Below are 55,458 nucleotides of genomic sequence, written 5' to 3' on the forward strand. Positions count from 1 at the left end.
TGAGGATAATATTCTGAAAGATGTCCGCGTTGCGGTGGAAGGAAGGGGTGTGTAACTGCGGAGGGCTGTGACCCCCATCCCGGCCTTCCCCCATTCAAAACCATGAATGGGGGAAGGTGAACATACTGTATTTATGAACACTAAAATTTTCCCATCACTCGGTTTTTCCTCCCCCAATTGCGCACTTCAATTGGGGGAGATGTCCGAAGGGCAGAGGGGGTCAAAAGCCCAATGCATAAACGCACCACACCAAAAATCTTCGCGCGCGCAAAAAGACTTCACCGCGAAATGACCGAACCCGAGAGTAAACTCTGGGCACACCTGCGGGCACACAGAATGGGTGATGTCCATTTTAGAAATCAGCATGCCATTGGCAACTACATCGTTGACTTCTGTGCACCCCGAAAGAAACTCATCATCGAATTGGATGGAAGTCAGCACCTTGAACAAAAAGAATACGATGAAGAAAGAAGTGTTTTCCTGAAATCAAAAGGCTATCGAATTCTCCGCTTTTGGAATCATGAAGTAATGAACAACACAGATTCAGTCCTAACCGTGATTTGGGATTCATTGAAAGAACAAAACGAAACATAAACATGACATCATCCATCACCCCGTTCTTCTCCCCCAAAGGCGTCGTCGTCATCGGCGCATCCACATCACCAGAAAAATTGGGATATGGCGTGGCGCGCAATTTGATTCAAAGCGGATATCGCGGCGCGATCCATTTTGTGAGTCAGAAAAGCGGCGCGTTATTTGACCGTCCGCTGTATACGAATCTCGATGATGTTCCCGACCCCGTGGACCTTGCGATCCTCATCGTCCCAACCCAGTCCACGCCGCAGACGATCGAAGATTGCGCCAAACGCGGAATCAAGGCCGCCATCATTGTGTCATCGGGTTTTCGTGAAGTCGGCGCAGAAGGTGCCGCGCTCGAAGCGCAATGCGTGGAACTCGCCCGCAAACACGGCGTGCGTTTGCTCGGCCCCAACTGCATCGGCACCCTCGATACCCATCTTCCGCTCGACACAACTTTTCTCCAGCCGCCCATGCCTGCACAGGGCGGCATTGCTTTTGTCTCACATTCGGGCGCGTTTTGCGCCGCGATCATTGATTGGGCGCGCGAACAGGGCTTCGGCTTTTCGCAGATCGTCAGCCTCGGCAATCAAGCCGATGTCAACGAGACCGATGTGCTGCCCGAAGTCGCAAAAGATGAGCACACCAAAGTCATCGCGTTGTACATGGAAAGCGTTTCAAACGGCGTGAAATTCGTGCAAGCCGCAAGCGAGGTCACCAAACACAAACCCGTCATCGCACTGAAGGTCGGCCGCTTCGAAGCGGGACAAAAAGCCGCGGCCTCTCACACGGGCGCGCTGGCTGGCTCCGAAGCCGCCTTCGATGCGGCCTTTGCCAAAGCAGGCATCCTCCGCGCCGATACCGCCGAGCAAATGTTCGACTGGGCGCGGGCCTTGGAAAATTGTCCATTGCCGCGCGGGAAGCGCATGGCGATCTTGACCAACGCAGGCGGACCTGGCGTCATCGCCGCCGATTCACTCGAAACGAACGGCCTGCTCCTGTCTCAATTGACAGAGTCCACGCTGAAGGCTTTGACGAACTACCTGCCCCCCTCCGCCAGTGTCCACAACCCTGTAGATATGCTCGCCTCCGCCTCTCCCGATGCCTACGCCACCTGCCTGAATCTTCTCCTGCAAGATGAAAACGTAGATGGCGCGCTCGTCATCCTGCCTCCGCCGCCAATGTACAAAACAGAAGAAGCGGCAAAAGCAATGATTGAGGTAATCAGTAAATTTGAAAAACCCGTTGTGATCGCGTTAATGGGTTCCACCCTGGTTGAAGAAGCCAGAAAAACATTTCAACGTGCAAACATTCCAACCTATCCATTTCCAGAAAGAGCGGCATCGGCATTGGGGGCGCTTGCCAGGCGAGCAAAGCATCTCACCACAGAGCACACGGAGAGCACAGAGACTCAAAAAAGAATCTCCGGGCTGTGGCATCTTTGGCAGATCTTGACGAACTGCTCACCGCATACGGAATCCAAACCGTTCCCATCAAACTCGCGCGTGACAAAAGCGAAGTCACCGCCATTGCAAATGAACTCGGCTATCCGCTTGTGATGAAGATCGCCTCGCCCGATATTTTGCACAAATCCGATGTGGGCGGTGTGCTGCTCAACCTCACAGATGCCCAAACGCTTTTAAGTGCCTACACGCAAATGACGGAGCGAATTAAATCCGCCATGCCCACGGCGCAAATTGACGGAGTCCATTTGCAACGACAGGCTCCCGAGGGGCAGGAAGTCATCATTGGCATGGTGCGCGATCCGCTGTTCGGGCCGCTGATGATGTTCGGCTCAGGCGGCATCGAGGTGGAAGGTCTCAAAGATGTGGCGTTTGCTTTAGCACCGCTGAATCAGGCCGAGGCGCGGAAGCATGATCCGCAAAACCTGGGCAGGTAGAAAGCTGAAAGGCTTTCGCAGCATTCCAGCCGTTGACGAAGAGTCTGCCATCGATGTCCTCATCAAACTTTCGCATCTCGCGATGGATCATGAAACCGTGGACGAGATCGAGATCAACCCGTTGCGTGTGCTGGCCAAAGGCGCGGTGGCTGTGGATGTTCGAGTAAAATTGCGCGCATGATCCAACTCTCCAATCTCACGTATTACCCCATCAAAGCCTGCCGCGGATTCGATGTTGCCGAATCGCAGGTGGAACGCATGGGGCTTGCCAACGACCGCCGCATGATGGTGGTCACACCTGCGGGCGAATTTCTCACCCAACGCGAGTATCCGCGCCTGGCGCTGGTGACGCCCGCTGTAAAAAACGGCATGGTCACGCTCTCTGCGCCGAATTTTGATTCGCTGCAATTTGGAATTCAAAGCACAGGCACGCCGACCTCCGTCAACATCTGGAAAAGCAAAGACGTGAGCGCCATCGATCAGGGCGACGAATCTGCGCAGTGGCTTTCAGACTGGCTCGGCGTTTCGGTGCGGCTCGCGCATGTGGCGGATGGTTTCAAAAGAAAACTAAATCCAGCCTATGCCATCAACGCTGATGACCACACTGGATTTGCCGACGGGTACCCGATCCTGATCATCTCTGAAGAATCGCTTCTGGACTTAAACTCGCGGCTTGACTCAGCAGTCCCGATGAATCGCTTCCGCCCGAACATTGTGGTCAAAGGTTGTGACCCGTTCGCAGAAGAGACCTGGAAGCGCATCCGCATCGGCGGCGTGGAAATGGCGCTCGTGAAGCCCTGTGCCCGCTGTATGGTGACGACCATCGACAAAGACACCCTCGCCAAAAGCAAGGAACCGCTCAAGACCTTAAGCACCTACCGCAAGCAGGAACTGGGCGTCATCTTCGGCATGAATATCATCCCGTTGAATGAAGGCGTGGTTAGGGTTGGCATGAGCGTGGAAGTTTTGGAATAGCATGCAAGAGTGCACCGAATGAATGGAAACATGGAAAAAACTTTTATCGATATTCTCGGCTGGGCTGGGACAATTTTATATCTCATCGCCTACGGATTGATCTCCGCAAAAAAGGTGGAGGGCGATTCGTGGTGGTATCAGGGCTTGAATATCATCGCGGGCACGTTCCTGATCATCAACACGTTTTATTTGCGTGCCTATCCATCGGCAGGCTTGAACATTGCCTGGGTCGGAATCGCTTTTGTGACTTTAGGCCGCAAGGTATGGATGAATGCTTCGCATGACTAGCATTTCACGCAGGGATTTTTTGAAACTCGGCGGCGCGGCTTTGCTCGGCGTCTCGGCAAGCAAGTTCATCCCTGCGCAGGAGGATGAACCCAATTTCACTGCGCCGCTCGTCTGGAACGGCAGCCGCAGGTTCAAACGCATGGCATTCACTTATGACGATTGCTATTTGCTGAACAAAATGCAGGACCTTGAAGAATTGCTGAATGAATTCCCCGACTTCAAGGTGACCTTCTTTCCCGTCGGGTCGAAACTGCTCAATTTGGAAGAGCAGGACGCGGGTATCTGGAAGCGCCTCGTCGAAAAGGGACACGAGATCGGCTATCACACCTTTGACCATGTCAACCTCGGCGTCATGTCACCTGCCACTGCGTTGATGGATTACGACAAATGGCACGCAGCGTTGAATCAGGTGCTTGGCATGGAATACACGGTGCGGTTTGTGCGCCCGCCTTACGACATCATCAGCTACACCATGGATGTGCTCTGTCAGGAGCGCGGACTGGTGGCGGCGATGTTCTCCATCGGCGGCGGCGGTGAGCCCGATATCGTCACCCGCGCGATTCAAAAAGGCAAAGGCGGCGACATTGTGCAAATGCACATCCGCACACAGGATTACACATCCAGCGTGCAGGTGTTTCCGTGGTTGAAAGAAAACAACTGGGAATTGGTAACGATGAGCAAACTCTACGACGATTACCTGCGCGAGCAGATCAACCCCGAAGGCTGTGAACTGGATGCAGGCAGTTCGTTGACGAGGGTGTGTGGAAAATAATATAGAGAGTAGAGAATAGTCAGAAGTAAAAAAGAGGCAGCCACCAGCGACTGCCTTTACTATTTCTCTACTTTCTATTCTCGAATAATGTCTTGAGAATATTTATCCGCAAACAGCGCGGGCTGGCCGCCTGTGTGCCAGAACAGGATGGTTTCGTCTTTTTTGAAAAACCCCTTGCGAATCAGATCGATCATCCCTGCGGCGGCGCGGCCTGTGTAGACGGGGTCAAGCAGCAGGCCTTCGGTGCTGGCAAATAATTTAATCGCCTCGCGCTCCCCTTCTCCGAAAACACCATAGCCTGCCTGACAATAATTTTCATTTACCAGAACATCGTCACTCGTAAACTGAATCTGTTCGCTGAGTTTTTCACTTGCCTGCGTAGCCAACTCAGAGACATGTGCCTTGATCTGCGCCTCAGGCTCGTCAATGCTGATTCCCAGCACCATCCCTTTGAAGCCAAACACACGCTGTCCCAGCACAAGCCCTGCATGCGTCCCGCCCGAGGACGTGCCGAACACGATCCAATCCACTTTCCTGTTCTGGTTCATGAATTCTTCCATCGCGAAGGTATAGCCCATTGTGCCCGTGGGGCTTGATCCACCGTAAGGAACGAGATATGGCCGCTTCCCAGCGGCAACGGCTTTGTCAAAGGTCTCCTGTAAAATACGGTCGCGGTCTTTGCGGTCTTCCACGGTGACGATCTCCGCGCCGAAGAGTTGGTCAAGCAGAAAATTCGCGGAAGCTTGTTTCGGTTTTTCGCCTGTCAACACCAGCGTACAGTCAAAACCAAAACGGGCGGCGGCGGCCACGGTCTGTCGGCAATGATTCGATTGGATCGCGCCCGCAGAGATCAGCATCGTTGCGCCCTGCTCCTGCGCCTCCGCAACCAGGAATTCCAGCTTGCGGGTCTTGTTCCCGCCAAAAGCCAGCCCCGTCTGGTCATCGCGTTTGACGAGGATGCGCGGACCACCGAGCGCCTGCGTCAAACGCGGAAGGTCTTCGATCGGTGTGGGGAGATGGGCAAAATTCAATCGGGGAATGGTTTTCATTGGGCTCCTTTAGGCATCCACAAATTGTTTCCACTCAAGTTCGGGATGACTGCCGAAGTTGATCAGCACACCAACTTTGTAGCCAGAAGTTTTCAGATAGTGAAGCATCTGGGATTCTTCCTTGTCGGTCAATTTATCCAGAACCTTGAATTCGACAACGATTTTGTCAAAGCAGATCATATCTGCGACGTATTTCTTTTTCAGGCGATGCTGTTTGTATTGAACCTGCAGGTTTTGCTGCGGAACAAAGGGAACGTCCATGAAGTCAGCCTCGATCTCCATCGCCTCCTGATAAGCCGCCTCCAAAAACCCTGAACCCAACTCGCGATGCACTTCCGTCGCCACTTTTATGATCGCAAGCACTTCTTCGGTGTAATTCGTCTCAGTCATTATGCCTCCAAAAAATTAGCACTTCGCGGATTCTATTCCAGTCCCTGCTTCGTTTTCTCTTTTCCTCTGGAACGCATCACATCCAGCACGCGCGGCATGATATCTGCATAGAGTTTGTACCAAAGTTTGTTCGGGGCAAAGTCATACGCGCCGAGTGTCCGCACCACTTCACCGCCGAGGCCTTCCTTGAAGCGATACACACCCCACATCGAATCGCTCTCGTCGAACACCTCGGGCGCGCCCCACAGGTCATACAGAGAACAACCCGCCGCCTTTGCGCGCTTCATGGCCTCCCATTGCAAAAGATAGGTCGGCATTTTCTCGCGGTGCAAATTGCGCGACATGCCATACACATAATACGCCCGCCCCGCGAACATAAACAGGAAAATCGCCGCAACAGGAACACCGTCAACTTCGGCAACGAGCGGGATGGCAAAAGGCTGCGTGCCCTGCGCTGCAGACGAATGATTCTCCATGAACAATTTCCAAACCGTCAGGTAATAATTTTCATCGCGGATCACAAATCCATCGCGCACACTTGTCTCGGCGTACATGCGATACAGCATCCCCAACTCATCCAGTTTGCCAGCCCGCACCGTAACGCCCTTCTTCTCTGCGAGGCGCACGTTGTAACGAGTCTTCGGCTTCATACGCATGAGCATTTCATCTTCCGATGCGGATAGATCGATCAAGACCGTATTTTGGAATTGGATCTGCTCCGACGAAATTCCCCACCCTCTGCGCTTCAATTCGGACATAACGGTCTGGCCGCCGTTATCGAGAACATCCCCTTCGCTGTGAGGGACTCCGCGCCCGAGGACAACATCAGGGTCAATTTTCAGGAAGATCGCACCTTGTTTCTTCGCAAAGGATTGCAAGTCGTTCAACACACGAGTACGCAGAGGCACATTATCCCAATCCATGAGCGGACCTTTCGGCGCGTACAACACAGACAGCCGCGCAGCAAATCCGCGGTTGAGGATGGTGCGTTTGAGAATAAGGCAGGCGGCTACAACTGGTGAGTGGAAAGTGGAAAGTGCTTGCGGATCGCTTTCCACTTTCCACTTTCCATCCTCTGTCCAAACAGCGTAGATCGGCACCCACCCATATTTCGCTTTCACCTGCCCCCATTCATAGGTTTGGAGGAAGTGCGGGTTGGGAAGAGTGGAAATGATTTGATTCCAAAAATTACTTTTCACTACTCTCTATTTCCTATGTACTTCACATACGCCCAATACAACAGCGGATTGTACACTCTGTCCACGGCTTGGGCGGCGCGTTTGAGTTGACCACCAAATCCGCGCTTGAAACGGTAAACGCCCCACAACCCATCGTGACGGGTTTCGAAATTGGCTTCGAGGGTTTCCTCGTTTTCGTCAGGGACGCCCCACAAATCATATTCGTCACAGCCGCGCGCTTTCGCCCAGCGGATGGCTTCCCACTGCAAAAGATAAGTGGGCATGCGGTTGCGTTCCTGATCGTTCGAGGCGCCATACACATACCAGGCACGTTTCGCATTGGAGAAAACCATCAACGAAGCCAGCGGTTTGCCTTCGAATTCCGCGACGAGCAATTCACAAGTCCCTTTCGGGTGGAACAACTCATAGGCACGTTGATAATATTCCTTTGAATGCACGCCAAAGTTATCGCGCCCGCCTGTGACGGTCATCATTTCATGGAAGGCGGGAATATCGTCCCATGATCGGACGGTGATACCCTTTTTCTCGGCGAGGCGGATGTTGTAGCGGCATTTCGGTTTCATCCGCGCGAGAATGGTTTCTTCACTATCTTTAATGTCAATAGTGATCGTGCGCGGGGGTTGGATGTTGTGGGGGGAAAGTTTGAAAGCTTGAAGGTTGGAAGGTTGGAAAGTTTCTTCCCAGGTATCGGTTTCAATTTTCAGGAAGATGGCGTGATTCTTTTTACAGATCGAATCTACTTCACGCCAAAACGATTCGTTGTCAACCATCAACCGTCCACTATCAACTGGTTTCGGCATGTAGCCGAGAGTCAACCCCAAAGGCAGGCGGCGGAAGAGGATCTGGGCACCCGTTTCACGGTCAAGAAGGAGGCGAACGGGTTTCCATCCAAAATCATTTTTGAGCTCACCCCATTCGCCCATCTGCAATAGATGCGCGTCTGGATGTTCGGCTATGAATTGATTCCAAGCGGAGAGGGTGACTTCGGGCATGTCAGACTTCGAGGTAGTCGTGCGGGGCGTTGAAAATGGTGGAGCCGGGGATCAGTTGATCGAGAAGTTTGGCGATGGATTGCGCGTCAGCAGAGAGGCTGAGGGTGGATAACTGCTCGATGGCCTGAGTCAGGTCAAGGTTAAGAGAGGATGCGGCGTCTTGGTCGAGTCGAAAAATATCGGGGTGCGAAGTCTGAATGAGAGAGGTGCCTTCATCCCAAAGTTCTTCGGTAAGTTTTTCGCCGGGGCGGATGCCCGTGAAGGCGATCTCGATATCTTTTTGCGGTTCGAGTCCCGAAAGTTTGATCAGGTCTTCGGCGAGATCGAGAATGCGGACGGGTTCACCCATATTGAGGACGAAGACTTCGCCGCCGTTGTTCATGGATGAAGCCTGCAAAACGAGATACACGGCTTCGGGGATGGTCATGAAAAAACGGAACATGTCAGGATGCGTAATGGTGATGGGGCCGCCATTGGCGATCTGATTTTTGAAAATGGGAATGATGCTGCCGCGACTGCCCAGCACATTGCCAAAGCGGACCACGGTGAAGGCGCGTTTGTTCTCTTTGGTACCGCCTGCACGGGCAGGCTTGTGCGCGGCGTCGAGGACGATGGCTTCAGCAAGGCGTTTGGTTGCGCCATAAATGCTGGAGGGATGCACGGCTTTATCGGTGGAGATCAACACGAACCGCTCAACGTTGTGATCGAGCGCAGCTTGAACAACATTGCGTGTGCCAAGCACATTGTTGGTGATCGCCTCAACAGGATTGGCTTCCATCAATGGGACATGCTTGTGTGCGGCGGCGTGAAAAACAACCTGCGGATGGTGCTGTGCAAAAACAGAATCAAGCCGCTGTTCGTTACGGATATCGGCAATGATGGGAATCAATTTCAGCGCGGAATAATCGTTTTGCAATTCGAGCAAGATCTCGAAGATGCTGTTTTCGCCGTGACCGAGCAAGATCAAGCTGTGAAGGGTTACGGCGCGCGATCTGGCGGCACAACTCGCGGCCAATGGAACCGCCCGCGCCAGTGACCAGCACGCACTTGCCTTCGAGCGCCTGCCCCACCTGTTCATCATTCACGCGGACATGGTCGCGGCGGAGGAGATCGGTGATATCCACTTCGCGCAGGCGATTAACGCTGACCTTGCCGCCGAGCAATTCGTAAATACCGGGCATGGTGCGCGAAAGGATTCCTTTTTTGCGGCAAGCGTCATTAACTGCGCGGATGATCTTTCCAGGCGCGGACGGAATGGCGATGATGACTTCGTCGATACGTTGATTTTCGAGGACTTCAGGAAGTTTGCTGACCTTTCCGATCACAGACACACCGTAGATCTGGTGATTCTGTTTGGCGGGGTCGTCATCCAAAAAGCCGACAGGGAAAAGATTCAACTGGGACGATTTTTGCAATTCACGCACAACCAGCGCGCCTGCGTCGCCTGCGCCGATGATAAGTGCGCGCCTGTTCTCACGAAGCGCGGCGCGCGAAGCCGACGATTGCTCGGCTAGGATTCGCAAAGCAAACCGCGAGCCGCCGATGAGAACGAGCGAGAAGAGCCAATCAATGCCGAGAGCGGAACGAGGCATGCCAGGCTGGATGAAGCCGATGCTGCTGAACAAAAGCATGACTCCCGAAGTGAGCACTGACGCGGCAGTCACAGCTACGGTGATGAGTCGCAGCTCGCTGGTGCTGGCATAAACCCACAATCGACGATAGAGGCCGAAGGAAAAATATACTGGGACTTTGACCAGCAGAGCCACCACGCACATCAACAACGCAGCGGGAAAATAAAAAGGCAACTCGCTCACATCCAGACGCAACGCAAAACTGCCCAGCACCGAAACGATGATGAGGGCAAGGTCGCCAATTAAGACGAAGCGGTTGCGAATATGAGGACGGGAAGACATGGGGAAAAGGATGAGGGATGAAGGGCGAGAAGTAAAAGGTGAGAAGCTGACTACACTTTGCCTTTTACTTTTTACCTATTACTCTATTTCTCTACGCCCCGCGCATTTCTTCCACGGCTTCATAAAGCCCATCCGCCAGTGTGACTTGTGGTTTGAAACCGAGAGTTTCCATGATCTTCTTCGGGGTACCGATGGAGCGGTAAATGTCGCCAGCGCGAGGCTCAGCATGGACATGTTTAGGCGCATTCGGGAAGAGTTCGTAGAGAATATCAAGCAGGTCGAGCAGGCGGGTTTCCACACCGGTACAGACGTTGAAGATTTGTCCAGGTGCGGCTGGATGCTGGGATGCGAGCAGGTTGGCCTGCACCACATCGCGCACGTTGACCAGGTCACGGCTTTGGCCGCCATCGCCATAGATGGTAATGGGTTTGTTATCCAACATACGGCGGATAAAGATCGGAACGGCGGCGGCATACATGGAATCAGGTCGCTGGCGCGGACCGTAGACATTGAAATAGCGGAGTGCAGCCACTTCAAAGCCAAAATAATCGGTAAATAATTGCGCGTACTTTTCATCCACGCGCTTGGAAGTAGCGTAGGGTGAAAGCTGTTTTAACGGAGTATCTTCCACAAGCGGCATGGCGGTCGAATCGCCGTACACAGCCGCACTGGATGCGATCACGGCACGTTTGACGCCCGCCTTGCGTGCCGCTTCAAAAAGGATGGAAGTGCCGGTCACGTTCACATCGAAACATTCCTGTGGTTTTTCCATTGACTCAGGAACAGAAACGAAGGCCGCCTCGTGAAAAATGATATCCATGCCGCGCACGGCTTCCGCCACTTGGGAAGCATCACGCAGATCACCTTCGATGATCTCGACGTCGAGACCCTTCAAATTATCACGTTTACCTGAGGAGAAGTTATCCAATACGCGGACTTTATCTCCCTGCTTTAGCAGAGCCTGTACAATGTGAGAGCCAATAAAACCCGCGCCGCCTGTTACCAAATAATTCATTTTTACCTTCCTGTTCTTCTTAATACGGTTCCGATGGTCCGCAACACGATGTTGAAATCCATGTTCAGTGTGCGGTGCTTGATGTAATACAGGTCATATTCGAGCTTGACCACAGTCTCTTTTACGCTGGCCACGTAGCCATAATTGATCTGTGCCCAGCCAGTGAGCCCTGGTTTTACCAGCAAACGCGCGCGGTAAAAGGGGATCTGCTTTTGGAATTGCGCCACCAACTCGGGGCGTTCTGCACGCGGACCGACGAGACTCATTTCACCCGTCAACACGCTCAGGAATTGTGGCATTTCATCGAGGCGGGTACGGCGCAAAAAATTACCCACACGGGTTACGCGTGGATCATTAACAGTTGCAGGCCGTGCCTCGCCATCCGCTTCGGCGTCTTGCATCATGGAGCGGAATTTATAAATCCTGAATAATCTACCACCCTTGCCAAGTCTTTCCTGTGAATAGAAAATGGGAAATCCGCTTTCCACGACAATGGCAATTGCCGTGAATGGAAAAATAATCGCAAAGATCAACAATCCCAGCAGGCCGCCAAAAATATCCATCAGGCGCTTGAACAATTCGTACACCCCGCTCACGCGGACCTGATCCACGAACGAGCGGATGACCCAATCTGATTCAAGATGTTCGACAGGCACACGCTGGGTCATCTCTTCATACATGATGGGCATGCGCGTCACTTCCACACCCTGTTCCTGTGCATCCAAAATGGTTTGAAACGTCTCACCCTTTATTTCGCCGTTGATGGCGACCACAATATCTGAAATACGATGGGTTTCTATCATTTCGAGCAGTTTCTGGCTGCTCCCCAGCACCGCAAAGCCATGATAGGACTTGGCTTGCTTGCGCAGGTCATCGTCAATGTAGCCAATCAAAATGAACGGCGGCGGGCTGAACTTGCGGTAAATATCTGCCAGTGAATGTCCCGCCTTGCCGGCACCCACGATGAGCACACGGCGCATCAACCCTGATGAGGTGTAGAGTCGTATATAGATGGCGCGCCAGGCCAGGGTTAGGATGGATGCGAAAATGAGGAATGCACCCACGCCGATACGCGGAAGCGACTCAGGGTCTTGATTAAATGTAAAAAGCAGTGAGTATCCCAACAGCCCGACGATCGGCGCAACAGCAATTCCACGCAGGGTTTTTCTCCAGCTTGCGGCGGTATGCGTCTCATACGAATCCACCATCAGCAAAAGCCAGACAAGCGGAAGGAGATAAAACCAAACGGGGATCTTCAGTTCAATAATGGTTGCAGCCAGACGCTCAGCTCGGGATTCGGAAAATCCACGCTCGACCAACCGCGCGACCTCGCGCACAAGCGAGAACTGATACCAGGTGAACAAAGCCGCAAACATCGCACCGACAGATGCGACAAGATCTCCCGCCAACAGAATCGTACGCTGTTCGCTGGGTCTTAATCGAAGGGGGGGTCTAATAATATCAGCCATGATTACGAGCCGAAGCGGGACTTGAAATAAAACTCCACAAAAAACCTGCACCCCATGAAAGGTGCATGGTCGTTATGGCAAGCGGCAGACCGAAAAACAGAAAACCATTTCGTTTTTCAACTGCCAGTTTCAAACCAGCCAGGCCAAGGACAAAAAAATAGATCGCCAATTGGGCGGCAAGGGCATAACGCGCAAGCCCAAAAAACAAGGATAACACAATAAAAACGATCACGGACAATACAAACAACGGTGGAAGCGCCTGTCTCCAGCGCAATGTATGCGGATAACGCTTGAGCATTTTCAACTTCCAAAAACCGTAACGCCAGTATTGCGCCGCAAGCCTGCCGAGCGTGCTTCTCGAAAAATACACCGAACGGATCGAAGGGTCAAGCCAGACTGTCCCGCCCGATTCGCGCACACGTGTGTTGAATTCGTAATCTTCATTCGCCAGCAGGGTTTCATCAAAAGCACCGATCTTCTCGATCAGCGTGCGGCGAAACGAACCAAATGGCACCGTATCCACCGCGCCCGCTTTCGCATTGAGCCGATACATCGCATCGCCCACACCCAGCGGATGCGCCGCCGCAAACGAGATCGACTTCGCGATCAGGGTATCCGCGCCCGGGCGAATCTCCCACACGCCGCCGATATTCTCTCCTTTTCCCGCTTCATGCGCAGCCACACACCGCTCCACATATTCGGGAATCGGCATGGAATGTGCATCAAGGCGGACGAAAACATCGCCTCGCCCCTGACGAATGGCCTGATTCAGCGCCGAAGGAATTGCCTTCACCGTATTATCCACCACCCGTATCTCCAGATCAGCGTGTTCCTTTTGAAACGACTCGATCACGGACCGTGTGTTATCGGTGGACATTCCATCTGAAATGATCAGTTCCATCTGCGCGCGCGGATAGGTCTGCGCGAGGACGGCATCAAGTAAATGACGAATGGTGGATTCTTCGTTATAGCAGGGGACAATGATCGAGACAAAGGGTGGCATTTTAAGGAGTAGATCCCAAATGAGCGTTTATTTTTTGCCCAGCGGCAGGAACACCTCAAAGGTGGCACCCTCCCCCTGCCTACTGCGGACGCTTATTCTACCACCATGCGCCTGTACGATCTCACTTGCGATTGCCAGCCCCAGCCCCGCGCCATGCTTCTCTCCGCCCTTGCGGGCAGGGTCCGCTTGATAGAAACGCTCGAAAATATGTTTCTGCACTTCAGCAGAGATACCCATACCCGTGTCTGAGACCGCGACTCGCATTTCTCCATTTACAACAGATACGTGCAGCAAAATCGACCCGCCTTGCGGTGTGAACTTGAGTGCATTATCCACCAGATTGGTGAAGACTTGCGCGAGTCGGTCGCCATCGGCAGTGACAGCAGGCAGGTTCTCAGCGCCTTCCACCTTAATCTGTACGCCTGTCCGCTGCAATTGCGGAGAAAATTTTTCTGCAACCGCATTCAGCAGAGCAGTCATTTTCACGGGAGACATCGTAATATCCGCCGTGCCCGAATCGAGCCGCGCCAGATCGAGCAGGTCCAGCACCATGCGATGCATACGCCCCGATTCATCATAAATCACCTGCGCAGCCTTCTGGCGAGCTTCATCTGAATCCGCTGTACCATCCAGGATCGCCTGCGCAAATCCCTGAATGGATGTGAGCGGCGTCTTCAATTCATGCGAGACATTGGCGACAAAATCACGCTGCGACCTTTGACTCGCCTGCGTACGCATCATCATCGCATTGAACGCCCGCGTCAATTCCTGGACCTCGTGCGGGCCGCGGATATCGACAGGCTTCACATCCGCTGACGGCATTTCACGCGCCGTGGTCACCACCCGCTGCAATGGGTCGGCGATCCAGCGCGCAAACAGGAAAGCCACCACCAGCGACAGGAGCAGCGCGAATAATCCGCTTCGCAGAATGAGCGGGAGAAAATCATCGGTGAACACATTTGAAATGGAAAGTTTCGGACGTGGGGAGGCAACGAGCAAATACGTTTTATCAGGGAAGAAGCTCGATCGAATACAGCCAGGCCTTGCCGTTCGCGTCGCGGATCAACGGCATATCGCGGGCAAACACTCTCTTTTCAGGAAACGGCAATGCGGCTTCTTTACCTGAGTATGTATCCAGGGTCGTTTGCTTATCCTGTGAATACAGGATCACCCGCACATCGAAAATCAACGATGCTTTTTGCGCTGAAATGGAAATAGGCTGGGAATTCGATGTCCGTGAATTTTCCAGTACAACGCCCTGCACGGCACGCAGCCGCTCCAGGGTCTGGCGATATAACAATGGATTGGTGATAAGGTATGAAAACAGAATTATCGCCACGACACCCAATGCCGTGACGATAAGAAGTGCATAACTCAACCAAAGACGGGAACGCAGCGAAGAAAACATGGATGGTTACGTGACCAGCTTATATCCAACACCTGTGACCGTTTCTATTTTCACAGTGGAGCCTTCCAGCTTTTTTCGAAGATGCGCAATGTGAACATCCACTGTGCGGGTCTGGCCGTAGAAATCGAATCCCCACGCAAGTTGAAGCAATTGCTCGCGGGTGAAGACACGGCCGGGCTGCTCTGCCAAAGTAAGCAAAAGGTCAAATTCCTGCGTACGCAGATCGAGGGTCTGTGAGGCGACGGAAACTTCACGGGAGGCAGGATCAATGGTCAGGTCGCCGCGATGAAGCGGTTTTCCATCCGCTTGTTTTTTGCCATCGCTCCTGCGCAGGATCGCTTTGACACGCGCGATCAATTCACGCGGATTAAATGGTTTGGTGAGGTAATCATCCGCGCCGAGTTCGAGGCCGAGAATTTTATCGATATCTTCATCCCGCGCGGTGAGCATGATGATGGGCGTCTGGTCGCCTTTTATGCGCAACGAGCGACAGACTTCAAAACCGTCCAGCTTGGGCAGCATCACATCCAACACGATCAACGCGGGACGATACTTCGTAACTGCCTCGAGCGCAGATTCACCGTCCCCAACCTCCTGTACACGAAAACCATCCCGCTCGAAATACATGCGCGAGAGTTGAATAATGGATGGTTCGTCGTCAACAAGCAGGATGAGTTCGGAGGACATGTTACATCGCGATTACAACAGCTTCAACTTCGACCAGGCCGCCCTTGGGCAAACCCGCCACTGCCACGGTACTGCGCGCAGGCGGATTCTCGCCGAAGTATTCCGCATAAATGGAATTCATCTTCGGGAAATCAGCCATGTCTTTCAAAAAGACCGTGGTCTTGACCACATTATCCATGCTGGAGCCAGCGGCTTCAATGACATTGCGCAAATTATTTAGAGCCTGACGCGTCTGCTCTTCCACCGCGCCTGCAACCAACTCCCCTGTGGTTGGGTCAAGGCCGATCTGCCCGGCAGTGAAGATAAACGAATCTGTACGAATGGCCTGTGAGTATGGACCGATCGCCTTTGGAGCCTTTTCTGTGTGGATAACTTTCTTTCTCATAAATAACCTCTTTTTGAAAATTTCATTTCGCATTAACAGCGAATGATCGAACCCGATGATTTTAATACAGAATTGGCTTTACAGGCTGATCTATAAAAAAGGGGCCATTATTTACCCTCTATAAAACAAATCAGGGTGGTGTGAGTGTGCCTCACACCACCCATCAAAGAAATCATTACGAATCGCGTTCGGTGGTGGTGCCTTCGGCGGGTTTGTTCGCTTCGCGGAAGGCTTTCATTGCCTCACGCAAAGCCTTGAACGTGCCATTCATCGAAGACTTGACTTCTTGCAATTTGGTGCGCATCTCCTGCACTGTGGCTTTTGCCTTCTCAGCATCAGTCACTTTGCCATTTACGTCGAAGCCTTGATGGGAACTGACGACCCCGTTGATGCTTTCATAGGCTGGGCGGGCGCTTTTCAGTGCGGCTTCATAGGCATCGAGTGCCGCTTGCAGGGCAGCGACATCCTTGCCGTTTGCGGCGGCCTTATCGATCCGCTCCTGCAATTTGGAGAGGTGTTCGTCGTCGTCATCAAAAGCCTTGCCCAGCCGTTCGTAGGCTTGCAACTGGCGCGCCCACAACTGCTCCAGCTTTTCGTTGTTCACTTCACCCTCGGGATTCGCGCTCAATGCAAAGGCATTTGCAAAGGGAAACGCGGCGAAAGCGAGGGCGGCGACCATTGCCACCAAAATTGTTTTCTTGAATATGTTTTTCATCGTAAGCCTCCTTTCAGGTTACAGATGAAATTCTAGGCGGAGCGGGTTATGCGTATATGGCACGGTTGTAAAAAGATTGTAAATTCGAGAGAACGACTGAAATCGTTACTACAGTTTACGGTTTTACATAGACCGTGTATTCGATAATGTAATCACCGGGCTCGAAATCGGATGTGCCGTCGTTGATCGCGGAAGTAAATACAGCGGTCGTGGAAAGGTGATGCTCACCAGCGGTCCACTCGCTAAGGGAGGTATATACGAGGCGGCAGACTTTTCCTCCTGTTTCGATCTCAAAGGTGCTGAATGAATCGGCAGGTACATTCTTGCCATCCAGCACAAATTTCAGTTCGATATTCTCAAAGTTGGATGCGATCATGGCTGCATCAGCGGCACACCATGAATAGCCCCAAACAACGGGCTGCGGATCCGTCATTGAAACGGAATATGTCGCTGTGCCAGGTTGGGCAAAGGTTACAGCAGGGTCGTAGCTTTCGCGGGCAAGGTCTTCGAGAAATGGAGCGCCCGAAGAAAGCGCGGCTTCGGCTTCTGATGGCGAGGCGACCTTCGGCGCGGCACTCGGCGTGACGCCTGCTCCGAGCGGCTGCAGCACTGCGTCAATGCCTGCCTGCAGGACAATGTCTTCGATAGCCGTAGCAGTTTTCTCGTCAACGGGGATGCGCAGTGTGGGCTGAACCCCCTGCCCTTCGAGGAAGATGGTTCCATCGGGTAGAACAAAGCGTCCAGTCGGAACCGTCACGCTGAATCCATCTGGCAAATTGAAGGTGCCGCGCGCGGTCTCGGCTTCGACGCCACTGGTTGGGGTGAGGCCGACGACGATCATGCCTGGCACCTGGCTGAAACCATAGGCCTCGATCTCGCAGGCGCTGAAACAGGCGGGGCCGACAAGCAGCACCATCTTTTCAAAACGATACTGGTTTTGATTGGGCAGGAATTTCTGACGCAAGCCTTCAGGCTCAAATTTGCCCGTCTTGTCGCTGTAATATTCCAATTGACCTAAAAGGATTTCCTGATCGGTAAAGAAACCAGCCAGCCCAAGCGGAGCGCCGCCATTGTTGAAGCGCATATCGATCACGATGCCTGCCACGGTATTGGCTTCGAATTGTTTGAGCGCGCGTTCAAAAAGGCGGATCACGAGATTGAGATCATCGTAATTGCTGTTGATGCGGATGTAACCAACATTTTCATTGTTGACAGGGATGATCTTGGAATCCACAGGCAGCAGCGAACTGGTATCCACACCGAAATACAGCGATGTGCGGCTAAAGCTCTGACGTTCCTCGATCGCGACCAAATTGACCAACTGCGGAATGCCATCAGCATTTGCAAACTTGACCGACGCCTCTGTGCCAGGCAGGGCACGCAGTAAATAACGCGATTTCTGATATCGGATCGCAAAATCGGATGACTGGTTGGAATAGGTCTGCGCCGCAGAAATCGCATCGCCGATCGGCTGGCCGTTGAACTCAGTCACCTCCGCGCCAACTTGAATGCCAGCCGCTTGAGCGGGTCCACCTTCCACGACAAAAATAACGATCACACGTCCATCGTCCAATTCACGAATGGCAAAACCGTACCCACCGGAGATCGCAGTTGCAAAATCCCGCTGGAAATAATCGCCGCCACTGATGCTCACATGGCCGTCATTGAACGCCCAGGTGAAATCACGCAAAGCCAGATAGAAGGCATTCGGGTCGCTATCCTTTTCAGCTTGTTCCACTCTTGGTTTCAATTCGGCGTACAAGGCATCCCAATCGGGAGCCTCGCCTTCAATGTCGGCGAAGGCATATTCCTTGCGGATCGTCTCGAACATCCTGTTGAACGATTCGGTATAGGACATGGCCGAATAATCCTTCACGGCAATATCCTGAGGTTCGTAAAGAGTCAAATCTTCAATCTGATCCTGCGAAACTGAAAAGGGGCTTTGGTCGAGATCCACGATCGAATATCCTTCGGGAATCGCACCGATGGGATCGTCGGCAGTAAAGAGCAAACCATCTTCGCCGAAGCCTGTTGGGAATTGCTGGTCGGCATCCTCGGCCCAGACCACGAGTTTTCCGCCAATGACTTCATCCTTGTTTTCGGAGTCGGTTTTCACAGAGGCAAGATAGGAAGGCCAGCCGCGGGAACGGTCATCCCCTTCTGCGAACGGGCCGCCATACACATTGGGCGAATACGCCACAGAGAAAATTTGCACGCCCGCATCCGCACTGCCATCGTTATCCACGTCATTGAATTCACCCAGCGGCCTGGCTGGCAGACTCAATTCATAAGTGCCGCCAAGGGCATCTGCATCGAAGGTCATAAATCCGAGCGTTTGTGAATCGACGGGAATTTCCCACTCGAGGTCGCGCAGGACAAATCCGTGCATGTCGATCAAAGCAACGGCATTTTCCACATAATAGGTTGTAAGCACAAAATCATTGGTCACGGTATACGTACCAGTAAGCTGATAAGGCTGGGAAGATGCTGGCAACAGTGCATCCACTGCCGTCGGCGCGGCTTTCGGAGCACAGGCTGAAAGCACGAGGCTTGCCATGATCAACATTCCAAATATTCGAAACAACGTAGACTTCATTTTTTCTCCTTTGAGGTCAGGTCCTGCAATTATAGCCTTATGGTTAAGACGTGGATTATAATTTTCAGCATGGATACTGTAACCGCCCAATTGCAAAAAGAATTCGAAAAGGCCCAGCAGGCCCGCATCAACAAAAACGAAGGACAGGCGCGAGTCTGTGCCCGCCGCGCGGCTGGCATCGCCATTCGGGATTATCTCACCCGCAAAGGGAACAAGATCCCAAGCATGAGCGCCTACGATCTGTTGAATCTGCTTAAGGATGACACGAATCTTCCCCCCGACCTGAAACTGGCCGCTGACAATTTGACAGTGCGCGTCACTGAAGAATTCACCCTCCCCGTCGATGCAGATTTGATCGCCGAAGCGCGCAAATTAAGCAACTGGCTGCTGAGTAATTAAAAAATTGGAGGCTTGAACGCCTCCAATTTTTATGTACCAAAACGAATTCTTTTCCAACTACATCTTGCGCCCAGCCAGATAATACAATGCGCGCGCAACGGTGACGAGAACGAGCATCCCCGAAACCACACCACCGAATATCAGAAACACCCTGCGCCAGTCTGTGAAGCGCAAAGTGATTTCGCTGCGGCTGGGCATGCGGATGCGCGCGCCCAAACGCTGGACAAGTTCCTTCGGAGGCGAGATCGGCCTCAAGGTCCCAGCCAGATGCGCTTCGAGGAATTGGATATCTTCTTCAGGGGTATGAGTCTGCTTACGTTTCGCCATTTGTACCTATTTAGTGGGATACAGGATCAACCCAACCGTGCCAGGCCCGAGATTTGCGGCAATGGAAATGGACAGTTCGCTGATCAATGTTTCCTTGTGATTGAAGTGAGCCTTGGCGTCATTCAACAACCCTTCGCCAGACTTAAGGTCGCGGGCATGTACAACAGCAAGGTAAACTGGATCTTTTCCAAACTCTTCTTTTGCGATCTCGATCACACGGTCAAGTGCTGCCTTGCGGGTACGCACTCTTTCGGCCATGTTCAAATCGCCGTTCCGCAGGATCGCGATCGGTTTTACATTGAGAAGAGAGGCCAGCGCCGCCTGTAAGGTCTTCACGCGGCCAGACATCTTTGCATATTCCAATGTATCAAGGGTAAGAATGACTCGAATCTTATATTTGACATCTTCGAGATATTTGACGATCTCGTCAATGCTTTTGCCGGCGCGTTCCAGCTTGCGGGCCTCGCGGCACATCAAGCCGATGCCCAGCGAACCAACCGCCGAGTCAACGGGAATAACCTTGAATTCATCCTTTAATTCCTCCGCAGCGGCAATGGCGGAAGCATAAGTACCGGATAACTTGGCCGTGATATGGATGGAAAGGATCGTGTCGCCTTTTTGGGCGATCTTACGATAAAACTCCACGAATTGATGCGGTGAAGGCTGGGATGTTTTTGGAATGCGTTTGGTTTCATCCACCAATTTGTAAAAACCTTCATTGTCCAATTCGGTGCCTTGAAGATATGATTTTTCCCCAAAAAGTATATTCACAGGAATAACATCGATGCCAAATTCCTGCGCCCATTCCGGGAGGATGTCTGCTGCGCCGTCAGTCACAATTCTCAACATGGATTACTCTCCTTCAAGATTAAGATTTTGATCTTCCAATTGATCACGCAGAGCAAGAAGCGTACGATGATAAAGACTCTTGACTGCGCCTTCACTTCTTCCCATGATTGCGCCAATCTCGGCGTTGGACATATTCTCGACAAACTTCAAAATCAACAAATTCTGCCGCTCGGCAGGCAAAGTGCGGATCATCTTCAACAGCACATCCTGTTCCTGTGAACGAACGAGGTTCCTCTCCGGGTGATCGCCCTTGGTCGGCAGGATCGGCAGGTCATCCAATGGAATTTCCTGCTTGCGGCTGCGGTCACGATGCCAGTTCGCCACGAGGTTATGGGCAATGCGATACAACCAGGCTGAAAAAGGGACACCTCGGTCGGTGTAGTTCACGATGTGCTTCATTGCCCGCTGAAATACACGGGCAGTGAGATCCTCAGCGTCGTGAGTATTCCCAGTCCGATAATACACATAATTGAAGATGCGCTCCACATAATGCGCATACAGCTGACCAAAAGAATCACGGTCACCCTGCGATGCGTGTTGGAGAATCTCTTCTTCGTTGTATTCCATGTCCGGCAAGTTTAAAACCTTACCGGCGGGTTTACTAAAATAACACCGCCGGATTTGAGAAGTTGCACTGAGTATAACGCGAAATATAAGGTTGAACGATAAAGGATGAAGGGCGAAAAAAATATGCAAAAAATAAAACATTTGTGCTACAATTGTTTCCCATCCAAGGAGAACTATGTCAGCAAATGTCATTCGCGTCGTGGGCGCCCGAGTCCACAACTTAAAAAACATCACGGTGGAAATTCCGCGCGATAAGTTTGTGGTGATCACAGGCTTGTCGGGCTCCGGCAAATCATCACTTGCGTTCGATACGATCTTTGCAGAAGGCCAGCGGCGCTATGTTGAGTCACTATCCGCATATGCGCGCCAGTTCATTGGTCAGATGGACAAACCTGATGTGGATTACATCGACGGCCTGTCCCCTGCTGTTTCCATCGACCAGAAATCGACTTCGCACAATCCCCGCTCGACAGTGGGTACGGTTACCGAGATCTATGACTACATGCGTCTGCTATTTGCGCGCGCAGGCATTCCGCACTGCCCGGTCTGCGGACGTGAAGTGGTCAAGCAATCGGCACAGGAGATCGTGGACAAGATCGAGAAACTTCCTGAAGGCTCGCGTGTCTTAATTCTTTCTCCGTTGGTACGCGCACGCAAGGGTACGTATCAAGCTGTCTTCGAGGAGATTCGCAAGGCAGGCTTCACCCGTGCCCGCGTAGACGGGGTCGCTCATTCCCTCGACGACGAAATCGAACTCGACCGCTACAAACAACACACCATCGAAGCCGTTGTCGACCGTCTCGTCATTTCACAGGAAGGCGACAAAGAGGAAAGAAAATCCGCGCGCACCCGCCTGACCGATTCAGTGGAAACCGCGCTGAAATTCGGCGAAGGCTACATCACTGTCAGCCTCGTGGACAAAAGCGAAGACATTCAATTCTCGGAACACCTTGCCTGCCCCGAGCACGGCGTCAGCATTTCTGAGATCGAACCACGCACCTTCTCCTTCAACACGCCGCAAGGCGCATGTCAGGATTGTCAGGGCCTCGGCTCGAAACTGGAAATTGACCCAGAACGCATCATTCCGGACCCGGACCGGTCACTGAACGAGGGAGCGATCTCCAGCATGGAGTGGAGCGGCCCTAAAGAAGAAGGCGGCTACTACTGGCAGGGACTCGAAGCCGCCGCCCGCGCCTACAAGATTGACCTCAACAAGCCGGTGCGCGAGTTGACAAAAGAACAGATGAAGATCGTCCTGTACGGCACCGGCGAAAAGCAGATCCAGATGAGTTACAAAAACTCAAACGGCAATGAATTTAAATTTACCCGCGCCTTCGAAGGCGTGATCACAAACCTCGAACGACGTTACCGCGAAACCAACTCCGAGTGGATCCGCGAGAAGATCAGCGAGTTCATGTCGGATCGCCCCTGCCCCACCTGTGGCGGTAAAAGACTAAACCCCGCCGCGCTGGCCGTCACTGTGGATGGTGTGAATATTGTGGAAGCAAATTCCTGGCCTGTGCTGAAAACTCTTGAATGGGCTAAAAAGATCGCAGGAAAATCTTCACCGTTGACTTCAAAACAAAAAGCCATCGCTGAAAGAGTCATCAAAGAGATCCATGAACGCTTGAACTTCCTCGTCAATGTCGGTCTGGATTATTTGACCTTGAATCGTTCCGCTGCCACGTTATCGGGCGGCGAGGCACAACGCATTCGTCTTGCAACCCAGGTTGGATCAAGGCTCGTCGGCGTTTTGTATGTTTTAGATGAACCTTCCATCGGGCTGCATCCGCGCGACAATGCGAGATTATTGGAAACCCTGAAAGGCCTGCGCGATCTAGGCAATACAGTTTTGGTGGTTGAACATGATGACGAAACCATCCGCGAAGCAGATTGGATCATTGACCTTGGCCCTGCGGCTGGCGAGCATGGCGGCGAGGTCATTGCAGAAGGCACACCGAAACAGATTTTGGCGCACCCAAAGTCATTGACAGGAGCCTACCTCTCGGGGCGTAAGCGGATCGAGGTCCCGAAAAAGAGGCGCGAAGGAAGTGGCAAGGTGCTGAAAGTTGTCAATGCAACGGCGAACAACTTGAAGGGCATTGATGTCTCGATCCCCTTGGGAAAGATGGTTTGTATCACCGGGGTGTCAGGCTCGGGCAAATCCACTTTGATGAGCGACATCCTGTACAACTCGCTGGCGGCGAAGCTGATGCTTGCCCGCACGAGCGCGGGGGAACACGAGCGCATTGAGGGTATCGAACACCTCGATAAGATCATCAACATTGACCAGTCGCCTATCGGGCGCACACCACGCTCGAATCCGGGGACATACACGGGATTGTTCGATGAAATCCGCAAGCTGTTTGCGGAACTGCCAGAGAGCAAGATCCGCGGTTACAAGCCCGGGCGTTTCTCTTTCAACGTACATGGCGGGCGCTGTGAAGCTTGTCAGGGACAGGGCGAATTGCGCATCGAAATGCAATTCCTGCCCGATGTATACGTACCCTGTGATGTCTGCCACGGCAAACGTTTCAACCGCGAAACTCTACAGGTGCTTTTCCACGACAAATACAGCATCTCCGACATCCTCGATATGACCGTCGATCATGCGCTCGAAGAATTCAAGAATTATCCGCCGATGCAAAGCAAGCTGAAACTGCTGCAGGAAGTGGGGCTTGGCTATGTACGTGTCGGTCAGCCCGCAACGACACTTTCGGGTGGTGAAGCACAGCGCGTGAAACTTTCGAAAGAACTCTCGCGCAGGGCAACAGGGCGCACACTGTATGTACTGGACGAGCCCTCTGTTGGTTTGCACACAGCAGATGTGCATAAGCTGATCGAAGTTCTGCAAAGACTCGTGGATACAGGCAATTCGGTCGTGATCATCGAGCACAATCTCGATATTATCAAGATCGCCGACTGGCTGGTAGACCTCGGTCCTGAAGGCGGAGACCGCGGCGGCGAGTTGATCGCCGAGGGTACGCCCGAACAGGTGATGAAAGTAAAAGATTCTTACACAGGGAAATATCTAAAAGCGCACATGAGATAACAGCCATGCAGCAGACGGGTAAACAGGCAATAGCACAGCCTGTTTACCCGTCTGCTTGTTTCCTCATTACGTGATTCCTGTTTTCAGGTAGAATTATTTTATATTGTGCCAATGGGAACTCGACATGACAGAAGGCGCTTTATAAAAAGGAACAATTCATGAACAACAGACCCCCTATTTCATCCTCTCCAAACCCGGGCACCATCAGCCTGCTTCGTAAGCGCAGGCGCAACGGCCCAAATATCATCTATATCGCCGCCGGCCTGTTGGTGCTGGGCGGAATTATCCTTTTGGTTGTCTGGCTGACGGGGCCGAGCAAACCTCTCGACGCGATCTTCGCAACTGAAACGCCCACCCCAACCATGACCTTCACACCAACCAGCACATCCACTCCAACCTCCACAGCAACCGCCACTGAGACGCCTACCATTACTCCAACGGCGACTTTTTCCACAATTTTCAACTATACGGTAGAGGCTGGCGATTCCCTGTTCTCCATTGTTGAAAAATTCAGCTTGGGAGATGACGGCATCGCTTTGATCCTGCTTCTCAATCCCTATGGCGGAATTGCCGACTCGGGCTTCCCCATCGGAGTGGATCCGGCTACGCAAAACATTCTGCCGGGACAATCCATCGTTTTGCCCTACCCGGGGATGCCACTGCCAACCGCCACATCCATACCGGCCAACATAGCGCCTGGCACCAAGCTGGAATATGTGGTGCAATCCGGCGACTCGCTGGGGAGTATTGCGGCGCTCTTTAACAGCACCATTGATGAGATTATCAAAGAGAACAATATCACCGATCCAAACGCAATTAAGGTCGGCGACTTGCTGTTGATCCCTGTCAACATCGTCACCCCAACCGCCACACGCCCGCCTACAAGCACCCCGATCACCCCGGGACCTGGCACGCTTCTGCCGACAGTCACCTTTACGCCGATCAATGCCCAGCCTGTCACCCCCACCGGCACCCCGTAAAACGGCAGGAGTTTTCGGTCAAAGTACTGGACAAATACACCTCACTAATGTAAAATACGGCGCTGTCAAAAAAGAAGAAGCAACATCTGGAGAATAACCTTGGCTAACATTATTTCACAAATCAAACGCAATCGTCAAAATGAAAAGCGTCGCATTCACAACCGTACTTTCCGTGGCGCAGCCCGTACCGCTATCACTGCCGCCCGCGGCTCTTTTGCAGAGAACGATCCCGAGACAAAAGAAGCCGTGATGCTTGCGATTAGCGCGCTCGATAAGGCTGCCCAAAAAGGCGTAATCCACCCGAACAATGCGTCCCGCCGCAAGGGCCGCTTGATGAAGCGACTTGCCGCATTTCTTTCAGCTCCTCCCAAGACCGAAGAAGCTGTCGCAAAGAAAAAGAAGTAGTCCTTTCTTCCAAAGAACGTAAAACGGGAACGCCTCTCAACTGGCGCTCCCGTTTTTGTTACCTCAATTTCTCCCCTAAATTTGGGGATGGCGTCTATAATCCAACCAATGTTTACAAAAGAACAACAACTCATCGAAGAAAAAATCAAAGCCTTCTGCAAAGCCAATGATATTGCGCTGGCAGAACTCAAATGGCAGCCCATCCCCTTTTCGGGCGAGTGGGGTTTTGCCACGTCATTTTTCCAGACGGCCGCCAACGAAGCGAAACTCGGCAAAGGGAACAAACTTCCAGTGCCGCAAAAGGCTCAGGAAATTGCCGAGCAGGTCAAGGCGCAGTTGGGAAGCGTGGACGGCATCAGTCATATCGAAGCGGTCAAAGGTTATCTCAATGTCTACTTCAAGACATCCGATTACGCCCGCCGCGTTGTGGATGAAGTGATCAACTCAGGTGAGGATTTTGGCCGCGGCGCAAAGAAATCGGAAAAAGTGATGGTGGAATATGCCCAGCCAAACACCCACCATTCCTTCCACATTGGGCACGCGCGGAATACCGTATTGGGCGAATCGCTTGCACGGCTGGTTGAATATGCAGGCTTTGAAACGATCCGTGCCGCATACCCCGGCGACCTTGGACTTGGCGTCATCACCGTGATGTGGATCTACGAAAAGTTTTATAAAGGCCAGGAGCCTGCGGGCATTCACGAGCGCGGACAATGGCTGGCGAAACTTTATGTGGAAGCCACGTCCCTGCTTGAAAAAAAGGATAACGAGACTCCCGAAGAAACTGCGAAGCGCGAAGGTTACGAAGCCGAACGCCGCGAGATGTATCGCAAATGGGATGCAGGGGATGATTATGTGCGGAAATTATGGCACGAGACTCGCGAGTGGAGTTTGGAAGAACTGCGCGACGTGCTGCAAATGCTTGATGTCAAAATGGATGTTTGGTTCTACGAAAGCGAAGTGGACGAACCATCCAAAGCCATCGTTGACGAACTGATCGCCAAGGATATCGCCACCGATGAACGCCCGCAAGGCGGCGCTGTCATCGTGAAGATCGACGAAAAGCTCGGGCTGACCAAGGAAAAATACCGCACAAATGTCATTCTGCGCAGCGACGGCACCACCCTTTACCTCACCAAAGACCTCGCGCTGGCAAAAGTAAAGTTCGAGCAATATCACGTTGACCGATCCATCTATGTTGTGGATGTGCGCCAGTCAATGCACTTTCAGCAGGCCTTTGCCATTCTCAAACTGTGGGGCTTTCCGCAGGCCGAGAAATGCTATCACCTGGGCTATGGTTTCATCAGCCTGCCAGAAGGCGCCATGTCTGCACGGCGCGGACGTGTTGTACTTTTCAAAGATGTAGCCGATGAAGCCGTAAAGCGTGTACTTTCGCTCGAAACCGAAAGAAGCGCAGACATTCCCGCGAGTGAGCGGGAAAAGATCGCTTCACAGATCGGGCTGGGTGCATTGGTTTACTCGATGCTTTCAGTGGATAATAACAAAGACATCGTCTTCGATATCAACGAAGCATTGTCATTTGATGGACGCACAGGTCCGTACATTCAGAACGCTCACGTGAGGGCAAATTCGATCTTGAAAAAAGCAGGTTCGCAAACCTTCCAACCTGATCACCTGCCAATTTTCAACTACGACCTCACTAAAAACGAGATTGAACTCATTGAGCAGATATCCCGCTTCCCGCAGGCCGTACAACAGGCGGCTGAGGAATATCGTCCGCTGGTGATGGCATCGTATACCTACGAACTGGCGAACACCTTCCACTCGTTTTATCACGCGGTGAACGTCATGCAGACTGAAGATGAAAACACACGGAACGCCCGCCTGCGACTGGTCGCTGCCGCAAAGCAAACCCTTGCAAATGCGCTCCACCTGCTGGATATTCAAGCTCCCGACGTGATGTAGAACACACGAAAACAGACTGAACCTTTTATGTTTGGTCTGTTTTTTTATTGGTGAAAAATGAATGCACATATACTCGATGAAACACATCCATTAGAGGAAGTTTTGGTTTGGGGCGAGCCTGGCATCGAAGCCCTGCTCGGTCAACTGCTTCCGCAATCGCGCAGTTTGTTCCGCAGTTATTATGAAGTACCAAGAGCACGCGGCGAATTTGCCTGCATGTCGGCGCTGATCAAAAACGAGGGGATCAAGATCGTCCGCGCGAAGGATGCGACTGCGGAACTGCTCCAGGATAGATTCATTCCCTCGCTCCCCGCTTCCATTCATGACCTGAAGCTGGCCCTGCGCCAACGGGCCGATTCGTACTTTGACATTTACCGCCACGCCAAACAAAACGACCTCACCAAAGACAGTCTCTTTGAAATCACACCCGAGGATGTGTACAACGAGGTCAATCGCGACATGGATATGATCCTCGAACAGGATATTTCCCAATACGGTGAACAGGGCGCGCTTCGACTGAATTATTTATTAAGCCTGTCAAAACCCTGGCCGATGTCGAATATCTTTTATGGGCGTGACCAGTCACAAGTCATAGGTGATCGTGTGGTGCTTTCGTCCCTGCGTTGGAACATTCGCAAACCCGAAGTCCGCATTTTCAAAGACGCACTCCATGCCCTCGGTTTCGGTTCCGCCATCACCGACATCCGCGAAGGGACCATTGAAGGCGGTGACATTGCCATGTTCGATGGCTGCTGTTTCATCGGCGTCGGCGCGCGGACCAGTTTGAGCGCGGTGAAAGAAGTCTGCCGCCAGATCGGCGATTCGCTAAAAGAGAAGAATATCCAACTGATCGCGGTGGTCAACAAACGGCAGGAGGAGGAAAGCAATTTCTTCATCAGCCCCACCAGCGAACACATGCAAGTGATGCATTTGGATATGTTCTGGATTCCGCTCGCGCCTGATCTGGTAATGGCCTACACCTACGAAATGGACCAACGCGATGCCGTGCTGGTCACACAGGAAAAGGGACGTATCATCACCGAAAAGCTGGGAAGTTTCCGCGAGTTTTTGCGCTCCCGCGAGATCGAAATCTTCGAAGTGAACGAAGCCGAACAGAAAAACTTCGCCACGAATTTATTGAATTTGGGAGATAAAAGAGTGATCGCCGCGCTATCTTCCAACCCGCGTGTGAATGCGGAATTGGAGAAGCGCGGCTTCACTGTAAAATATGCAGAGCTGACGAAATTAGTAGACGGTTATGGTGCCGTCCACTGTTTGACAGCACCAGTGAGGCGAAAAAACCAGGTCACGGACTAAGCGCGACCTGGTTTTTATTTCAGCTAATCTAAGGTATCCACTCTACTTGCAGATCATCTTCCAAAGTCACAGACATCTCGCGGACCGTCACGGTGACCAACCCTTTCGGGTATTCGTCTCTGCATAGTTGGGTATAGAGCAGCGGAGAAGGAGATATTGTCTTTACATCCGACAGCCAGCACTTATCGGCATGAATATCCATTTCCACGCTCAAGCCGAGGGAGGGGTCTGATTCGACGGCAAATTGATAACCGTAGTCATAGCCTTGTGAACCATCTATGAAGGAGGGAGTTTCAATGTCAGAGAAGGTCACAGCTTGAGCAGAGGTAATCTCGAATTCATAACCTGCAATGGTGAATATTTTATTCAAGTTCCAAACCTGGCCATGCTGTGGATTATCACCGACATCAAAAGTGAAAGACAATTCCTCAGATGTGGCTTGAGGCGGGTCTGTGTAGAGCGGCATGTAATAGGCAATTGCCTGATCCACTATTATGGTCAAGGGGCCATCGGCGGGCTTGGATTCGGTCACGAACTCAAAAGCGTTTCCAACTTTGTGTTCAAATGGCTGCCAGATAAAACCTCCACGCAGTGGAATTTTCTGTCCCAGCGAGTCGATGACGTAGGCGCTTTGCGGCATGATGGAAATCAGCGAAGGGTCGGCGTTTTCCATGTTGAAGTGCACGTACAATACCGTATTGGAATCGGTGGGAACGATCCGCTCAAGGATCATTGTCACTTTGGGAGAAGAAACAGGCTCGGTTGTGGATGAAGAAGCGAGGTTCTTCATCCACAGGTTGAGTCACTTCGATGACTGGTTCACCTACAATGGTTCCAGCTGGCACGGTCACAAGGCTGAATGGCAATTCCCAATTTTCAGGGGTAGCGCCCAGCCGCGCCCACGGAATACATTTGAGCACAAAGGTCATCTCGGTTACATCCGCAGGGATGGCGGCTTCATACACAGGCTGCATCGCAAAAATATTCTGTGGATATTTCCCCGTGTAATCACGCTCGAGAATCGTTCCATCCGGCAGTCGTAAGCGCACATCACCGTCTGTGATCATGAACTCACCCGGATTTACACCACCGCAGAAAGCAGTAGGATTGGATATGCCATCTTCTGCTTGCGTTCCATCATTTTCGGAGGCAATGCCCTGCACGCTATAGATCAACTCCACGCGGTCTTGATAAACGAACACGTTCGTGATCGTCAGCGTCACGCCATCATGTGTCAACGAAGCAGGTTCTACCAACATTCGCAAACCACTACTGTTCTCCACCAAACCCACGCCTGGCACATAACCAAATAATTTTTTCAAAGCATTCACTGCCGCAGGCGCGCTTGCGATCAATGTCAGAGCAACGATCACAAAAGCAAACGCCCAAACAGGTTTCAATTTAAATCGAGGTTTCATTTTCACTGGCCTCCTCGCCAGCTCATTGCGTAATTTGTTTACAAATTCAGGTTTCGCACTCGGCACATCCACCGCTTTGCGAACCTTCTCTTCAAATTCGGGAGAGGGATTAAAGTCGTTCATATCTACTCCATCTGTCCTTTCAACCGCTCCAGCAAGCGATAAACCGACTTCTTCACGGCATCTTCGCGCTTTCCAAGCAAGTCTGCCATTTCAGCAAAAGACAGTTCCGCCACATATCGCAAGCGGATCAACTCCCGCTCATCGTTATCTAATTTTTTGATCAGGAATTGGAGACGTCCCAACTCCTCATCCTGGATGACCGAACCAAGCGCATCATCCGCTTCGGCAAGCCGCTTCGTCGCATCCAACCCGACCTCGCGCCTGCTCCTACGAAAATGATTATTGATCTCGCTTTGAGCGATTCGGAACAGCCAGGCTGAAAAGTATCCCCGCTCGCGATACCTCCCCAGTGACTCGTATGCCGCCATAAATGTCTGCGATGTGATGTCTTCTGCAACGCGGGTGTTTTCCACGCGGCTGTAAGCGTAGCGGTAGATATGCTGTACATAGCGGTCATACAGCATTCCAAATGCGGCTGGGTCTTCCAGCGCGGCAGAGATTAAAGCAGGGTTATCGTCTTGTCGTTCCATTGTTCTCGTTTTTCGGTTTTCGCCAAATCCTATCATGCAATTCCTTTCTCTCATGAGGCGGAAGTTGTGAATGCATTCCAGAAGTTAAACGGCTTGCGGTCAAAAAAGGGACAAATTGGTCTGAAAACTGTCATGTCAAAAACAGGCTGAAAGTTATCTATGCTTTTGACCTGTTTTCCTGTTTAATCCACTTATAAAGACCGCATTGGGTAAAAACGAAACGACTCAAAACCCACCCCGAGTTTTTTCGGACACTGCCCCGCAAAGCGGGACGCGTCCCCAGTGCGGTGAGTAAGATAGGAGATTCCTATGCCAATCAAAACCCTCATCATGGGAGCCGCAGGCCGCGACTTCCACAATTTCAACACCTTCTTCCGCGGGAACAAGGATTACGAAGTGGTCGCCTTCACAGCGACTCAAATTCCAGACATCGAAGGCCGCGTGTACCCAACTGAGTTGGCGGGTGCGCAATACCCGAAGGGAATTCCGATTCACGCTGAAGAGGAATTGCTCGACCTGATCAAGAAGTACAACGTGGAACAGGTTGTGTTTTCCTACAGTGATGTGCCGCACGAATATGTGATGCACAAGGCCAGCATGGTCAATGCCGCAGGTGCAGACTTCCGCATCATGGGCACGCATCACACTCAGATCAAGAGCACCAAGCCTGTCGTGTCGATCAGTGCTGTTCGGACGGGATCAGGCAAAAGTCAGACAACGAGACGCGTGGCTTTACTTCTCAAAGAGATGGGATACAAAGTCGCGGCCATTCGTCACCCGATGCCTTATGGAAATCTCGTCGCGCAGGAAGTTCAGCGCTACGCAAGTTATGACGACCTCGATGAGTTTGATTGCACCATTGAAGAGCGTGAGGAATACGAACCTCACATCGATTGCGGCGTGATCATTTACGCGGGCGTGGATTACGAAAAGATCATTCGTCAGGCGGAAGCCGAAGCTGATATTATTTTGTGGGACGGCGGCAACAACGACTTCCCATTCTATGTACCTGACTTGCAGATCGTGGTCGCTGACCCGCACCGCACTGGACATGAGTCAACTTACTACCCCGGTGAGACCAACGTGCGCATGGCGGATGTGTTCGTCATCAACAAGGTGGACACTGCCGATGCAGAGAACGTGATCAAGCTGCGTGAGAACCTCCGCAAGCTGAACCCGAATGCGATCCAGATCGAAGCCGCTTCTCCCCTCTTCGTGGATGATCCCGATGCAATTCAGGGCAAGCGCGTTTTGGTGATCGAAGACGGCCCGACCCTCACTCACGGTGAGATGGCCTACGGCGCTGGCTATATCGCCGCCCGCAGATTCGGCGCAAAAGAAATCGTTGACCCGCGTCCGTTTGCTGTGAAGTCAATCGCCGCAACCTACGCCAAGTACCCGAAGACTGGCCCGATCCTTCCTGCGATGGGCTACGGCGATGCGCAGACCAAAGACCTCGAAGAAACCATCAACGCCTCGGATGTTGACCTCGTCATCATCGGCACACCGATTGATCTTTCCCGCGTGATGAAGATCACGAAGCCGCACCAGCGTGTGCGCTACGAACTGCAGGAGATCGGTCAGCCGACCTTGCAGGATGTTTTGATGAAGAAGTTTGGGAAGAAGAAGTAAGAGATTAGGGAATAGAAATTTGAGATTAGGAAGTCGGGTGGCAAAAGTCATTCGGCTTCCTAATTATTTAATTTCTCTTTGTTATAATCTTTGAAACAAACAACTCACAAAAAGGACATAAAATGGAATATTGGGACATAGGCGATCGTGTATTTGCGTACTGGGACGATGATGATTATTTTTACCCCGCCACCATCTTGAGCATTGAAGAGGAAGATATCTACATCCGCTTTGATACGGGCGAGGAAGAGTGGACACAAGCGGACTACCTTGAAGAATATGCCACGGCGGCAGATGAAGAGGTGGAGTGCAAATCAGCAAAAGATGACCAGTACTATGATGTGACCGTACTAAGTACAGACGGTGAAAAAGTCGAGGTCGAATTCGACGACGGCTCCACGGAGTGGACGACCTTGAACCGAATCCGCTTTTATATTGAAGAAGGGTAAGGCAAAACAGAAACGGCTTGTTTTTGGCAAGCCGTTTCTGTTATTCAACCGATAACACCCGCATTAACAACTTCCGCCTGTGCGGACGGGCGCGGTGCTCGAAGATGTAAATTCCCTGCCAGGTGCCCAGCGAAAGGTCACCATCATCCACCGGAATGGTGAGGCTGGAATCCGTCAGCATGGAGCGGATATGGGAGGTCGCATCATCGGGGCCTTCCAGATCGTGGGTGTACCAACTATCCCGTTCGGGGACGAGGCGCTCCATGAAGGTCTCCAGGTCGGCGCGGGCGGTCGGGTCCCAGTTTTCGCTGATGATGAGAGAGGCGCTGGTGTGCTGTAAAAACAAAAAGCACATACCTTCCTGAACCTCCCACTCTTTCAACTGCGCGCGGATGGTTGGAGTGATGTCTCGCAGTCCCTTGCCCGATGTGGCGATTTCGATGGTGGTTTTGTGCCAGTTCATAGTGTGGGAATTATAGCAGGCGCAATATCGAAGGCCGGGCGATAGAATTATTTCGTCACATAGACTGGATATCTGACAAAAAGGATAATCAATGAAAACTCGCTGGATTCAACCTGTTACCCTCATGGGAACGCATGTCGTTCTAGAACCTCTTTCTCTTGACCATCTGGATGGGATCAAAGAAGCCGTGTTAGACGGAGAGCTTTGGAAACTGTGGTTCACTTCCATTCCATCACCAGAAACGGTAGAGGCTTATATCCGCTCTGCGTTGGAGTTGCGCGAGAATGCGGGCTGGATGGCGTTTGTCGTCCGCGAGAAGGCGACGAATAAGTTCATCGGCAGCACCCGCTACTGCAACGTGGACGAAACCAACCAGCGGCTGGAGATCGGCTACACCTGGTACGCGGAAAGCTATCAGCGTTCGGCGGTTAACACCGAGTGCAAGTATCTGCTCCTCACTCACGCCTTCGAGAAACTGGAAGCCATCGCGGTGGAATTCCGCACCCACTGGCACAACCACAAGTCGCGTGCGGCGATCGCGCGGCTGGGAGCGAAACAGGATGGCGTGCTGAGGAATCACACCAAATCTGCAAACGGGGTTTACCGCGACACCGTTGTATTTTCCATTATTAATTTGGAATGGCCTGTGGTGAAGCAATCATTGGAATACAAATTAAGCAAGCAATACTAATTTGCCGCCGTGCTTTCCATATCCTGGCGGTGAAAATACAAAGTGGAATATTAATTGGGTGAATAAACCGCAATACAATTCCGCCCTGACTGCTTGGCCGAATACAAGGCCTCATCTGCATGTCGGATCAATTCTGCTGAATTTTCAATTCCTGTATGAAAGTCTGCGATCCCAATACTAATGGTAACCCGTGGAATATCCCCTTCGATCTTCAAGTTGGCGGCAACAACCTGTTCGCGGATTCGCTCGGCAAGAATCAGCGCATCTTGACGGCTGCTGTTTGGGAGCAGGATGACGAATTCATCTCCGCCGTAACGGGTCAGAATATCCACGTTGCGCAGTTCCATATGCACAAGGTGGGCCACCTGCTTAAGAACCTCGTCGCCTGCCTGATGCCCGGCTGTATCATTTACAAGTTTCAGATGATCCACATCGAACATAATAAGGGAAAAGGAATTTCGATAACGCTTTGACAGGGCAACTTCGTATTCGATGAATTCAAAAAAATAGCGCCGATTGAAAACCCCGGTAAGAGCATCGGTGCGGGATGCCAGTTGTTCACGCTCGAAGGCATTTTGCAGAACCAGGTTGACCTCTTCCATGTCACGCTTTGTACGGCGCAGGTCATCTTCCACCTGCTTTCTTTCCGTGATGTCGTGATTGATCGTCACGCCGCCAATAAATCTGCCATCTGCATCGTCAAGCAATGTGACAGAAGCAGATACCCATATTTCCCGTCCATTGCGGTGGTGCTGTTTCAGTTCACCATGCCAGCGTCTTTCCGTCAGAAGAGTGGAATGCGCCTGGGTCTGCTGTTCTGCGTTGAATTCAGTCTGGCAAATTTCATCGATCAATTGACCGATGACCTCCGCCTCCTCCCAGCCATAAAGATTTTCTGCGGCTTTGTTCCATTGAGTGATCCGCAAAGTTGTATCTGTGGAAATGACCGGACTGGAGATCCTGTTCATGACGAAGGCAAGATAGCGCATTTTTCATCATCGTGATTACCTTCAACGGGAGACACGGCTTCCGCCGGGGTCAACTGCGAGGCTGTGATCAACAGGGCTTTGCCGCCTTTGTATGTCAATGGGCGGGAGGTGAGTGTAACGCTGAGAAATTGTCCGTTTTTGGGGAGGATATGCCATTTGCCAGAAAAAAGCCCGATACGACCGACCCGCTTCAGGTTCGGAAAGAGACGCATCTTTTCATCTTCAGAAAAAACATCGACGATCGTCATCCCCTTTAGTTTGGCAGCCCCGTAACCCAACTGCGTTTGCGCGGCTTTATTGATCTCGAGAAACGCCAGGCTCTCGCGATCAAGGATCCACATGGGCGACGGGGAAAATTTCAAGGCAAGCTGCAGAGCCTCATCAACCTTATTCCTAAAACCATTTTGGGAACGCAAAGATGTTTTTTTTGACGCCATCCTGTTTTCTTTCGGGTGGATGTTGCAATGCATGACCCCATTCTTACGAACCAAGGGACTTCGATTCCACACTCAGCAATCTGCACTTTGAACTTTATATTTTAAATCGTTGAATTCCTTTTTGCGATTATACCGTATCGATCGCTGGATATACGGATACGCAATTCCGTCCTGATTCTTTCGCGGCATACATGGCTTTGTCGGCATTTCGAAGGAGATCGTCTAAAGCCTGAGTTTCCGGGCAATATTCGGCAACACCGACACTGATGGTGACACTGACCAGCCCGCTTCCGATATCCAGTTTGTATGCGCCGACTCTATCCCGAATTCTCTGCAACGATTAATGATTCCTGGGCATTGCTATTCGGCAGCAGGATGGTAAATTCCTCGCCGCCATAACGTCCAAGAATATCGGCTGACCTTAATTGCTCGCGTGCGATCTGTGTGATATTTTTCAAGATCTCATCGCCCACTTGATGTCCATAGCGGTCGTTGAATTTTGAAGTTATCAATATCGAACATGATCAACGACAGGGGCTGCTTGTAGCGTTCAGCCACCGAGCACTCGTGTGCGGCGATCTCGAAGAAATAGCGGCGATTGTAAACTTCTGTCAAGCTGTCAATCCGCGAGATGCGCTGTTCGCGCTCGATGGCGACCAGCAGGGTGTGGTTAACTTCTTCGAGCGATTCCTTGGCACGCTGCAATTCCCTTTCGGCCTGTTTGCGGGCGGTGATATTGCGGTTGCTGCCGCGAACGCCGAGATAGCGGTTTTGGTCGTCAAAGACCGGCTGGCAGACATGACCGATCCACTGCACCCAGCCATCTGGAAGGATGATGCGGAACTCGATCTCGTCGACCATTTTTGACGTCAACGCGAAATGCCTGTGGCTGCTGAATTTGACCAGGTCATCGGGGTGAATGATCCGCTCCAACAGACCATCATCATCGAAAAACTCCTCAGCGGTATGGCCTGTTACCTCCTTGCAGGAGGGCGAGGAATAAATAAACTTGCCGTCCGGAGCCTGCCAGAATTCCCAATCAGCCGTGTTGTTGGCGACAATGCGATATCGCAACTCGTTTTCGCGCAGCGCATCTTCGGCTTTTTTCCGTTCCGTAACATCGTTGACCAAAATCAGCCGTGCCGACCTGCCATTGAAGACAGTGTCGTGGCGCGTAATCTCAACATCAATCAGTGTGCCGTCCTTTTTACAATGTTTCCAAACACCCGCTCTAAAATCCTGTAAATCAGTATTCATTAAGTGCTTCTGCAAGGAATCCGCCTCTTCAACCGGGCGAATGTCCATGATGGTCATTCGCAGAAATTCTTCACGCGAATATCCGTAGTATGTGATGGCTGCATCGTTGACTTCAAGGAACACAAGGGTTTCGAGGTCGTACACCCACATGGGATGTGGATTGTTTTGGAACATGAGACGGTATTGCACTTCTGATTCCTGCAAGGCGTCTTCTATCTTTTTGCGCTCTGTAATGTCGCGAATCGCAGCAATATGAATCGGGCGTCCCTTCCATGTAAGGTGGCTGGCACTGATCTCCACTGGAAACACGGTGCCATCCTTTTTTCGATGCCAGCGTGTTGGGATTTTTACAACCTGTTCCTGCATGGCTTTACGTGTATGGTCTGGCTCTGCAGAAAGGTCAACGTTACGCAAACTCAGCAGTTCTTCGCGTGAATATCCATAGATCCTGGATGCGGCTGAATTTACCTCATAGATATGCCCGGTTTCGTTGTCGATCAGGAAGATCGCATCGGATTCTGCTTCAAAGAGCTGGCGGTGTTTTTCTTCGCTGTCGCGCAGGGCATCCTCGAACAACTTTCGTTCGGACAGGTCGATATCGATGCAATACAATTCCTTGCCTACGCCGAAGGTTTCGATGACGGTGTGATTTGAATAAACGGATACCCGCGAACCATCCTTGCGCATCAGGGATAACTCCTCTGATGGATGTCCCTGCCCGGATTCGATCATTTGTTGAATATCTGCCTTTACCGCTGCCTTTATTTCGGGAGGGATGATCAGGTCGACTAAATTCCTCCCCAATGCCTCTTCTTTTGTATAGCCATAAATTTTCTCACTGGCTTGATTCCACAAACGTACCGTTCCATCGGGACCATATCCTTGAACTGCGATGTTGGAAATCTTGTCGAACAACTGCCTCAGACGTTCCTCGCTTTGACGTAGTTCATTTTCCGCACGTTTGCCCTCAGCGATATCCCATGCGAGGTCGGCCATCAGGTTAACAGTGGCGACATCAGCTTCGGTATATTCATCGGGCTTGTTCCCAACCCCCAGAATAGCGACTGCCACACCACCGCGCATGACAGGAATGGTCAACAAACGTGAAACTAGTGCATGGCCCGGCGGCATTCCCTTGCGATGTGTCAGGCTGGGGTAATCATTGTAAATCACCGGCCCATTTTGACGGACACAATCCACCCACACGCCCGCCTCGTCAATCGGGTAATGAGACCACTTTCCATCGGCGGTACACATGCTTTTCAGGGTATGGGTTGACCAATTCTGCAATGAAAGGGTCTTTTGATCTTTTTCAACGAAGTGAAAAAAGCCAATATTGCTTTGAGTTAGCAACTCGGCTTCGTCTAATGTTTTCTGAAGTAAATCATCCAATGAATGGGAGTGGGCAAATTCACTGATCCGCAGACGTGCCCCAAAAATGCGGCTCTCCATGGTCTGATCCTGCCTGACATGAACGATTACGAGAGAGGCCTCATGACCATCGTGATCGATCGAACTAAAAGTCAGGGTGATGCTGATCAATTGTACGTTTTTAGTACGAAGATGCCATTCGCGTGGATAATGCCCAATATGGCGAGCCTGCTTCAGGTCGGCGTAAAGAGGCGGTATTTCCTCTGCAGGAAAAATATCTTCAAGCGTAAGTTTTTCGAAGTCGGATGGGGAATATCCCAGCAGGGAATTCAACGCGTGATTCACTGCGAGAAAGGCAAATGTTTCCCGGTTATGAACCCAAACAGGAGCAGGGTGATCTCCAAAAAGTCTTTGAAATTCTATCCTGTCCCTATCCTTGCTGATCTTGTCTTTCAGAGGAGATCTTTTCAAAATCATTCTCTATCTTCTGGACACTAAAAATGGCCAACAAATTATGCAGTCGAAAATGCGGGCTGCGTGCAGGCGGTCGGAGTTTTCAATAAACAAGCGCCCGATGATTTCAACAATAAATCATTTCCACCGAACTGTTATTCTTAAGTCTAGTCTTTACCAGCGACAAGTCAAGTGACAAAAGTTACATCTCACACAGGGTTATTTTTTCTCGCCGTTTCCAACAAACCACTTTCAGCCCCGTATTGCAAAATAAAGTAATTCGAGAGAAGCGCCAGCCCCGCAACCATGTAGCTTGCGGGATAGGCCGCCAATGAGACGAAATCCATTGCAGACTGGGCCGCGGCAGGAATGAGATCATAACCGCCAAGCCAGTAAAAAGTGTTGACGCTGTCAGCAAGTGCAAAGAGAATGAGACCCCACCAGGGGCGACTCCATTGTCCGCGCCCGAAGAGGAAGGAGAGCCAGATGGCGATCGTGCCTTCGGTGAGATCGAACACCGGGTATAGAACCGTAATGAATAATATGACCCACGCGGATTCGCCACCCAAGCCAGCCTTTGATGCCAATTGGGTAAGCCCGGCTGCAACTAAAAATGCCAGCCCAACCAGACCCATATACAGGAGCCTGCCTTTTCGTTTCTGTGCTCCGTACACCAGCCTGGCTTGATAATAAAGAGAAAGCCCAAGATAAAAATATCCAAGCAGCCAAAATATATCCACCAATCGAAAATCGGGATAAGGCGTGTCGATGTAGATCGCGTCGTACACGATCCCGCTAATTTCCCCACCGACCCAAAACCACAAACCAATGGCAAAAGCCTGCCAAACACGATGAGGCTGTTCGCCTGCACCGAACTGGCGCATGACCAGTGTGCCTGCAATTGCCGCGCCAATTGCGGGAATCAGGATAAGGATATCGAGAAGTTTGTCATTCCAAAACGGGGAAACTGCTTCGGCAAGCGGTTCAGCATAGTAGGTCCAAATGACCAGGATCAATATAATTGCAGAGCCTGCCCTGCAGAGCTGCAAAATTTTCCTGGGGGAAATCCTATTAGCGGTTTGATTGGATAGTTCACTCATAAGGTTCATTCCGAAAATGCGGCAGGAATCAACCGCTGGGATTTTAAGATGGCACGTTCATCGGGATGGATCTGTTCGAAGGTCTCACTCAATAAACGCAGGGTGAGGTTGCCGCCAATGACGAAGTTCATTTGCGCGCCCATTGCCATGAACAAAGCGCGATAGGCATGGGCCGCATCCATCAAATAAGGGAAAAAGTGCGCGTCCAGCATGTTGCTGTCGTTCAAGGCGATGTGCCAACGCCAGGGTTGGATCTGGCGATTCAACTCGCGGTCCATGGTTTGCAGTAATTTCTGCCCGACCAATTGTTGATAACGGTCCAGGATCTTACGGCTCCAGTTCATTGCACCGAGTCGCAGCACCGCGCATTGATATCCCTGTGTGGCTGGTGTGGGCGAATAAGTGGTGACTTCCCACAAGAAATCCCCACCATTTTCCAAACCAGGGATATCGGAAACAAATCCATCGGCAGTAGAAAAGATACGATCTGATTTTTGCAACTCGCCCTGCCAAAAAAGCGCAAAGCCTTGCAATTTGTCTGAAACTACTTCGGCCAAGCCGCTCCACTGTTCCTGTTTCCATTGTTCAACTTGCAACATCCAGGATTTTGGATCGGCGATCTTGAATTCATTTGCAATTTGGGATTCAAGCGCCAACAGTGTCAAGCGCCCGGCAATATCTGGCAGTTTGACGGCACGTATGCGGGCAACTTCATCACGCAGTGAGGCGAACTCACTCATGGAGGACGGAGTACCCCGTCCGTTTTCGACCAGATAGGCTGCATTAGGTGACCCATTCGAAAAAAGCAGAATGGCAGATTTGCCTGCATTGAGCTGTTTCTCGATCAAGCCACTGGAGTCTTGTTCGCGAAAATAACTCTCCGCCGCAATCTGGGAGGTGTTTTCGGGAAACTCTTGTACTTGACTGAAGAAAATCTTCATGCGAGGTCAGGGTTGAATTGAAACAAAAATGGGAAATGAATATACTTTGTTATTTTACTTGATTTTCCCCGCAAACAAAGGTAATAATACGCCGCTCAAATTAGGTGTCTTTCTACTCAATGAGTAAGGCTAAATGCATGACACTCTGTCTGCGCTCGATAAACTATAATCCAGAAAAAGGAAACCTTATATGACAACTCTTGCCCCCACACTTTCCGTCCGTTATTTTCCCCGCACAGCAACATGGATTCGTGATCTGTTTCTTATTGTTTTCGGATCCTTGTTCGTTGCTGCATTGGCGCAGGTTGAAATTCCCCTGCCGTTCACGCCTGTACCGATCACAGGTCAAACCTTCGGCGTATTGATCATCGGCGCGGCGCTGGGATCGAAACGCGGCGCATTATCGCTTGCGTTGTATCTTGCGGAAGGGATCATCGGTCTGCCCTTCTTTGCTGGCGGCGCACATGGACTAAGCGTCGTCATCGGCGCGACAGGCGGATATTTAATCGGCTTTATCGCTGCGGCTTATATCATCGGCCTGCTGGCAGAACGAGGTCTGGAACGAAACGCTCGCACTTCATTCATTCCGTTTTTGGCAGGCACAGTGATCATCTATGCCTGTGGCATCACATGGCTATCGGTTGTGCTGGGAAGTTTCAGCAAAGCCGTTGCCTTGGGCATGGTCCCATTTTTGATCGGGGATGTGATTAAGTTGCTGGCAGCTGCCGTGGCTTTGCCTGCGGCATGGAAAATCGTGAAGTAATTAAACCAAAAGAAGAAAGAGGAAAGAAGCTTCTTTCCTCTTTCTTCTTTTTTGATCTGACTATCGCAATCCTTCGAACAAATCCGCTTCAATTCCCCTGCCGCCGTTGACCAAACTGAATACGCGATAAAACGTGCCCTGCATGGCAAGAACGGATGCTGCGGCATCGGCATCCATTTCTGCGAGCGCGCCCAGAGTGGGCAATTGGCTTTGATGGCATTGAATGGCCTTCCAGAGCGTGGTGACCATCCATTCCTTCCAGGCGATCTCTCCGCGGACCTGGTCATCTACAGGGAAGGTCATGTCCCCATGAAGGGCGCAATGAGATTGATGAAGTTTTCGCCATCCACCATATAATACAGTTTCGAAACACGGTGAGCGGGTAAATTCTCTGCATCCTGATAGCTAGAATCTGCTGCACAAACGATGGCCGCAGAGGTGAATTGCCCAACCGCGATGTGATCGGGATGGCCATAATTTCCATCGGGAGGAAAAGTCACAACGACCTGCGGCTTGATCCGGCGAATGTACGTGACGATCCTGCCGATGGCCTCGGCGTGGACGGCCTTATCCACACTGCCGTCAATGTAATTGAGGAAGTGCAGGCTTTTCATGCCAAGTTCTTTGACAGCGTTGGATAATTCCTTTTCGCGGAGTTGGCCGAGTCTTTCCGTGCCTGGATTCTGCTCCTCGGGACCGAACCAGCCCACCTCGCCGCGTGAAGCGCAGACAAGGTGTGTATCCACTCCTTCGGCGGAATACTTCGCCAGCGTACCGCCCATTCCCATGGATTCATCATCCGGATGTGCAAAAACAGCAAGCAGTTTTAATGATTCCATGATTTCTCCTGATTAAATAAAAACTCCCGCAAGCGAATGCGGGATGTGAACGAATTTATTTTTGAGAAACCTTCTGAAGCGTTTCGGGCGTGAGATTAAAGGCTTTCGCAAAACCAGCGACGTATCGTGCGCCTTTCGGCTTGATACGCCACAAACCGAAATCAGCCAGCTGGAACAACTGCTCTGATTCAGGGAAAGTCTCGATATACATTTTCTTCACGGGGGCATAACCAGGTTCACCATTTTCCATGAATTCAGCCGAGGCGCGGATGGACAGGCGCGCAAGTGTTTGCGGATCGGCGCGGCCATCATCGGTTTCGGCGATGAGCAGGCTGACCTGCTTGTTCTTTTGCATATCCACCGTGTGCTGGGCAAGACGGCTGACATGAACATAAAACGCCGAATAATCGAGGGCGGCGATAAAGGCCACCATCGAGACACGCGGCTCCTCATCACGTATTGTGCCGAGCGCTGCAATGCGGGTGGTGGAGAGAATACGAGCGAGAATTTTTCTGATTGAACGTCCATGATCTTTTATCCGCCTGAGGGGGGGGTTATCTAAACGTACGCCATGACCGCGTACGGAGTCAATATATTGATGAGTTGGGTCAAGGGATGCGATGCGATCGCGCAAGCGTCGAATAAGCGCATCCAAAGCCTGATCAGATACGCCAGCCATTTGATCTTCGCCCCAGACCGTGGCGACCAGATCGGCGCGGCTGATCACCTGTCCCTGATTTTCATATAACAGCCATAACAACTTGAATTGCTGTGCGGAAAGCGGCGGCGTGACCTGCTGTTGGTTCACCCACACGCGGCGGGATTTGTTATCCATCATCAGGCGGCCCGGGCGAATACCACCTTCGGCGAGCGGCATGGTAGCATCGGAAGTGAGAAACAAAAACTGCTGGGCAATGGCAATACCCAACAAATCACCATCCTGCAGCATGACTGGCCCGGTCAACTCAACGCCATTGTGATTCGTTCCATTCTTGCTGCCGAGGTCTTCAACGGTCACACCTTCTGTAGTGGGCGTGATACGTGCATGAAAGCGCGAAACCTGACGGTCCTGCACGTTGATATCGCAGGTGGGGTCGCGCCCGACCATCAATGCATGGCTCAACGACCAGCGCTGTCCTTTCAGCGGGCCTTCCTGAGCCACAAGAATGGGAAATTCATCTTCATGTTCCATAATTACCTCAATTATCGCATCTTGCAAAAAAATAAAATCCTGTACCTGATCGCACTCCATCAGATCCCAGATTGCCAATGCATGCACAGTACTATATAACAACAAAGACGTTTATAATATAGCAGAAAAGTGTAATTCTGTGGATACTTGCAAATCATTCTTTTATGGTCTTGATATACGCGGACGATAGACGCCGAAATCATCGCTCCGCCTTGACCTTGATGTAAACACAGAATCGCACGTTCCAAAAAAGGAGAAGATTTGCCCCAGTCACTTCAGAATGGGGAGGTTCTGCGTGACCGCTACAAGATCCGTGAACAGATCGGACAGGGCGGTACAGGCAGTATTTATCTTGCCGAAGACAATCGTCTTGAAGGCAGATTATGCGCTCTTAAGGAAGTTGAGCACAATCGCACCCTCCCACCCCAGTTTTTAGAACAGGCACGCGAACAATTCTTTCGCGAGGCTTCTGTTCTTGCGCGCCTCGACCACCCGAACCTGCCGAAGGTTTCAGACTTCTTCTCCGAAGGTCTGCGCGATTATCTGGTGATGGATTACGTGCCAGGCAAAGATCTGCGCGAACGCATGCTCGATGCCCGCCGCAACAAAACCTTCCTCTCTGAAAACGAAGTATTGCGCTGGGCAGTGCAAATCTCAGATGCGCTGAATTACCTTCATCAGCAAGACCCGCCGATCATTCACCGCGACATCAAACCGAGCAACCTGAAAATCACCCCAAGCGGATTAATCAAACTGGTGGATTTCGGTCTCGTAAAAATTCTCGCCCCCAATGAAGTGACCATCACCATCATTCAAGGTCAGGGCACCGCGCTATACACCCCGCTCGAACAATACGGCGGCGACGATACGCATACAGATATCCGCGCTGACATTTTCTCCTTCGGTGCCACCCTGTATCACCTGGTCACGAACGAACCGCCCACCGAAGCCAGCAAACGCTTTAAATAGCCGCAGCCTGACACCGCCTCGAGATATCAATCCTACCCTCAGCAGCCGCGTGGGAAAAAGCCATCCTGTGGGCCATGTCGCTGCACCCCGATGACCGCCCGAAGGATGTGATCGAACTGCGTGAAGCCTTGCTCGGCAAAAGGACACACCCGATCATGTCACATCGGGCCGTTCAGGCTTTGACATTCCAGCCTTCTCACTGCTCCCGCAGGAACAACTCGCAGCTTACACCGCGCTGGGTTTGTTCTTGATCGGCTTAATCGTTACAATATTAAGATATACGGAAACACTTAAATCACAGCCCTATTCCACTTCCGCCGCGGCTTTTTCGATCATTCTGCAAAACGAACAAAAATCGGGGTCGTCGTGGGTTGTCCGCACTTGGGGCAGGCATGGACATGCCTGAGCGATTCATTCTTTTCAATGAATAAATTCCCGCTTTTCTTGGCTTCCAGAAAATTTAAATAGAAAATAAGCTTTGCGCCGGGGCGCGCAGTTTCCAGCAGATTCAGGGATCCCTTGTAAAAATGGACTGCGACCCTTCAGCAAAGGGACATTCTTCATAAATATATTCAATGCCGCGCATGATGGCGTAGGCCGTCATTTCGCGTTCATAGAAACGGCACAACGGCTTGACCTTGCGAGAGAGTCCATCCGTGCCAGGCAGGACGGGACCCTGGCGCAGAAGATAGTCACTGGCCCAGTGCAGGGTATTGCCGAATAGAACAGCGGCTTCATCATCCAGGTTGTGACCTGTGGCGAGGACATCATAGCCGAGGTCACGCGCCACGCGATTCATTTCGTGGCGTTTGGCGAGCCCGCACACGGCGCAGGGCTTCCCGTATCCGCGGTGGCTGCTTTGCGCCAGCATGGGTATGGACTGGCCGTATTCCTTTTCAATATCCACCACGTGAAGTTTGAGATTATTCGCTGGGCGAATTCCTCGGTCAACCGCTGGGATTCGTGCGAGTAATTAATCCCGCCATCAATGCCAAGGCCGAGATACAAACCATCCACTTGATAACCGAGACGCACGAGAATATCCCACAATGAGAGCGAATCCTTGCCGCCTGAAACCGCCACGAGGATTTTCTCATCGCGATTGAACATCTCATATTTTTTGATAAAGCGTTCGGTCTGCTCGGGAACCCATTCGAGGTAATGTTCCTTGCACAACGCCAGTTTATGCTGACGCATGTGGATCGAGGCTTTTTCACCGCATTTTTTACATTTCATCTCAACCGCCAGAGATCACTGCGATCAGTTTGATCTCATCGCCGGGACGCAAAATTTCGTCATCGGTGATCAGCTCACCATCGCGTGTGGCAATGACCGATTCAGGGACAATATCGCTCTTCTTCAAGGCATCCACCAGCGCCATGCCAGGCTTTACTTCATACACTTTATTTCGCAAAATCAATTTCGCTATCATTTGGCTCATAAAATGATTTTATCACGCGCAGTATTTATCCTTGACATTCAATCTTCGATGACGTAGCATATTCACATGCGAATCGGAATGATGGTGGATAGTTACAAACCCTACGTCAGCGGCATCACGAATTATGTCGAGGTCAATAAAAATATCTCGAACTGGCGGGGCACGAAGTGTATGTCTTCACTTTTGGCGATCTGGATCAACAAAACCAGGAACCGCGTGTGATCTACAGCCGCGGCGTGCCGCTCTCGGATTCTGGATTTTATTTGTCCATGCGCTACTCACGGGAGGCAAAGCAATTGCTTCAAACCATGGACGTGGTGCATGTGCATCATCCCTTCTTAAGCGGAAGGTTGGCATTGCGCTATTGCCGTTTGTTGAAGATTCCCATCGTGTACACCAATCACACACGCTACGACCTGTACGCGCAGACTTATTTGCCGATCATGCCCGAAGAAATGAGCCAGGGAATTTTGCAAGCCTACCTGCCCTCCTTCTGCAATGCGGTGGACCTGGTCGTTGCACCGTCGGCGGGAATGGAAAAGGTGCTGCGTCAACTCAATGTGGATGGCAATGTTGAAGTGGTGCCCAATGGCGTGGATTTGAAGAATTTCCAAAACGCCAGTCCGCTTTCACGCGCTGAGCTTGGCTACAAGCCCGATGACATTCTATTGGTATATGCGGGGCGCATTGCGCTGGAAAAGAATCTCCCCTTCCTTCTCAGATCATTCGCAGGGGTTGCGCAGGCCATCCCCAACGCACAACTGCTGCTTATTGGAAGCGGCATCCAGCCCTACGAAGAAGAGATCCGCAGCCTCATTGAAGAGATGGACCTCACCCGTAGAGTCCGCATGGTGGGCCGAGTCGATTACGAAAAACTTCCATCCTATCTCGCCATGTGCGATGCCTTTGTCACTGCGTCGGTCACGGAGGTGCATCCGCTTTCGGTGATCGAAGCGATGGGCGCGGGACTGCCCGTGATGGGAATCCATTCGGTGGGAGTTGGGGATACGGTGGTGGATGGGGTGACGGGCCTGCTTGCGACTCATGACCTGCCAGCGTTTACCGCCAAACTCACCCGCCTCTGTCTTGACCCGAACCTGCGTGCCCAACTCAGCGACTCAGCGCGAAAGGCATCCTCCGCCTACGCCATTGAGCGGACCACGGATATCATGCTCAAACATTATGAAAGACTGGTGCGCGAGTCGCATCCGCGCAAGGGACATTGGTCGATACGCCTGCGCAAACTGCTGGAGCGGATCACGCAATGACGAAGCACAATCAGGAGATCGGCGCATGGGGCGAAGGCATCGCCGCCGAGTGGCTCGCCGCGCATGGACGTGAGGTCGTTGCCAGAAATATCCGCACGCCGTATGGTGAAATTGACATCGTAGCCAGGCAGGGCGATGTGACGATCTTCGTCGAAGTGAAGACTCTGACCTCCAGCGCAAATTTTTTCCCCGAAGCACAGATTACGGCACGGAAGCGCGAGCACATGCTCCACGCGGCCCAGCATTACTGCGCTGAGCATGAAATTGACCACTGGCAAATTGACGTGATCGCCGTGGAAGGCAAACCAGGTTTAACACCTGTAGTGACTCATTTTGAGAATGTAGTTTAGGCATGTGGTCTCGATACGCCTTTCAAAGATCGCGCAAGGCTACTCGACCACCATATGAGATGTGGCTTTACTTCTCACTACTCACTATTCTCTGCTCTCTTCCCCCTCATCCCATTCGCCACTTCCACTGAATTCACATCTCCCCGCTCTTCCAACTCGCGGATGATGTTCGCGTGGTCTTCATCGTTGCGATTCTGACTGAGCTTGTAGCCCGCGTCGATGCGGGTGACATCCACGGCGAAACCGACGGTGCCGTTCATTTCCTTTTTCACAAAATCCTGCGGCAGGGACTCGAGCCGATAGTTTGAATGCGCTTCGTGATGCCCCACCAAACGGCTGAGCAGGGAATAAAACTCGTCCCCTTCCACCATCCGCACTTTGCCGTAGACATGCACCATCATGTAATTCCATGTCGGCACGTTGACATGGTTGTACCAGCGTGGCGAGATATAGGTGTGCGCGCCTTGAAAAATGAGCAGAATTTCCTGCCCGCCAAAGGTCCTCCACTGCGGATTGGCCTTCGACATGTGGCTGTAAATGGTCAGCCCCGCATTTTCGGTCTGCACGATTTCCACGGGCAGGTGCGGGGCAATCGGCTTTTCGCCGTCAAAGGTGACAATGGCAGGGAAATTATTTTGTTTGAGGAAATTCAGGATTAATTCACGGTCTTCTTCGCGGTAAAGTTTAGGGATGTGCATGGGATTCTCCTTTTGGCAGGGCGAGTATAGCAGGGAATTTTCAGGGTGCTGTAAGGCAGCGATAATTCATTGAAATATAAATAAAAAGCGGGATAATCGAAGAGGGCGAAGAAGACTGTTTTATGATCCGTACATGCTCAGTGAACCAGGCAAAATGGTAAAATCTTCATATGTTTATCGTAAGTTTTCATACGGGAGTTAAGTAAAATGAACAAATACGCAATCCTCTCAGTTACAAGTATTTTCGCTTTAGCCTGTAGTGCTGTTTCAAATTTCCTGCCTTCCACATCTTCAGCCCCTGAAGTGGCTGCACCCTCATTACCTGAAACATTCACATCTATACCAGTTGATACAGACAGCCTGGTGGGGCGAAATCCAAGCGAATGGTTTCCTGCCTCCGATTCTTTTTCCGCATTGAATAACATTCCGTTTCAAGGTTATGAAGCCTATGTCAATGAAGATTATGTCGGGCTTTTTTTCGACCCGATAAAAAAACAGGAACAATGGCAAAAAGAGTTGGACTTTCATAACGAAACTGGACGAATTGTCAATTACGCCTACTATTGGTACACGCCTGAATGCAATACAAAAAGTGACGCGCCTTCGGCCCAGATCGTTGCAACTATATATAAAGATGCCAAAGGGGCACAGGCGGGGCTGGAATCATATTCGAATTTATATGATACGCCCACCAACCCCAAACGAGAAGTTGAAGTGGGTGATATAGGGTATACCGCCTTCTTTCTAACGCCCACATGCGGAAACTCCGCATGGACTGCATTTGTGTATTTTCGCCGCAACAATATATTTGGGGTTGCAGGTGTCACAACCTTCAAACTTGAAGCCAACTTCGAAAAGCTTGAACTTGCATTGGCTTTAGCTCAACAACTCGATCAAATCATCCTGGAAGAAATGACAAATCACTCCGGCACGTCAGAAGACCTGGCCGCCCTGGAAAAATCGGCAAAAACGATTGACATATCATCAAGTCCGCCTCAAAACCCTCCTCCAGGCTCGGGTGACCCAACAGACTTTATATCTCCCAATCTCGCTTGTGCAGGCGGGTATGGACCAAACGCCACATATGATGTCTATGGAACTGTAGAGAATACCAGCCCCAGCCCAATCATGCTCACCATAGAGTGGGGCGCAGATGATTCAGGCGCAGTTTATTTTAGTGATGTACAAGCATCCATGACTACTAAAACTGTCAAAATTTCTCAAAATTACACCAGTACAATCGAGATTGAAGGCGATACACTTATATTGGATTCCAGTGGATTTCCTTATGGTGAATGCAAAATTTACTCAATAAAAGCTAATTGGGTTGAATAATAAACTTTATCTGTAATAGACCTGGCAGGCTCATTAAGAAGACTGATGGAAAGGTTCTCCGAGCTCGAGACTCATATAGTGATTTCACGTGCAAATGTAAGAGCAGATGGTTAACAATTCCTGCATAAATGGTCGTTAATTACCAAATGAACGATGGAGAAAAATATGATCCCCACCCTCCCCTTTGGCCGCACGGGCCACGAAAGCACGCGGACTATTTTTGGCGCGGCGGCGTTTTGGGACACCCCGCAAAAGGATGTCGATGCCGCGATGGACCTCATTCTGCAAAACGGCGTCAACCATGTGGATACAGCCGCCAGCTATGGCAAAGCCGAAGAAGTGCTGGGCGATTGGATTCGCCGCCACGGCAAACCGTTCTTCCTCGCCACGAAAACGGATCAGCGCACGAAGCAGGCCGCCTACGACCAGATCCGCCGCTCGCTCGACCTGTTGCATGTTCCCCAAGTGGACATGATCCAACTCCACGCATTGCACGAAGAAGCGGATTGGGTCACAGCCTTCGGCGAAGGCGGCGTCATCGAAGCCGTGATTCAAGCGCGTGATGAAGGGCTGGTCCGCTTCATTGGGGTGACAGGTCACGGCGTGCCTGTGCCCGAATTCCATCTGCGCTCACTGGCGCAATTCGATTTTGATTCCGTGCTGCTGCCGTACAGCCATATCATGATGCAAAATCCGCGCTATGCCGAAAACTTCAACAAAGTGCTTGCGGTTTGCAAAGAGCGGAATATCGCCGTGCAAACCATCAAAGGCATCACCCGCTCCCCGTGGAAAGATGTGCAGCAAAATCGCACCACCTGGTATCGTCCGCTCGAAGAACAGGCCGATATCGACCTTGCCATGCACTGGGTCTTCGGAAATCCGCAGGTCTTCCTCAACACCGCAGGCGATATCAATCTGTTGCCGCGCATCTTCGAAGCAGCCCATCGCTTCACCTCCCGCCCCACTGATGAACAGATGCAGGACCTCAGTCAACGCCTGGAGATGGCTCCGCTGTTCGAGTAACCCTCATACAATAGTCTGAAAACAAAACCGCGGAGATACAGAGTTACATAGATAAAAGTTCGATGGCTTATGTAAACAGGGGGGTCTCCCAAGGGAGGGAAAAAAAACACAACAGGCGGCCGGGGGGGGGGGGGGCGCGCGGGCCGGCGGGGGGGGGGGGGGGGGGGGCCGCCGGGAGGCCGCGGCGGGCGGGGGGGACCCGCCCCCCAGGGGCGCGAAACGGGCGCCGGGAGAAGCCATGTATATAAGCAAGAGAACTATTGAAACGGGGGAGGTGAAAAGGATATACTTGTTCAAGTGTTATCAATCCTTACCCACTTACCGATGGAGGATACATTACCATGCCAGATTACAAAAGTATTGACAGCAAAACCGTTGAAGGCAGGCGCACCGCCGAGAAACTGCTATTGCTCAAGTTCGAGTTGGACAAGATGATCCCTTCCAAAACAGTCGACCCCACCCTGCTGCTCGCCACTTGGAATATTCGCGAGTTTGGCGGAACCAAGTCTGGCGGACGGGAGGAGGAACCGCTCTTTTATATCGCTGAGATCATGTCACGCTTTGATATTATCGCCGTTCAGGAAGTGCGCGACGATCTCGATGCCCTCGATAAACTTTTACAAATTCTCGGCAGTTGGTGGAAATACATCGTTTCAGATGTCACACTCGGCACGCAGGGGAATAACGAACGTCATGCCTATATTTACGACACTCGAAAGATCTCCTTTGGGGGCATGGCCGGTGAACTGGTTCCTGAAATGAAAAAGGAGGGCGGAGTCCTAAAGTCCGATTTCGCTTTCTCGCGCACACCCTACATTGCTGGTTTTAAAGCGGGCTGGTTTAAGTTTACGTTATGCACCCAGCATTTTTATTATGGCGAAGACAAAGCCGATGATCCGCAGCGGCTCAAGGAAGCGCAGACCGTTCTCAAATTGCTAAAGAAACGAATGCAGTCCAAAGATGCCTGGTCTGGCAACTCCATCTTATTGGGAGACTTCAACGTCTTCTCCCTCCATGATGAAACCTTTCTGGCGATCGAAAAAGAACAATTCCATGTTCCAGCATCGCTTAAAGGCACATACACGAATTCCAACAGGGATAAACCATTCGATCAGATCGCCTTTCTGGCGCGCGATGTCGAAAAACAGCTCGGGCTGGCTAGAGCGGGCACATTTCCATTCTTCGATCACGTATACCGCGATGCCGATTGGAAGACCTATCTGCCGAATAAAACGTTTAACGAATACAAACAATGGCGCACCTTTAAAATGTCCGATCATTTGCCGCTCTGGGTTGAGTTATTCGTCGACTTTGGAGACGCCTACCTTGAGAAGAAGATGGAAAAGCCTGTGGTTTAGTAAAAAAGAGTCGCACGTTGGGTAGTCTCAATATCTACAGTCTGTAAATTACGAAAACGTAGTAATGGTTTTGGTAAGACCACTGCCAAAGGATATTTTTTAACGCAAAGGCGCTAGGATATTATAAAGACACCTCGCCTTTTCGCGCTTTTGGGGCAAAAGCTACATTTTTTGCGTCCTAGCGTCTTTGCGTTGAGGTTTTGTATTTTTGCACCGGAAGATTCTTTGGTCATTCGGCTAAAAAGCGACTGAGATCGCTACTACGAAAATTTTTCGTGAAGTATTGAAATCATTGCCTCTGCGAAGAATTTCCACCCACAGAACAACTCCACAAACGGGGATTTCTTCTTTCTTCTTCCCGCCTCTTTCCTCATCCATCCTTCATCATTCATCATTTATAATCCGCCCCATCCTATTTCATGGAAGATCAATGAAAAAATACCTTCTATTCACTGTTTTCGTCTCTGGCATGACCACACTCGCCGCCGAGTTGGCCGCGGGCCGTTTGATCGGCAACGTGTTCGGCACGAGCAACCTCGTTTGGGCCAGCATCATCGGGCTGATCCTCATCTATCTCACCGCGGGGTATTTCCTCGGCGGCAAATGGGCCGATGCAAACCCGACTCCCGCCGCGATGTATCGCATCCTTGCATGGGGAGCATTCACAATTGGCCTCGTTCCCTATATCGCTGGACCAGTTCTCAGGGCGGCTTCGACCGCGTTCGATGCGCTCAGCGTCGGCATCATGGCAGGGTCGTTCATCGCCGTGTTGATTCTGTTCAGTGTGCCCATCACATTGCTTGGCGCGATCTCGCCGTTTGCCATCCGCCTCTCTGTGGATGACACTTCAAAGGCAGGGCAAATTTCAGGGCAGATCTATGCCATCTCCACGCTCGGCTCGTTCATCGGCACCTTCCTGCCCACGCTCGTCACCATCCCAACCATCGGCACAACCAAAACATTTTTGGTCTTCGGTTTGTTTTTGCTTTGCGTTGCGCTGGCAGGTCTTGGAAAATTCGCCAGCAAAAATGAAATGCTCAAGCTGATCTGGATGCCCGTCGTGCTTGCGCTCGTTGCCATTCTTTCGGCGGGTCAGGCGCTCAAAAGCAACAAGGGTCAGGTGTACGAAACCGAGTCGGCTTATAACTACATTCAAGTACAGGAGATCAACGGTTTCACATTGCTGCGACTCAACGATGGGCAGGGTGTACATTCGATCTATCATCCCGACACGCTGCAATACAACGGCCCGTGGGAACAGTTTATGGTCGGCCCATTCTTTTACGCGAACCGCAAACCGCAGGATGTCGAACGCATGGCCATCGTCGGCCTTGCGGCAGGCACAGCGGCGCGTCAGGCCACAGCCGTGTATGGCGATATCCCCATCGATGGTTTTGAACTCGATGGAAAGATCGTGGAGGTCGGACAAAAATATTTCGGATTGAACCTGCCGAATCTAAATATCTACATCGGCGATGGGCGCTTGAACCTTGAACGCAGTCCATATAAATATGACATCATCGCCGTGGATGCCTACCGCCCGCCGTACATTCCCCCGCACATGACCACGCAGGAATTCTTCGAGATCATCGCCTCCCACCTGACCGATGACGGGGTGCTGACCATCAACGTGGGTTCGGTCCCCGGAGATCGCCGCCTGATCGATGGCCTCGCCACCACGATCGCCACCCAATTTGCATCCATCCACATCATGGACATCCCAGGCTCGCTCAACACGATGATCTTCGCCACCAAACAGCCCACCACCCGCGAAGACTTCGCCGCCAATTTTGTTGCCCTGTCTTCTGATGTATCTGTTGAGCCGTTACTCCTCAACACCATGGCAGCCACCTATACCAATCTCACCGAAGGCTATACTACAACCACCGTCTTCACCGACGACCTCGCCCCCATCGAATGGATCGTCAATGACATGGTCGTGAGCTTCGTTTTGCAGGGCGGTCTGGAATTTTTACAATAATGAAACCATCCTTCTTTTCCTATCTCGTCTCTCTTCTCACCCCCATCGCCCTCATCGGCGCGGCATTGCGCATTTTACTTTCACCCATCTACTTCAACGTCGAATATCGTATGCCCTACTTCCCCGTTGACGAATATGGCATGACACAAGAGGAACGCCTGCAATGGGCGCCCTACGCGGTGGAATATCTCGTCAACAGTGCGGATATCTCCTACCTCGGCGACCTTCAATTCGAAAATGGCGCTCCGCTTTACAACGAGCGCGAACTCAGCCACATGGCCGATGTGAAGAACGTTGTCATCGGCGCGCTGCGGGTTTGGTACCTCTCGCTCGGCATTCTCATCCTGCTTGCCATTCTCGCCCAGCGCAGCGGATGGATGCCCGACTACCTCAACGGTCTGCGCCGCGGCGGCATGTGGATGATCGGCCTCGCCGTGGCCCTCGGTCTCATCGCTGGCATCGGCATCACCACCAATCCCGATGTGTTCTGGGAATTCTTCGCCCTCTTCCATGCCATTTTCTTCGAAGGCGATTCCTGGCTCTTCTATTATTCAGATACCCTCATCCGTCTCTTCCCCATCCGCTTCTGGCAGGATGCCTTCCTCTGGGCGGCGATTCTTGCATTGGGCGGCGGCGCAGGGCTGGCCTTCGGAATTCGCCGCAGAGAATGATCCACCTGAACTAAACATGCGACCCATCCCATCTGACGAAACGCTTATTGCGCAATTCGGAATGCCGCGCAATGAACTGATTCAAGCCACAGACCTGCACACACTGACCGTGCAGGCATGGCTTTCATCGCGCAGTCCGCAGGCGGCAAGGTTCAATGGAAAAGGTATCAAAGCATCGTCCACTGGATTCAAAATTCCCCTGCTAAACCTCGCCCTCGGTTGTGATTTTCCCGCAGACACCAGCACAGCAGAGATCGAAGAGGAAGTCAGAGCCGTTATTGATTTCTTCGCGAAACGAAACGTCCCCTGGTATTGGTGGCTGAACACAAAACCGTCACCGCCAGCTATCGGCCAGATATTGGAAAAGTGCGGCCTGCAATATGACTCCCCACCCCTTCCCGCCATGATCGCGCCGAACAGGCAGGATGAAACATCATTTCCCGCTCACAGCAAAGACACCCGCGTCTGGCGCGCCAATTCCATCGCGGATCTGCAAGCCGCAAGCAAAATCCGCAGGCTGGCATTTCGTTTTGCCGAAGGTCAGGCCATGACCTATTTCGAA

General features: G+C 51.6%; 61 protein-coding genes and 1 pseudogene (1 of these 62 only partly in view). 27 read left to right on the top strand and 35 right to left on the bottom strand.

Features of this window, described 5'->3' with window-relative positions:
- The first annotated feature begins 231 nt into the window (after nt 1-231).
- The 7 genes from IPI86_RS22615 to IPI86_RS22645 are packed head-to-tail and all read left to right on the top strand — an operon-like array spanning nt 232 to nt 4,511.
- The gene (locus IPI86_RS22615) at nt 232-594 is read left to right on the top strand and encodes an endonuclease domain-containing protein (protein WP_345300298.1); all 363 of its coding nucleotides are present in this window, start codon (nt 232-234) and stop codon (nt 592-594) included.
- Between the two features lie 2 nt (nt 595-596).
- Nucleotides 597-2,135 carry a CoA-binding protein gene (locus IPI86_RS22620; protein WP_345300299.1) on the top strand — a complete coding sequence of 513 codons (1,539 nt, stop codon included), beginning with the start codon at nt 597-599 and terminating at the stop codon, nt 2,133-2,135.
- Nucleotides 2,018-2,476: an acetate--CoA ligase family protein gene (locus tag IPI86_RS22625; protein ID WP_345300300.1), complete on the top strand. Its 459-nt coding sequence runs from the start codon at nt 2,018-2,020 to the stop codon at nt 2,474-2,476. Before IPI86_RS22620 ends, IPI86_RS22625 begins: the two co-directional genes overlap by 118 nt.
- Nucleotides 2,451-2,657: an acetate--CoA ligase family protein gene (locus IPI86_RS22630; protein WP_345300301.1), complete on the top strand. Its 207-nt coding sequence runs from the start codon at nt 2,451-2,453 to the stop codon at nt 2,655-2,657. Before IPI86_RS22625 ends, IPI86_RS22630 begins: the two co-directional genes overlap by 26 nt.
- Nucleotides 2,654-3,451, top strand: a complete 798-nt coding sequence (locus tag IPI86_RS22635) for an MOSC N-terminal beta barrel domain-containing protein (protein ID WP_345300302.1) — start codon at nt 2,654-2,656, stop codon at nt 3,449-3,451. The genes IPI86_RS22630 and IPI86_RS22635 overlap by 4 nt, the downstream gene beginning before the upstream one ends.
- A 30-nt stretch (nt 3,452-3,481) precedes the next feature.
- Nucleotides 3,482-3,739, top strand: a complete 258-nt coding sequence (locus tag IPI86_RS22640) for a hypothetical protein (protein ID WP_345300303.1) — start codon at nt 3,482-3,484, stop codon at nt 3,737-3,739.
- Nucleotides 3,732-4,511, top strand: coding sequence for a polysaccharide deacetylase family protein (locus tag IPI86_RS22645; RefSeq protein WP_345300304.1), 780 nt, complete (start codon nt 3,732-3,734; stop codon nt 4,509-4,511). The genes IPI86_RS22640 and IPI86_RS22645 overlap by 8 nt, the downstream gene beginning before the upstream one ends.
- A 74-nt stretch (nt 4,512-4,585) precedes the next feature.
- On the opposite strand, the gene IPI86_RS22650 is transcribed toward IPI86_RS22645, so the two are convergent.
- The 15 genes from IPI86_RS22650 to IPI86_RS22720 form a co-directional block, all read right to left on the bottom strand.
- Nucleotides 4,586-5,560: a D-cysteine desulfhydrase family protein gene (locus IPI86_RS22650; protein WP_345300305.1), complete on the bottom strand. Its 975-nt coding sequence runs from the start codon at nt 5,558-5,560 to the stop codon at nt 4,586-4,588.
- A gap of 9 nt (nt 5,561-5,569) precedes the next feature.
- A complete protein-coding gene (locus IPI86_RS22655) occupies nt 5,570-5,950 on the bottom strand; it encodes a GxxExxY protein (protein WP_345300306.1) in 381 nt (126 codons plus the stop codon).
- A gap of 32 nt (nt 5,951-5,982) precedes the next feature.
- Nucleotides 5,983-7,149: a peptidoglycan bridge formation glycyltransferase FemA/FemB family protein gene (locus IPI86_RS22660; RefSeq protein ID WP_345300307.1), complete on the bottom strand. Its 1,167-nt coding sequence runs from the start codon at nt 7,147-7,149 to the stop codon at nt 5,983-5,985.
- Nucleotides 7,149-8,141: a peptidoglycan bridge formation glycyltransferase FemA/FemB family protein gene (locus IPI86_RS22665; protein WP_345300308.1), complete on the bottom strand. Its 993-nt coding sequence runs from the start codon at nt 8,139-8,141 to the stop codon at nt 7,149-7,151. Before IPI86_RS22665 ends, IPI86_RS22660 begins: the two co-directional genes overlap by 1 nt.
- A 1-nt stretch (nt 8,142) precedes the next feature.
- Entirely contained in the window at nt 8,143-9,108 is a 966-nt protein-coding gene (locus tag IPI86_RS22670) for a UDP-N-acetylglucosamine 4,6-dehydratase family protein (protein WP_345300588.1), read from the bottom strand.
- Complete coding sequence (locus tag IPI86_RS22675; RefSeq protein WP_345300309.1) at nt 9,002-10,054, bottom strand: polysaccharide biosynthesis protein; 1,053 nt, start codon at nt 10,052-10,054, stop codon at nt 9,002-9,004. The genes IPI86_RS22670 and IPI86_RS22675 overlap by 107 nt, the downstream gene beginning before the upstream one ends.
- Nucleotides 10,055-10,145: 91 nt before the next feature.
- Nucleotides 10,146-11,069, bottom strand: coding sequence for an SDR family NAD(P)-dependent oxidoreductase (locus tag IPI86_RS22680; protein WP_345300310.1), 924 nt, complete (start codon nt 11,067-11,069; stop codon nt 10,146-10,148).
- 2 nt (nt 11,070-11,071) lie between these two features.
- Nucleotides 11,072-12,538, bottom strand: a complete 1,467-nt coding sequence (locus IPI86_RS22685; protein ID WP_345300311.1) for a sugar transferase — start codon at nt 12,536-12,538, stop codon at nt 11,072-11,074.
- Complete coding sequence (locus IPI86_RS22690) at nt 12,531-13,541, bottom strand: glycosyltransferase family 2 protein (protein WP_345300312.1); 1,011 nt, start codon at nt 13,539-13,541, stop codon at nt 12,531-12,533. The genes IPI86_RS22685 and IPI86_RS22690 overlap by 8 nt, the downstream gene beginning before the upstream one ends.
- A gap of 27 nt (nt 13,542-13,568) precedes the next feature.
- Nucleotides 13,569-14,540: a HAMP domain-containing sensor histidine kinase gene (locus IPI86_RS22695; RefSeq protein WP_345300313.1), complete on the bottom strand. Its 972-nt coding sequence runs from the start codon at nt 14,538-14,540 to the stop codon at nt 13,569-13,571.
- Nucleotides 14,541-14,550: 10 nt separating this feature from the next.
- Nucleotides 14,551-14,949, bottom strand: a complete 399-nt coding sequence (locus IPI86_RS22700) for a hypothetical protein (protein ID WP_345300314.1) — start codon at nt 14,947-14,949, stop codon at nt 14,551-14,553.
- A gap of 6 nt (nt 14,950-14,955) precedes the next feature.
- Nucleotides 14,956-15,636, bottom strand: a complete 681-nt coding sequence (locus IPI86_RS22705) for a response regulator transcription factor (RefSeq protein ID WP_345300315.1) — start codon at nt 15,634-15,636, stop codon at nt 14,956-14,958.
- Nucleotide 15,637: 1 nt separating this feature from the next.
- A complete protein-coding gene (locus IPI86_RS22710) occupies nt 15,638-16,021 on the bottom strand; it encodes a RidA family protein (RefSeq protein WP_345300316.1) in 384 nt (127 codons plus the stop codon).
- 175 nt (nt 16,022-16,196) lie between these two features.
- Nucleotides 16,197-16,736, bottom strand: a complete 540-nt coding sequence (locus IPI86_RS22715) for a hypothetical protein (RefSeq protein WP_345300317.1) — start codon at nt 16,734-16,736, stop codon at nt 16,197-16,199.
- A gap of 115 nt (nt 16,737-16,851) precedes the next feature.
- A complete protein-coding gene (locus tag IPI86_RS22720) occupies nt 16,852-19,332 on the bottom strand; it encodes a S41 family peptidase (protein ID WP_345300318.1) in 2,481 nt (826 codons plus the stop codon).
- Nucleotides 19,333-19,401: 69 nt separating this feature from the next.
- Between IPI86_RS22720 and IPI86_RS22725 the strand changes: the two genes are divergently transcribed.
- Complete coding sequence (locus IPI86_RS22725) at nt 19,402-19,731, top strand: hypothetical protein (RefSeq protein WP_345300319.1); 330 nt, start codon at nt 19,402-19,404, stop codon at nt 19,729-19,731.
- A 57-nt stretch (nt 19,732-19,788) separates the two neighbouring features.
- Here the strand turns inward: IPI86_RS22725 and IPI86_RS22730 are convergent, their stop codons facing one another.
- From IPI86_RS22730 to IPI86_RS22740, 3 genes are read right to left on the bottom strand one after another with little or no spacing between them, the layout of a single operon-like run.
- Entirely contained in the window at nt 19,789-20,058 is a 270-nt protein-coding gene (locus IPI86_RS22730) for a hypothetical protein (RefSeq protein WP_345300320.1), read from the bottom strand.
- Nucleotides 20,059-20,064: 6 nt separating this feature from the next.
- The gene (locus tag IPI86_RS22735; RefSeq protein WP_345300321.1) at nt 20,065-20,907 is read right to left on the bottom strand and encodes a DegV family protein; all 843 of its coding nucleotides are present in this window, start codon (nt 20,905-20,907) and stop codon (nt 20,065-20,067) included.
- A gap of 3 nt (nt 20,908-20,910) precedes the next feature.
- Nucleotides 20,911-21,474 (bottom strand): sigma-70 family RNA polymerase sigma factor, encoded by a 564-nt coding sequence (locus tag IPI86_RS22740; protein WP_345300322.1) that lies wholly within the window; start codon nt 21,472-21,474, stop codon nt 20,911-20,913.
- A gap of 175 nt (nt 21,475-21,649) precedes the next feature.
- On the opposite strand from IPI86_RS22740, the gene uvrA reads away from it, so the two are divergent.
- The 5 genes from uvrA to IPI86_RS22765 all read left to right on the top strand — a co-directional run bounded on the left by uvrA (nt 21,650) and on the right by IPI86_RS22765 (nt 29,154).
- A complete protein-coding gene (uvrA, locus tag IPI86_RS22745; RefSeq protein ID WP_345300323.1) occupies nt 21,650-24,526 on the top strand; it encodes an excinuclease ABC subunit UvrA in 2,877 nt (958 codons plus the stop codon).
- A 158-nt stretch (nt 24,527-24,684) separates the two neighbouring features.
- Nucleotides 24,685-25,506, top strand: coding sequence for a LysM peptidoglycan-binding domain-containing protein (locus IPI86_RS22750; RefSeq protein WP_345300324.1), 822 nt, complete (start codon nt 24,685-24,687; stop codon nt 25,504-25,506).
- 99 nt (nt 25,507-25,605) lie between these two features.
- On the top strand, nt 25,606-25,911 hold the full coding sequence (gene rpsT, locus IPI86_RS22755) for a 30S ribosomal protein S20 (RefSeq protein WP_345300325.1): 306 nt from the start codon (nt 25,606-25,608) through the stop codon (nt 25,909-25,911).
- Between the two features lie 108 nt (nt 25,912-26,019).
- Nucleotides 26,020-27,837 carry an arginine--tRNA ligase gene (argS, locus tag IPI86_RS22760; protein ID WP_345300326.1) on the top strand — a complete coding sequence of 606 codons (1,818 nt, stop codon included), beginning with the start codon at nt 26,020-26,022 and terminating at the stop codon, nt 27,835-27,837.
- A 57-nt stretch (nt 27,838-27,894) separates the two neighbouring features.
- A complete protein-coding gene (locus IPI86_RS22765; protein WP_345300327.1) occupies nt 27,895-29,154 on the top strand; it encodes an arginine deiminase family protein in 1,260 nt (419 codons plus the stop codon).
- 28 nt (nt 29,155-29,182) lie between these two features.
- On the opposite strand, the gene IPI86_RS22770 is transcribed toward IPI86_RS22765, so the two are convergent.
- The 3 genes from IPI86_RS22770 to IPI86_RS22780 all read right to left on the bottom strand — a co-directional run bounded on the left by IPI86_RS22770 (nt 29,183) and on the right by IPI86_RS22780 (nt 31,225).
- Nucleotides 29,183-29,944 carry a hypothetical protein gene (locus IPI86_RS22770; RefSeq protein WP_345300328.1) on the bottom strand — a complete coding sequence of 254 codons (762 nt, stop codon included), beginning with the start codon at nt 29,942-29,944 and terminating at the stop codon, nt 29,183-29,185.
- A complete protein-coding gene (locus IPI86_RS22775; protein WP_345300329.1) occupies nt 29,877-30,572 on the bottom strand; it encodes a hypothetical protein in 696 nt (231 codons plus the stop codon). Before IPI86_RS22775 ends, IPI86_RS22770 begins: the two co-directional genes overlap by 68 nt.
- A 125-nt stretch (nt 30,573-30,697) precedes the next feature.
- Nucleotides 30,698-31,225 (bottom strand): sigma-70 family RNA polymerase sigma factor, encoded by a 528-nt coding sequence (locus IPI86_RS22780; RefSeq protein WP_345300330.1) that lies wholly within the window; start codon nt 31,223-31,225, stop codon nt 30,698-30,700.
- Nucleotides 31,226-31,534: 309 nt separating this feature from the next.
- On the opposite strand from IPI86_RS22780, the gene IPI86_RS22785 reads away from it, so the two are divergent.
- Nucleotides 31,535-32,857, top strand: coding sequence for a cyclic 2,3-diphosphoglycerate synthase (locus IPI86_RS22785; protein ID WP_345300331.1), 1,323 nt, complete (start codon nt 31,535-31,537; stop codon nt 32,855-32,857).
- A gap of 122 nt (nt 32,858-32,979) precedes the next feature.
- Nucleotides 32,980-33,306 carry a hypothetical protein gene (locus IPI86_RS22790; protein ID WP_345300332.1) on the top strand — a complete coding sequence of 109 codons (327 nt, stop codon included), beginning with the start codon at nt 32,980-32,982 and terminating at the stop codon, nt 33,304-33,306.
- Between the two features lie 40 nt (nt 33,307-33,346).
- Here IPI86_RS22790 and IPI86_RS22795 read toward each other — a convergent pair whose 3' ends face one another.
- Nucleotides 33,347-33,769, bottom strand: a complete 423-nt coding sequence (locus tag IPI86_RS22795; RefSeq protein WP_345300333.1) for a secondary thiamine-phosphate synthase enzyme YjbQ — start codon at nt 33,767-33,769, stop codon at nt 33,347-33,349.
- A 91-nt stretch (nt 33,770-33,860) separates the two neighbouring features.
- On the opposite strand from IPI86_RS22795, the gene IPI86_RS22800 reads away from it, so the two are divergent.
- Nucleotides 33,861-34,460, top strand: a complete 600-nt coding sequence (locus IPI86_RS22800; protein WP_345300334.1) for a GNAT family N-acetyltransferase — start codon at nt 33,861-33,863, stop codon at nt 34,458-34,460.
- 50 nt (nt 34,461-34,510) lie between these two features.
- Here the strand turns inward: IPI86_RS22800 and IPI86_RS22805 are convergent, their stop codons facing one another.
- From IPI86_RS22805 to IPI86_RS22830, 6 genes and pseudogenes are all read right to left on the bottom strand, one after another.
- Nucleotides 34,511-35,449: a sensor domain-containing diguanylate cyclase gene (locus IPI86_RS22805; protein ID WP_345300335.1), complete on the bottom strand. Its 939-nt coding sequence runs from the start codon at nt 35,447-35,449 to the stop codon at nt 34,511-34,513.
- A complete protein-coding gene (locus tag IPI86_RS22810; protein WP_345300336.1) occupies nt 35,425-35,886 on the bottom strand; it encodes a PAS domain S-box protein in 462 nt (153 codons plus the stop codon). The genes IPI86_RS22805 and IPI86_RS22810 overlap by 25 nt, the downstream gene beginning before the upstream one ends.
- 127 nt (nt 35,887-36,013) lie before the next feature.
- Nucleotides 36,014-36,223: a diguanylate cyclase gene (locus tag IPI86_RS22815; protein WP_345300337.1), complete on the bottom strand. Its 210-nt coding sequence runs from the start codon at nt 36,221-36,223 to the stop codon at nt 36,014-36,016.
- A pseudogene (locus IPI86_RS22820) lies at nt 36,204-38,991 on the bottom strand (PAS domain S-box protein). The gene IPI86_RS22815 and the pseudogene IPI86_RS22820 overlap by 20 nt, the downstream one beginning before the upstream one ends.
- A 185-nt stretch (nt 38,992-39,176) precedes the next feature.
- On the bottom strand, nt 39,177-40,016 hold the full coding sequence (locus tag IPI86_RS22825) for a hypothetical protein (RefSeq protein WP_345300338.1): 840 nt from the start codon (nt 40,014-40,016) through the stop codon (nt 39,177-39,179).
- Between the two features lie 56 nt (nt 40,017-40,072).
- The gene (locus IPI86_RS22830) at nt 40,073-41,008 is read right to left on the bottom strand and encodes a hypothetical protein (RefSeq protein WP_345300339.1); all 936 of its coding nucleotides are present in this window, start codon (nt 41,006-41,008) and stop codon (nt 40,073-40,075) included.
- A gap of 190 nt (nt 41,009-41,198) precedes the next feature.
- Here IPI86_RS22830 and IPI86_RS22835 point away from each other — a divergent pair, with 190 nt between their 5' ends.
- Nucleotides 41,199-41,771, top strand: coding sequence for a biotin transporter BioY (locus tag IPI86_RS22835; RefSeq protein WP_345300340.1), 573 nt, complete (start codon nt 41,199-41,201; stop codon nt 41,769-41,771).
- Nucleotides 41,772-41,831: 60 nt separating this feature from the next.
- Here IPI86_RS22835 and IPI86_RS22840 read toward each other — a convergent pair whose 3' ends face one another.
- The 3 genes from IPI86_RS22840 to IPI86_RS22850 are packed head-to-tail and all read right to left on the bottom strand — an operon-like array spanning nt 41,832 to nt 43,802.
- Nucleotides 41,832-42,074 carry a hypothetical protein gene (locus IPI86_RS22840; RefSeq protein WP_345300341.1) on the bottom strand — a complete coding sequence of 81 codons (243 nt, stop codon included), beginning with the start codon at nt 42,072-42,074 and terminating at the stop codon, nt 41,832-41,834.
- Complete coding sequence (locus tag IPI86_RS22845) at nt 42,071-42,610, bottom strand: PIG-L family deacetylase (protein ID WP_345300342.1); 540 nt, start codon at nt 42,608-42,610, stop codon at nt 42,071-42,073. The genes IPI86_RS22840 and IPI86_RS22845 overlap by 4 nt, the downstream gene beginning before the upstream one ends.
- Before the next feature lie 55 nt (nt 42,611-42,665).
- On the bottom strand, nt 42,666-43,802 hold the full coding sequence (locus IPI86_RS22850; RefSeq protein ID WP_345300343.1) for an FHA domain-containing protein: 1,137 nt from the start codon (nt 43,800-43,802) through the stop codon (nt 42,666-42,668).
- Nucleotides 43,803-44,063: 261 nt separating this feature from the next.
- On the opposite strand from IPI86_RS22850, the gene IPI86_RS22855 reads away from it, so the two are divergent.
- On the top strand, nt 44,064-44,771 hold the full coding sequence (locus tag IPI86_RS22855; RefSeq protein ID WP_345300344.1) for a serine/threonine-protein kinase: 708 nt from the start codon (nt 44,064-44,066) through the stop codon (nt 44,769-44,771).
- A 74-nt stretch (nt 44,772-44,845) separates the two neighbouring features.
- Entirely contained in the window at nt 44,846-45,022 is a 177-nt protein-coding gene (locus IPI86_RS22860) for a hypothetical protein (RefSeq protein WP_345300345.1), read from the top strand.
- A 257-nt stretch (nt 45,023-45,279) separates the two neighbouring features.
- Here the strand turns inward: IPI86_RS22860 and IPI86_RS22865 are convergent, their stop codons facing one another.
- From IPI86_RS22865 to IPI86_RS22875, 3 genes are read right to left on the bottom strand one after another with little or no spacing between them, the layout of a single operon-like run.
- Nucleotides 45,280-45,570, bottom strand: coding sequence for a hypothetical protein (locus IPI86_RS22865; RefSeq protein WP_345300346.1), 291 nt, complete (start codon nt 45,568-45,570; stop codon nt 45,280-45,282).
- On the bottom strand, nt 45,567-46,007 hold the full coding sequence (locus IPI86_RS22870; protein WP_345300347.1) for a hypothetical protein: 441 nt from the start codon (nt 46,005-46,007) through the stop codon (nt 45,567-45,569). Before IPI86_RS22870 ends, IPI86_RS22865 begins: the two co-directional genes overlap by 4 nt.
- 1 nt (nt 46,008) lies before the next feature.
- Nucleotides 46,009-46,203 (bottom strand): MoaD/ThiS family protein, encoded by a 195-nt coding sequence (locus tag IPI86_RS22875; RefSeq protein WP_345300348.1) that lies wholly within the window; start codon nt 46,201-46,203, stop codon nt 46,009-46,011.
- A 161-nt stretch (nt 46,204-46,364) separates the two neighbouring features.
- On the opposite strand from IPI86_RS22875, the gene IPI86_RS22880 reads away from it, so the two are divergent.
- Nucleotides 46,365-47,480 carry a glycosyltransferase gene (locus tag IPI86_RS22880; RefSeq protein WP_345300589.1) on the top strand — a complete coding sequence of 372 codons (1,116 nt, stop codon included), beginning with the start codon at nt 46,365-46,367 and terminating at the stop codon, nt 47,478-47,480.
- Nucleotides 47,477-47,830, top strand: a complete 354-nt coding sequence (locus IPI86_RS22885; protein ID WP_345300349.1) for a YraN family protein — start codon at nt 47,477-47,479, stop codon at nt 47,828-47,830. Before IPI86_RS22880 ends, IPI86_RS22885 begins: the two co-directional genes overlap by 4 nt.
- Nucleotides 47,831-47,907: 77 nt before the next feature.
- On the opposite strand, the gene IPI86_RS22890 is transcribed toward IPI86_RS22885, so the two are convergent.
- Nucleotides 47,908-48,528, bottom strand: a complete 621-nt coding sequence (locus IPI86_RS22890; protein WP_345300350.1) for an FMN-binding negative transcriptional regulator — start codon at nt 48,526-48,528, stop codon at nt 47,908-47,910.
- A gap of 207 nt (nt 48,529-48,735) precedes the next feature.
- On the opposite strand from IPI86_RS22890, the gene IPI86_RS22895 reads away from it, so the two are divergent.
- From IPI86_RS22895 to IPI86_RS22920, 6 genes are all read left to right on the top strand, one after another.
- Nucleotides 48,736-49,863 (top strand): hypothetical protein, encoded by a 1,128-nt coding sequence (locus IPI86_RS22895; protein ID WP_345300351.1) that lies wholly within the window; start codon nt 48,736-48,738, stop codon nt 49,861-49,863.
- A 165-nt stretch (nt 49,864-50,028) separates the two neighbouring features.
- Nucleotides 50,029-50,886, top strand: coding sequence for an aldo/keto reductase (locus IPI86_RS22900; protein ID WP_345300352.1), 858 nt, complete (start codon nt 50,029-50,031; stop codon nt 50,884-50,886).
- 341 nt (nt 50,887-51,227) lie between these two features.
- Nucleotides 51,228-52,244, top strand: coding sequence for an endonuclease/exonuclease/phosphatase family protein (locus IPI86_RS22905; protein WP_345300353.1), 1,017 nt, complete (start codon nt 51,228-51,230; stop codon nt 52,242-52,244).
- Between the two features lie 430 nt (nt 52,245-52,674).
- A complete protein-coding gene (locus tag IPI86_RS22910; RefSeq protein WP_345300354.1) occupies nt 52,675-54,225 on the top strand; it encodes a fused MFS/spermidine synthase in 1,551 nt (516 codons plus the stop codon).
- Nucleotides 54,225-54,896, top strand: coding sequence for a TIGR01906 family membrane protein (locus IPI86_RS22915; RefSeq protein WP_345300355.1), 672 nt, complete (start codon nt 54,225-54,227; stop codon nt 54,894-54,896). Before IPI86_RS22910 ends, IPI86_RS22915 begins: the two co-directional genes overlap by 1 nt.
- Before the next feature lie 16 nt (nt 54,897-54,912).
- A protein-coding gene (locus tag IPI86_RS22920) for a GNAT family N-acetyltransferase (RefSeq protein ID WP_345300356.1) crosses the window boundary here: on the top strand, nt 54,913-55,458 show its 5' portion. 318 nt of this gene lie beyond the right edge of the window; the window shows 546 of its 864 coding nt (coding positions 1-546); its start codon is at nt 54,913-54,915; the stop codon falls past the right edge of the window.

Origin of the sequence: Candidatus Villigracilis affinis (assembly GCF_016705895.1) — a bacterium.
GTDB lineage: Bacteria > Chloroflexota > Anaerolineae > Anaerolineales > Villigracilaceae > Villigracilis > Villigracilis affinis.

What these genes read in the sequence shown, in the direction of transcription:
- IPI86_RS22835 (WP_345300340.1), top strand. Translation starts at nt 41,199, where the DNA reads ATGACAACTCTTGCCCCCACACTTTCCGTCCGTTATTTTCCCCGCACA.
- IPI86_RS22800 (WP_345300334.1), top strand. Translation starts at nt 33,861, where the DNA reads ATGAAAACTCGCTGGATTCAACCTGTTACCCTCATGGGAACGCATGTC.
- IPI86_RS22615 (WP_345300298.1), top strand. Translation starts at nt 232, where the DNA reads ATGCATAAACGCACCACACCAAAAATCTTCGCGCGCGCAAAAAGACTT.
- IPI86_RS22830 (WP_345300339.1), bottom strand. Translation starts at nt 41,008, where the DNA reads ATGAAGATTTTCTTCAGTCAAGTACAAGAGTTTCCCGAAAACACCTCC.
- IPI86_RS22765 (WP_345300327.1), top strand. Translation starts at nt 27,895, where the DNA reads ATGAATGCACATATACTCGATGAAACACATCCATTAGAGGAAGTTTTG.
- IPI86_RS22645 (WP_345300304.1), top strand. Translation starts at nt 3,732, where the DNA reads ATGACTAGCATTTCACGCAGGGATTTTTTGAAACTCGGCGGCGCGGCT.
- IPI86_RS22775 (WP_345300329.1), bottom strand. Translation starts at nt 30,572, where the DNA reads ATGAAACCTCGATTTAAATTGAAACCTGTTTGGGCGTTTGCTTTTGTG.
- argS (WP_345300326.1), top strand. Translation starts at nt 26,020, where the DNA reads ATGTTTACAAAAGAACAACAACTCATCGAAGAAAAAATCAAAGCCTTC.
- IPI86_RS22915 (WP_345300355.1), top strand. Translation starts at nt 54,225, where the DNA reads ATGAAACCATCCTTCTTTTCCTATCTCGTCTCTCTTCTCACCCCCATC.
- IPI86_RS22650 (WP_345300305.1), bottom strand. Translation starts at nt 5,560, where the DNA reads ATGAAAACCATTCCCCGATTGAATTTTGCCCATCTCCCCACACCGATC.
- IPI86_RS22845 (WP_345300342.1), bottom strand. Translation starts at nt 42,610, where the DNA reads ATGGAATCATTAAAACTGCTTGCTGTTTTTGCACATCCGGATGATGAA.
- IPI86_RS22680 (WP_345300310.1), bottom strand. Translation starts at nt 11,069, where the DNA reads ATGAATTATTTGGTAACAGGCGGCGCGGGTTTTATTGGCTCTCACATT.
- IPI86_RS22715 (WP_345300317.1), bottom strand. Translation starts at nt 16,736, where the DNA reads ATGAAAAACATATTCAAGAAAACAATTTTGGTGGCAATGGTCGCCGCC.
- IPI86_RS22785 (WP_345300331.1), top strand. Translation starts at nt 31,535, where the DNA reads ATGCCAATCAAAACCCTCATCATGGGAGCCGCAGGCCGCGACTTCCAC.
- IPI86_RS22905 (WP_345300353.1), top strand. Translation starts at nt 51,228, where the DNA reads ATGCCAGATTACAAAAGTATTGACAGCAAAACCGTTGAAGGCAGGCGC.
- IPI86_RS22900 (WP_345300352.1), top strand. Translation starts at nt 50,029, where the DNA reads ATGATCCCCACCCTCCCCTTTGGCCGCACGGGCCACGAAAGCACGCGG.
- IPI86_RS22735 (WP_345300321.1), bottom strand. Translation starts at nt 20,907, where the DNA reads ATGTTGAGAATTGTGACTGACGGCGCAGCAGACATCCTCCCGGAATGG.
- IPI86_RS22850 (WP_345300343.1), bottom strand. Translation starts at nt 43,802, where the DNA reads ATGGAACATGAAGATGAATTTCCCATTCTTGTGGCTCAGGAAGGCCCG.
- IPI86_RS22840 (WP_345300341.1), bottom strand. Translation starts at nt 42,074, where the DNA reads ATGACCTTCCCTGTAGATGACCAGGTCCGCGGAGAGATCGCCTGGAAG.
- IPI86_RS22740 (WP_345300322.1), bottom strand. Translation starts at nt 21,474, where the DNA reads ATGGAATACAACGAAGAAGAGATTCTCCAACACGCATCGCAGGGTGAC.
- IPI86_RS22875 (WP_345300348.1), bottom strand. Translation starts at nt 46,203, where the DNA reads ATGATAGCGAAATTGATTTTGCGAAATAAAGTGTATGAAGTAAAGCCT.
- IPI86_RS22630 (WP_345300301.1), top strand. Translation starts at nt 2,451, where the DNA reads ATGATCCGCAAAACCTGGGCAGGTAGAAAGCTGAAAGGCTTTCGCAGC.
- IPI86_RS22675 (WP_345300309.1), bottom strand. Translation starts at nt 10,054, where the DNA reads ATGTCTTCCCGTCCTCATATTCGCAACCGCTTCGTCTTAATTGGCGAC.
- IPI86_RS22640 (WP_345300303.1), top strand. Translation starts at nt 3,482, where the DNA reads ATGGAAAAAACTTTTATCGATATTCTCGGCTGGGCTGGGACAATTTTA.
- IPI86_RS22790 (WP_345300332.1), top strand. Translation starts at nt 32,980, where the DNA reads ATGGAATATTGGGACATAGGCGATCGTGTATTTGCGTACTGGGACGAT.
- IPI86_RS22860 (WP_345300345.1), top strand. Translation starts at nt 44,846, where the DNA reads ATGTCGCTGCACCCCGATGACCGCCCGAAGGATGTGATCGAACTGCGT.
- IPI86_RS22795 (WP_345300333.1), bottom strand. Translation starts at nt 33,769, where the DNA reads ATGAACTGGCACAAAACCACCATCGAAATCGCCACATCGGGCAAGGGA.
- IPI86_RS22705 (WP_345300315.1), bottom strand. Translation starts at nt 15,636, where the DNA reads ATGTCCTCCGAACTCATCCTGCTTGTTGACGACGAACCATCCATTATT.
- IPI86_RS22895 (WP_345300351.1), top strand. Translation starts at nt 48,736, where the DNA reads ATGAACAAATACGCAATCCTCTCAGTTACAAGTATTTTCGCTTTAGCC.
- IPI86_RS22780 (WP_345300330.1), bottom strand. Translation starts at nt 31,225, where the DNA reads ATGGAACGACAAGACGATAACCCTGCTTTAATCTCTGCCGCGCTGGAA.
- IPI86_RS22805 (WP_345300335.1), bottom strand. Translation starts at nt 35,449, where the DNA reads ATGCGCTATCTTGCCTTCGTCATGAACAGGATCTCCAGTCCGGTCATT.
- IPI86_RS22665 (WP_345300308.1), bottom strand. Translation starts at nt 8,141, where the DNA reads ATGCCCGAAGTCACCCTCTCCGCTTGGAATCAATTCATAGCCGAACAT.
- IPI86_RS22690 (WP_345300312.1), bottom strand. Translation starts at nt 13,541, where the DNA reads ATGCCACCCTTTGTCTCGATCATTGTCCCCTGCTATAACGAAGAATCC.
- IPI86_RS22655 (WP_345300306.1), bottom strand. Translation starts at nt 5,950, where the DNA reads ATGACTGAGACGAATTACACCGAAGAAGTGCTTGCGATCATAAAAGTG.
- IPI86_RS22865 (WP_345300346.1), bottom strand. Translation starts at nt 45,570, where the DNA reads ATGAATCGCGTGGCGCGTGACCTCGGCTATGATGTCCTCGCCACAGGT.
- IPI86_RS22810 (WP_345300336.1), bottom strand. Translation starts at nt 35,886, where the DNA reads ATGGCGTCAAAAAAAACATCTTTGCGTTCCCAAAATGGTTTTAGGAAT.
- IPI86_RS22725 (WP_345300319.1), top strand. Translation starts at nt 19,402, where the DNA reads ATGGATACTGTAACCGCCCAATTGCAAAAAGAATTCGAAAAGGCCCAG.
- IPI86_RS22730 (WP_345300320.1), bottom strand. Translation starts at nt 20,058, where the DNA reads ATGGCGAAACGTAAGCAGACTCATACCCCTGAAGAAGATATCCAATTC.
- IPI86_RS22770 (WP_345300328.1), bottom strand. Translation starts at nt 29,944, where the DNA reads ATGAAGAACCTCGCTTCTTCATCCACAACCGAGCCTGTTTCTTCTCCC.
- IPI86_RS22635 (WP_345300302.1), top strand. Translation starts at nt 2,654, where the DNA reads ATGATCCAACTCTCCAATCTCACGTATTACCCCATCAAAGCCTGCCGC.
- uvrA (WP_345300323.1), top strand. Translation starts at nt 21,650, where the DNA reads ATGTCAGCAAATGTCATTCGCGTCGTGGGCGCCCGAGTCCACAACTTA.
- IPI86_RS22890 (WP_345300350.1), bottom strand. Translation starts at nt 48,528, where the DNA reads ATGCACATCCCTAAACTTTACCGCGAAGAAGACCGTGAATTAATCCTG.
- IPI86_RS22620 (WP_345300299.1), top strand. Translation starts at nt 597, where the DNA reads ATGACATCATCCATCACCCCGTTCTTCTCCCCCAAAGGCGTCGTCGTC.
- IPI86_RS22885 (WP_345300349.1), top strand. Translation starts at nt 47,477, where the DNA reads ATGACGAAGCACAATCAGGAGATCGGCGCATGGGGCGAAGGCATCGCC.
- IPI86_RS22710 (WP_345300316.1), bottom strand. Translation starts at nt 16,021, where the DNA reads ATGAGAAAGAAAGTTATCCACACAGAAAAGGCTCCAAAGGCGATCGGT.
- IPI86_RS22700 (WP_345300314.1), bottom strand. Translation starts at nt 14,949, where the DNA reads ATGTTTTCTTCGCTGCGTTCCCGTCTTTGGTTGAGTTATGCACTTCTT.
- IPI86_RS22870 (WP_345300347.1), bottom strand. Translation starts at nt 46,007, where the DNA reads ATGAAATGTAAAAAATGCGGTGAAAAAGCCTCGATCCACATGCGTCAG.
- IPI86_RS22750 (WP_345300324.1), top strand. Translation starts at nt 24,685, where the DNA reads ATGAACAACAGACCCCCTATTTCATCCTCTCCAAACCCGGGCACCATC.
- IPI86_RS22910 (WP_345300354.1), top strand. Translation starts at nt 52,675, where the DNA reads ATGAAAAAATACCTTCTATTCACTGTTTTCGTCTCTGGCATGACCACA.
- IPI86_RS22685 (WP_345300311.1), bottom strand. Translation starts at nt 12,538, where the DNA reads ATGGCTGATATTATTAGACCCCCCCTTCGATTAAGACCCAGCGAACAG.
- IPI86_RS22720 (WP_345300318.1), bottom strand. Translation starts at nt 19,332, where the DNA reads ATGAAGTCTACGTTGTTTCGAATATTTGGAATGTTGATCATGGCAAGC.